Annotated in this window: 55 protein-coding genes and 1 pseudogene (1 of these 56 running past the window's edge); 45 read left to right on the forward strand and 11 right to left on the reverse strand. The window is 71.6% G+C overall.

Annotated features, from left to right (window positions below):
- Positions 1-190: 190 nt before the first annotated feature.
- Positions 191-907 carry an IclR family transcriptional regulator NdgR gene (ndgR, locus tag ACFW5B_RS09980; RefSeq protein WP_026169203.1) on the reverse strand — a complete coding sequence of 239 codons (717 nt, stop codon included), beginning with the start codon at positions 905-907 and terminating at the stop codon, positions 191-193.
- A 174-nt stretch (positions 908-1,081) separates the two neighbouring features.
- On the opposite strand from ndgR, the gene leuC reads away from it, so the two are divergent.
- The 5 genes from leuC (at position 1,082) to ACFW5B_RS10005 (ending at position 4,592) form a co-directional block, all read left to right on the forward strand.
- Positions 1,082-2,512, forward strand: coding sequence for a 3-isopropylmalate dehydratase large subunit (gene leuC / locus ACFW5B_RS09985; protein WP_386436021.1), 1,431 nt, complete (start codon positions 1,082-1,084; stop codon positions 2,510-2,512).
- A 3-nt stretch (positions 2,513-2,515) separates the two neighbouring features.
- Positions 2,516-3,109, forward strand: a complete 594-nt coding sequence (leuD, locus tag ACFW5B_RS09990) for a 3-isopropylmalate dehydratase small subunit (protein WP_386436024.1) — start codon at positions 2,516-2,518, stop codon at positions 3,107-3,109.
- A gap of 136 nt (positions 3,110-3,245) precedes the next feature.
- Positions 3,246-3,491, forward strand: coding sequence for a hypothetical protein (locus ACFW5B_RS09995; protein ID WP_386436027.1), 246 nt, complete (start codon positions 3,246-3,248; stop codon positions 3,489-3,491).
- A 125-nt stretch (positions 3,492-3,616) separates the two neighbouring features.
- A complete protein-coding gene (locus ACFW5B_RS10000; protein ID WP_386436030.1) occupies positions 3,617-4,264 on the forward strand; it encodes an HU family DNA-binding protein in 648 nt (215 codons plus the stop codon).
- Positions 4,265-4,388: 124 nt separating this feature from the next.
- Positions 4,389-4,592 (forward strand): hypothetical protein, encoded by a 204-nt coding sequence (locus tag ACFW5B_RS10005; protein ID WP_386436032.1) that lies wholly within the window; start codon positions 4,389-4,391, stop codon positions 4,590-4,592.
- Here the strand turns inward: ACFW5B_RS10005 and cofC are convergent.
- Complete coding sequence (gene cofC / locus ACFW5B_RS10010; protein WP_386436035.1) at positions 4,573-5,286, reverse strand: 2-phospho-L-lactate guanylyltransferase; 714 nt, start codon at positions 5,284-5,286, stop codon at positions 4,573-4,575. The genes ACFW5B_RS10005 and cofC overlap by 20 nt on opposite strands.
- Before the next feature lie 140 nt (positions 5,287-5,426).
- Here cofC and ACFW5B_RS10015 point away from each other — a divergent pair, with 140 nt between their 5' ends.
- From ACFW5B_RS10015 to ACFW5B_RS10025, 3 genes are all read left to right on the forward strand, one after another.
- On the forward strand, positions 5,427-6,290 hold the full coding sequence (locus ACFW5B_RS10015) for a lysophospholipid acyltransferase family protein (protein WP_386436038.1): 864 nt from the start codon (positions 5,427-5,429) through the stop codon (positions 6,288-6,290).
- The gene (locus tag ACFW5B_RS10020) at positions 6,287-7,288 is read left to right on the forward strand and encodes an NAD(P)H-dependent glycerol-3-phosphate dehydrogenase (RefSeq protein WP_386436041.1); all 1,002 of its coding nucleotides are present in this window, start codon (positions 6,287-6,289) and stop codon (positions 7,286-7,288) included. Before ACFW5B_RS10015 ends, ACFW5B_RS10020 begins: the two co-directional genes overlap by 4 nt.
- 139 nt (positions 7,289-7,427) lie before the next feature.
- Complete coding sequence (locus ACFW5B_RS10025) at positions 7,428-8,564, forward strand: D-alanine--D-alanine ligase family protein (protein WP_386436045.1); 1,137 nt, start codon at positions 7,428-7,430, stop codon at positions 8,562-8,564.
- 66 nt (positions 8,565-8,630) lie between these two features.
- Here ACFW5B_RS10025 and ACFW5B_RS10030 read toward each other — a convergent pair whose 3' ends face one another.
- Together ACFW5B_RS10030 and ACFW5B_RS10035 are read right to left on the reverse strand one after the other, a co-directional pair.
- Entirely contained in the window at positions 8,631-9,110 is a 480-nt protein-coding gene (locus tag ACFW5B_RS10030; protein WP_386436048.1) for a DUF3515 domain-containing protein, read from the reverse strand.
- Between the two features lie 20 nt (positions 9,111-9,130).
- Positions 9,131-9,364: an Lrp/AsnC ligand binding domain-containing protein gene (locus ACFW5B_RS10035; RefSeq protein WP_386436051.1), complete on the reverse strand. Its 234-nt coding sequence runs from the start codon at positions 9,362-9,364 to the stop codon at positions 9,131-9,133.
- Positions 9,365-9,522: 158 nt separating this feature from the next.
- Here ACFW5B_RS10035 and ACFW5B_RS10040 point away from each other — a divergent pair, with 158 nt between their 5' ends.
- Both ACFW5B_RS10040 and thiD read left to right on the forward strand, forming a co-directional pair.
- On the forward strand, positions 9,523-10,491 hold the full coding sequence (locus ACFW5B_RS10040; RefSeq protein WP_386436053.1) for a thiamine-phosphate kinase: 969 nt from the start codon (positions 9,523-9,525) through the stop codon (positions 10,489-10,491).
- A gap of 77 nt (positions 10,492-10,568) precedes the next feature.
- Positions 10,569-11,384, forward strand: coding sequence for a bifunctional hydroxymethylpyrimidine kinase/phosphomethylpyrimidine kinase (thiD, locus tag ACFW5B_RS10045; RefSeq protein ID WP_386436056.1), 816 nt, complete (start codon positions 10,569-10,571; stop codon positions 11,382-11,384).
- A 130-nt stretch (positions 11,385-11,514) separates the two neighbouring features.
- Here the strand turns inward: thiD and rpmB are convergent, their stop codons facing one another.
- Positions 11,515-11,700, reverse strand: a complete 186-nt coding sequence (rpmB, locus tag ACFW5B_RS10050; RefSeq protein WP_006602870.1) for a 50S ribosomal protein L28 — start codon at positions 11,698-11,700, stop codon at positions 11,515-11,517.
- A gap of 233 nt (positions 11,701-11,933) precedes the next feature.
- Here rpmB and ACFW5B_RS10055 point away from each other — a divergent pair, with 233 nt between their 5' ends.
- From ACFW5B_RS10055 to mutM, 9 genes are all read left to right on the forward strand, one after another.
- A complete protein-coding gene (locus tag ACFW5B_RS10055) occupies positions 11,934-13,580 on the forward strand; it encodes a DAK2 domain-containing protein (protein WP_386436060.1) in 1,647 nt (548 codons plus the stop codon).
- Positions 13,581-13,637: 57 nt separating this feature from the next.
- Complete coding sequence (gene recG / locus ACFW5B_RS10060) at positions 13,638-15,866, forward strand: ATP-dependent DNA helicase RecG (protein ID WP_386436063.1); 2,229 nt, start codon at positions 13,638-13,640, stop codon at positions 15,864-15,866.
- A 193-nt stretch (positions 15,867-16,059) separates the two neighbouring features.
- Positions 16,060-16,659, forward strand: a complete 600-nt coding sequence (rsmD, locus tag ACFW5B_RS10065) for a 16S rRNA (guanine(966)-N(2))-methyltransferase RsmD (RefSeq protein WP_386436066.1) — start codon at positions 16,060-16,062, stop codon at positions 16,657-16,659.
- A 26-nt stretch (positions 16,660-16,685) separates the two neighbouring features.
- On the forward strand, positions 16,686-17,168 hold the full coding sequence (coaD, locus tag ACFW5B_RS10070) for a pantetheine-phosphate adenylyltransferase (protein ID WP_386436321.1): 483 nt from the start codon (positions 16,686-16,688) through the stop codon (positions 17,166-17,168).
- Positions 17,169-17,298: 130 nt separating this feature from the next.
- Complete coding sequence (locus ACFW5B_RS10075; RefSeq protein WP_386436324.1) at positions 17,299-18,432, forward strand: cell division initiation protein; 1,134 nt, start codon at positions 17,299-17,301, stop codon at positions 18,430-18,432.
- Between the two features lie 167 nt (positions 18,433-18,599).
- Entirely contained in the window at positions 18,600-19,229 is a 630-nt protein-coding gene (locus ACFW5B_RS10080; protein WP_386436327.1) for a YceD family protein, read from the forward strand.
- A 2-nt stretch (positions 19,230-19,231) separates the two neighbouring features.
- Positions 19,232-19,405: a 50S ribosomal protein L32 gene (gene rpmF, locus ACFW5B_RS10085; protein ID WP_003951102.1), complete on the forward strand. Its 174-nt coding sequence runs from the start codon at positions 19,232-19,234 to the stop codon at positions 19,403-19,405.
- 19 nt (positions 19,406-19,424) lie between these two features.
- The gene (gene rnc / locus ACFW5B_RS10090) at positions 19,425-20,264 is read left to right on the forward strand and encodes a ribonuclease III (protein WP_386436069.1); all 840 of its coding nucleotides are present in this window, start codon (positions 19,425-19,427) and stop codon (positions 20,262-20,264) included.
- 92 nt (positions 20,265-20,356) lie between these two features.
- Positions 20,357-21,283, forward strand: a complete 927-nt coding sequence (gene mutM / locus ACFW5B_RS10095) for a bifunctional DNA-formamidopyrimidine glycosylase/DNA-(apurinic or apyrimidinic site) lyase (RefSeq protein WP_386436072.1) — start codon at positions 20,357-20,359, stop codon at positions 21,281-21,283.
- A gap of 27 nt (positions 21,284-21,310) precedes the next feature.
- Here mutM and ACFW5B_RS10100 read toward each other — a convergent pair whose 3' ends face one another.
- The gene (locus ACFW5B_RS10100; RefSeq protein WP_386436075.1) at positions 21,311-21,736 is read right to left on the reverse strand and encodes a winged helix-turn-helix transcriptional regulator; all 426 of its coding nucleotides are present in this window, start codon (positions 21,734-21,736) and stop codon (positions 21,311-21,313) included.
- Positions 21,737-21,878: 142 nt separating this feature from the next.
- Here ACFW5B_RS10100 and ACFW5B_RS10105 point away from each other — a divergent pair, with 142 nt between their 5' ends.
- Positions 21,879-22,469: a flavodoxin family protein gene (locus tag ACFW5B_RS10105; RefSeq protein ID WP_386436330.1), complete on the forward strand. Its 591-nt coding sequence runs from the start codon at positions 21,879-21,881 to the stop codon at positions 22,467-22,469.
- A 116-nt stretch (positions 22,470-22,585) separates the two neighbouring features.
- Here the strand turns inward: ACFW5B_RS10105 and ACFW5B_RS10110 are convergent, their stop codons facing one another.
- Positions 22,586-23,509: a CAP domain-containing protein gene (locus tag ACFW5B_RS10110; RefSeq protein WP_386436078.1), complete on the reverse strand. Its 924-nt coding sequence runs from the start codon at positions 23,507-23,509 to the stop codon at positions 22,586-22,588.
- Between the two features lie 178 nt (positions 23,510-23,687).
- Between ACFW5B_RS10110 and ACFW5B_RS10115 the strand changes: the two genes are divergently transcribed.
- The 4 genes from ACFW5B_RS10115 to ACFW5B_RS10130 all read left to right on the forward strand — a co-directional run bounded on the left by ACFW5B_RS10115 (position 23,688) and on the right by ACFW5B_RS10130 (position 30,337).
- The gene (locus ACFW5B_RS10115) at positions 23,688-23,969 is read left to right on the forward strand and encodes an acylphosphatase (RefSeq protein ID WP_386436081.1); all 282 of its coding nucleotides are present in this window, start codon (positions 23,688-23,690) and stop codon (positions 23,967-23,969) included.
- Positions 23,970-24,351: 382 nt separating this feature from the next.
- Complete coding sequence (locus ACFW5B_RS10120) at positions 24,352-24,555, forward strand: hypothetical protein (protein WP_006602857.1); 204 nt, start codon at positions 24,352-24,354, stop codon at positions 24,553-24,555.
- A 325-nt stretch (positions 24,556-24,880) separates the two neighbouring features.
- Positions 24,881-28,615 carry a chromosome segregation SMC family protein gene (locus ACFW5B_RS10125; protein WP_386436085.1) on the forward strand — a complete coding sequence of 1,245 codons (3,735 nt, stop codon included), beginning with the start codon at positions 24,881-24,883 and terminating at the stop codon, positions 28,613-28,615.
- A gap of 303 nt (positions 28,616-28,918) precedes the next feature.
- Positions 28,919-30,337 (forward strand): sugar porter family MFS transporter, encoded by a 1,419-nt coding sequence (locus tag ACFW5B_RS10130; RefSeq protein WP_386436088.1) that lies wholly within the window; start codon positions 28,919-28,921, stop codon positions 30,335-30,337.
- Between the two features lie 135 nt (positions 30,338-30,472).
- Here the strand turns inward: ACFW5B_RS10130 and ACFW5B_RS10135 are convergent, their stop codons facing one another.
- Both ACFW5B_RS10135 and ACFW5B_RS10140 read right to left on the reverse strand, forming a co-directional pair.
- On the reverse strand, positions 30,473-31,462 hold the full coding sequence (locus ACFW5B_RS10135; protein WP_386436091.1) for an LLM class flavin-dependent oxidoreductase: 990 nt from the start codon (positions 31,460-31,462) through the stop codon (positions 30,473-30,475).
- Between the two features lie 97 nt (positions 31,463-31,559).
- Complete coding sequence (locus tag ACFW5B_RS10140) at positions 31,560-33,050, reverse strand: purine-cytosine permease family protein (RefSeq protein WP_386436094.1); 1,491 nt, start codon at positions 33,048-33,050, stop codon at positions 31,560-31,562.
- Positions 33,051-33,476: 426 nt separating this feature from the next.
- On the opposite strand from ACFW5B_RS10140, the gene ftsY reads away from it, so the two are divergent.
- Positions 33,477-34,706, forward strand: coding sequence for a signal recognition particle-docking protein FtsY (gene ftsY / locus ACFW5B_RS10145; protein ID WP_386436097.1), 1,230 nt, complete (start codon positions 33,477-33,479; stop codon positions 34,704-34,706).
- A gap of 118 nt (positions 34,707-34,824) precedes the next feature.
- Here ftsY and ACFW5B_RS10150 read toward each other — a convergent pair whose 3' ends face one another.
- On the reverse strand, positions 34,825-35,523 hold the full coding sequence (locus tag ACFW5B_RS10150; protein WP_386436100.1) for a bifunctional DNA primase/polymerase: 699 nt from the start codon (positions 35,521-35,523) through the stop codon (positions 34,825-34,827).
- Between the two features lie 475 nt (positions 35,524-35,998).
- Between ACFW5B_RS10150 and ACFW5B_RS10155 the strand changes: the two genes are divergently transcribed.
- The 5 genes from ACFW5B_RS10155 (at position 35,999) to ffh (ending at position 43,932) form a co-directional block, all read left to right on the forward strand.
- Positions 35,999-37,471: a hypothetical protein gene (locus ACFW5B_RS10155; protein ID WP_386436103.1), complete on the forward strand. Its 1,473-nt coding sequence runs from the start codon at positions 35,999-36,001 to the stop codon at positions 37,469-37,471.
- A 375-nt stretch (positions 37,472-37,846) separates the two neighbouring features.
- Positions 37,847-39,187: an ammonium transporter gene (locus ACFW5B_RS10160; protein ID WP_386436106.1), complete on the forward strand. Its 1,341-nt coding sequence runs from the start codon at positions 37,847-37,849 to the stop codon at positions 39,185-39,187.
- Positions 39,184-39,522 carry a P-II family nitrogen regulator gene (locus tag ACFW5B_RS10165; protein WP_362604236.1) on the forward strand — a complete coding sequence of 113 codons (339 nt, stop codon included), beginning with the start codon at positions 39,184-39,186 and terminating at the stop codon, positions 39,520-39,522. The genes ACFW5B_RS10160 and ACFW5B_RS10165 overlap by 4 nt, the downstream gene beginning before the upstream one ends.
- Positions 39,523-39,689: 167 nt before the next feature.
- Positions 39,690-42,236, forward strand: a complete 2,547-nt coding sequence (locus tag ACFW5B_RS10170; protein ID WP_386436110.1) for a [protein-PII] uridylyltransferase — start codon at positions 39,690-39,692, stop codon at positions 42,234-42,236.
- 139 nt (positions 42,237-42,375) lie between these two features.
- Positions 42,376-43,932, forward strand: a complete 1,557-nt coding sequence (gene ffh, locus ACFW5B_RS10175; RefSeq protein WP_386436113.1) for a signal recognition particle protein — start codon at positions 42,376-42,378, stop codon at positions 43,930-43,932.
- Between the two features lie 281 nt (positions 43,933-44,213).
- Here the strand turns inward: ffh and ACFW5B_RS10180 are convergent, their stop codons facing one another.
- Positions 44,214-45,071, reverse strand: a complete 858-nt coding sequence (locus ACFW5B_RS10180; RefSeq protein ID WP_386436116.1) for a methyltransferase domain-containing protein — start codon at positions 45,069-45,071, stop codon at positions 44,214-44,216.
- Positions 45,072-45,592: 521 nt separating this feature from the next.
- Between ACFW5B_RS10180 and ACFW5B_RS10185 the strand changes: the two genes are divergently transcribed.
- The 15 genes and pseudogenes from ACFW5B_RS10185 to dprA all read left to right on the forward strand — a co-directional run.
- Entirely contained in the window at positions 45,593-46,183 is a 591-nt protein-coding gene (locus ACFW5B_RS10185; RefSeq protein ID WP_386436119.1) for a hypothetical protein, read from the forward strand.
- A 155-nt stretch (positions 46,184-46,338) separates the two neighbouring features.
- Complete coding sequence (gene rpsP / locus ACFW5B_RS10190; RefSeq protein ID WP_362604228.1) at positions 46,339-46,779, forward strand: 30S ribosomal protein S16; 441 nt, start codon at positions 46,339-46,341, stop codon at positions 46,777-46,779.
- Between the two features lie 2 nt (positions 46,780-46,781).
- A complete protein-coding gene (locus tag ACFW5B_RS10195; protein WP_003980229.1) occupies positions 46,782-47,021 on the forward strand; it encodes an RNA-binding protein in 240 nt (79 codons plus the stop codon).
- A gap of 168 nt (positions 47,022-47,189) precedes the next feature.
- Entirely contained in the window at positions 47,190-47,735 is a 546-nt protein-coding gene (rimM, locus tag ACFW5B_RS10200; RefSeq protein ID WP_386436124.1) for a ribosome maturation factor RimM, read from the forward strand.
- Entirely contained in the window at positions 47,735-48,544 is an 810-nt protein-coding gene (gene trmD, locus ACFW5B_RS10205) for a tRNA (guanosine(37)-N1)-methyltransferase TrmD (protein ID WP_386436128.1), read from the forward strand. Before rimM ends, trmD begins: the two co-directional genes overlap by 1 nt.
- A 132-nt stretch (positions 48,545-48,676) precedes the next feature.
- Entirely contained in the window at positions 48,677-49,024 is a 348-nt protein-coding gene (gene rplS / locus ACFW5B_RS10210) for a 50S ribosomal protein L19 (RefSeq protein WP_018087148.1), read from the forward strand.
- A 96-nt stretch (positions 49,025-49,120) separates the two neighbouring features.
- Positions 49,121-49,885: a signal peptidase I gene (lepB, locus tag ACFW5B_RS10215; protein WP_386436132.1), complete on the forward strand. Its 765-nt coding sequence runs from the start codon at positions 49,121-49,123 to the stop codon at positions 49,883-49,885.
- Positions 49,878-51,035, forward strand: coding sequence for a signal peptidase I (gene lepB / locus ACFW5B_RS10220; protein WP_386436135.1), 1,158 nt, complete (start codon positions 49,878-49,880; stop codon positions 51,033-51,035). Before lepB (ACFW5B_RS10215) ends, lepB (ACFW5B_RS10220) begins: the two co-directional genes overlap by 8 nt.
- Positions 50,977-51,957 carry a signal peptidase I gene (lepB, locus tag ACFW5B_RS10225; protein WP_386436333.1) on the forward strand — a complete coding sequence of 327 codons (981 nt, stop codon included), beginning with the start codon at positions 50,977-50,979 and terminating at the stop codon, positions 51,955-51,957. Before lepB (ACFW5B_RS10220) ends, lepB (ACFW5B_RS10225) begins: the two co-directional genes overlap by 59 nt.
- A 54-nt stretch (positions 51,958-52,011) precedes the next feature.
- Entirely contained in the window at positions 52,012-52,740 is a 729-nt protein-coding gene (gene lepB / locus ACFW5B_RS10230) for a signal peptidase I (RefSeq protein WP_386436138.1), read from the forward strand.
- A gap of 199 nt (positions 52,741-52,939) precedes the next feature.
- Positions 52,940-53,416, forward strand: coding sequence for an NUDIX hydrolase (locus tag ACFW5B_RS10235; RefSeq protein WP_386436336.1), 477 nt, complete (start codon positions 52,940-52,942; stop codon positions 53,414-53,416).
- 37 nt (positions 53,417-53,453) lie between these two features.
- On the forward strand, positions 53,454-53,762 hold the full coding sequence (locus ACFW5B_RS10240) for a DUF2469 domain-containing protein (protein ID WP_003980220.1): 309 nt from the start codon (positions 53,454-53,456) through the stop codon (positions 53,760-53,762).
- 602 nt (positions 53,763-54,364) lie between these two features.
- Positions 54,365-54,715, forward strand: a pseudogene (locus ACFW5B_RS10245) (YraN family protein); the annotation flags it as partial.
- Positions 54,715-56,379, forward strand: a complete 1,665-nt coding sequence (locus ACFW5B_RS10250) for a YifB family Mg chelatase-like AAA ATPase (protein WP_386436143.1) — start codon at positions 54,715-54,717, stop codon at positions 56,377-56,379. The pseudogene ACFW5B_RS10245 and the gene ACFW5B_RS10250, both read left to right, overlap by 1 nt.
- Positions 56,376-56,638 carry the start of a DNA-processing protein DprA gene (gene dprA, locus ACFW5B_RS10255; RefSeq protein WP_386436146.1) on the forward strand. It continues 1,048 nt past the right edge of the window, so the window shows 263 of its 1,311 coding nt (coding positions 1-263); its start codon is at positions 56,376-56,378; its stop codon lies off the right edge, out of view. The genes ACFW5B_RS10250 and dprA overlap by 4 nt, the downstream gene beginning before the upstream one ends.

Genomic DNA, 56,638 nt, shown 5'->3' on the forward strand with positions numbered 1-56,638 from the left:
CCGGGGGCCGGCCGGGGGGAGGGGGGGGGGGAGCTCGTGGGTACCGTCGTCCCGGAAGCTGTCCCCCGGGCCGCCCGGGTGCGGATCATCCGCACCGGGCCGCCCCTTTGTCGATTCCCGGCCGCAAGCGACCGCGGCTTCTGCCCCGCCCGGCCCGCCGCGGGGGCCTGCGGGGTGCCCTGTGGGGCGCTCAGCCGGTGCGGCGCAGGCCCTCGGAGAGGCGGGCCGCCGCGTCGATGACCGCCTGGGCGTGCATCCGGCCCGGGTGCCGGGTCAGCCGCTCGATCGGTCCGGAGACCGAGACGGCCGCGACCACGCGGTTCGAGGGGCCGCGTACGGGGGCGGAGACCGAGGCGACGCCCGGCTCCCGCTCGCCGATCGACTGGGCCCAGCCCCGGCGGCGTACGCCGGAGAGCGCGGTGGCCGTGAAGCGGGCACCCTGGAGGCCGCGGTGCAGCCGCTCGGGCTCCTCCCAGGCCATCAGGATCTGGGCGGCCGAGCCCGCCTTCATCGGGAGCGTGGAGCCGACCGGGACGGTGTCCCGCAGTCCGGACAGCCGTTCCGCCGCCGCCACACAGATCCGCATATCGCCCTGCCGTCGGTAGAGCTGCGCGCTCTCGCCGGTCACATCGCGTAGGTGGGTGAGCACCGGTCCGGCCGTGGCCAGCAGACGGTCCTCGCCGGCCGCCGCGGCCAGCTCGGACAGGCGCGGTCCCAGGATGAACCGGCCCTGCATGTCCCTCGCCACCATCCGGTGGTGTTCCAGTGCCACGGCCAGCCGGTGGGCCGTGGGCCGTGCGAGCCCGGTCGCCGCGACCAGCCCGGCGAGGGTGGCCGGACCGGACTCCAGGGCACTCAGAACCAGAGCTGCCTTGTCGAGAACGCCGACGCCGCTAGAGTTGTCCATGCAACGATACTCGCGTCTCACACTGTGAAACGCAAGTTCAATTTTCCAGGGAAGTCGTCAGTCTGTAGATGTGGCCCTCGACCAGGGCCCGGCGTAAGGCCCGGCAAGGGGATTTCTGCGGGCGTCGCGCACGGACGAGAAAGGCCGGCAATGCGGCCGGCCGGAGGGACAGCGATGGGACGGACACTCGCGGAGAAGGTCTGGGACGACCATGTCGTCCGGCGCGCGGAAGGCGAGCCCGACCTCCTCTTCATCGATCTCCACCTGCTGCACGAGGTCACCAGCCCGCAGGCGTTCGACGGCCTCCGCAAGGCCGGCCGTCCGGTGCGCCGTACGGACCTGACCATCGCCACCGAGGATCACAACACCCCCACCCTCGACATCGACAAGCCGATCGCCGACCCGGTCTCGCGCACCCAGCTGGAGACGCTGCGCAAGAACTGTGCCGAGTTCGGGGTCCGGCTGCACCCGCTGGGCGATGTCGAGCAGGGCGTTGTCCACGTCGTGGGACCGCAGTTGGGACTGACCCAGCCCGGCACCACGGTGGTCTGCGGTGACAGTCACACGTCCACCCACGGAGCCTTCGGCGCGCTGGCGTTCGGCATCGGCACCAGCCAGGTCGAGCACGTCCTGGCCACCCAGACGCTGCCCTTGGCGCCCTTCAAAACCATGGCGATCACCGTCGACGGTGAGCTGCCCGACGGCGTCACCGCCAAGGACCTGATCCTGGCGATCATCGCCAGGATCGGTACCGGCGGCGGCCAGGGCTACGTCCTGGAATACCGCGGCTCGGCCATCGAGAAGCTCTCGATGGAAGCCCGGATGACCATCTGCAACATGTCCATCGAGGCGGGTGCGCGGGCCGGCATGATCGCCCCCGACGAGACCACCTTCGCCTACCTCCGGGGCCGCGACCACGCCCCGCAGGGCGAGGACTGGGACGCCGCGGTCGCGTACTGGAAGACGCTGCGCACCGACGACGACGCGGTCTTCGACGCCGAGGTGCGCATCGACGCCTCCGCGCTCGCGCCGTTCGTCACCTGGGGCACCAACCCCGGCCAGGGCGCGCCGCTTTCGGCGAACGTCCCCGACCCGGCTTCGTACGAGGACGCCTCGGAGCGGCACGCCGCCGAAAAGGCCCTGGAATACATGGGGTTGACGGCGGGTCAGCCGCTGCGCGAGATCAGCGTGGACACCGTCTTCGTAGGCTCCTGCACCAACGGCCGGATCGAGGACCTGCGCTCGGCGGCACAGATCCTGGAAGGCCGCAAGGTCGCCGACGGGGTGCGGATGCTGATCGTGCCCGGTTCGGTCCGGGTCTCCCTGGAGGCGGTCGCCGAGGGGCTGGACAAGGTCTTCACCGCGGCGGGCGCCGAATGGCGGCACGCGGGCTGCTCGATGTGCCTGGGTATGAACCCCGACCAGCTGGCGCCCGGTGAGCGCTCCGCGTCCACCTCCAACCGCAACTTCGAGGGCCGGCAGGGCAAGGGCGGCCGTACGCACCTGGTCTCACCGCAGGTCGCCGCCGCAACAGCGGTTCTCGGCCATCTGGCCTCACCGGCCGACCTGTCCGCTGCCGACGTCGCCACGCCCGCGGGAGTCTGAACCATGGAAGCTTTCACCACCCACACCGGCCGGGCCGTCCCGCTGCGCCGCAGCAACGTCGACACCGACCAGATCATCCCGGCCCACTGGCTGAAGAAGGTCACCCGCGACGGCTTCGAGGACGGGCTGTTCGAGGCCTGGCGCAGGGACCCGGAGTTCGTCCTCAATCAGGAGCGTTACCAGGGTTCCACGGTGCTGGTCGCCGGCCCGGACTTCGGTACCGGATCGTCCCGTGAGCACGCCGTATGGGCGCTGCAGAACTACGGGTTCAAGGCCGTCATCTCCTCGCGGTTCGCGGACATCTTCCGCGGCAACTCCCTCAAGAACGGGCTGCTGACGGTGGTCCTGCCGCAGGAGACCGTGGACCGGCTGCAGTCGCTGCTGGAGGCCGACCCGACCGCCGAGGTGACGGTCGACCTGGTCGGCCGGCAGGTGCGCGCCGAGGGTGTCACCGCCGACTTCGAGCTGGACGAGAACGCGCGTTGGCGCCTCCTGGAGGGGCTGGACGACATCAGTCTCACCCTTCGGGAGGAGTCGGCCATCGTGGATTACGAGGCGAACCGGCCCTCGTTCAAGCCGCGTACCATCGAGGTCTGACCTCGGGTTTTATGGCTCAAAGCTGTATTGCGTACGATGCGCCCCCTGTGCAGTTGGCAGGGGGCGCATCGTCGTGTCGAGGCGGCTGTTGAGGCCCCGTGAAGCGACAACTCGCCGCAGATGGCACAATTAGCGCATGGAAAGCGACGACCAACTCGAGCTCTACGGTCTTGTCGCCGACCGACTCAAGGACGCACATACAAGAGTGCGGACACTGCAAGTCCCGGAGGGCGTACGGATGGCGCTGACCCGGAAGCTGCTCGTCATCACGGCCGCGGCTAAACACGATCTTGCGGACGCGGCAAGGCGTCTGGAGTGGTTCATGCATGACCTCGACGAAGGTCGTTATCCCGAAGATGTGCACGCCGACGGAAGTCCGTGAAGGTCGAGTTCGTTGCGGCACAAGGGTGATTAGCCCGTTTCGTGTTTGATTTGCGGTATATATCTGCCTAACGTGCGAAAAAGCTTGGAAACTTTCGTTCCAGCAATGTCTCCGAAGGGGAAGACGTGAACAAGGCGCAGCTCGTAGAAGCCATTGCCGACAAGCTCGGCGGCCGCCAGAACGCCGCGGACGCGGTCGACGCCGTCCTGGACGCAATCGTGCGTGCAGTGGTCTCCGGCGACCGTGTTTCGGTCACCGGATTCGGCTCGTTCGAGAAGGTCGACCGCCCCGCCCGCTACGCCCGCAACCCGCAGACGGGTGAGCGGGTGCGGGTCAAGAAGACCTCGGTACCGCGCTTCCGGGCCGGCCAGGGCTTCAAGGACCTGGTGAGCGGCTCGAAGAAGCTCCCCAAGGGTGGCGAGGTCTCCGTCAAGAAGGCCCCGAAGGGCAGCCTCACCGGCGGCGCCGCCATCAAGAAGGCCGCCGCGAAGAAGGCCACCGCCAAGAAGGCGGCGGCGAAGAAGACGACGGCGAAGAAGGCCGCCGCGAAGAAGACGGTGGCGAAGAAGACCACCGCGGCGAAGAAGGCCACCGCCAAGAAGACGACGGCGAAGAAGGCCCCCGCGAAGGCCGCGGCCAAGAAGACCACCGCGAAGAAGGCGACGGCGAAGAAGACCGCGCCCGCGAAGAAGACGACGGCGAAGAAGGCCCCCGCGAAGAAGGCCACCGCACGCAAGACCACCGCCAAGAAGACCACCGCCCGCAAGCGGTAATCCCTCAGCGGCGACGCCACGCGTGGGGCCGGTCTCCCTTCGGGGAGCCCGGCCCGCGGTGCGTTCGGCGGCCGCGTACGGGCGGCCGGAGGGGCCCGGGACCTCCTCGTCTAGGCTCTCTCCCATGCAGGCCACCGCGTACACGTACGACTCCGAGACCCGCTCCGGCAGCGTGCTGCTGGACGACGGCACCCCGCTGCCCTTCGACACCGCGGCCTTCGACGCCGGCGGTCTGCTGCTGCTCCGCCCCGGTCAGCGCGTGCGGATCGACGTCACCGGCGAAGGGGACGCCCGGAAGATCGTCCTGATCACGCTCCAGACGCTCTGACCTGCGACGCCGCCGGCCGCTCCGGTGCCGCCCGCGCGGCCGTACCCGGGGTGAGACGCGGCGCCTGGAGCGCCGTGTGCGGGCCCACGCCCAGCGCCAGCGCCGCCAGCAGGTCCTCGCCGGTGTCCACGTCCCGGCGGACCGACGGCGCCGCCGGGCCGGTGATCTCCCGTGCCCCGGACGCCAGGTGACGGGCCCGGGACGCGCCTCCGAATGCCGGTTCCAATTCCGCGCCGGAAGTCGCGGTCAGAAGTGTTGTCCCGATATCCGCCGCATCCGCGAGAAATGCGCGGGGAAATTGCGAAGCGGAATGGAGCACCAGTTCCAGTTCGGTGGGGCGGAGTGCGGGCAGATCGGCGTTCAGCGCGGCGACCGCCGCGCCCGGACGACGCGCCCGGACCACGCTCGCGCCATGCGCCAGCGCCGCATTGAGTCCGCGCGCCGGTGTGTCGGGCACGATCCGCGCGCCCAGCGCCGCCAGCTGTTCCGCGGCCTGCCGGTCATCCGTGACAACCGCCACATCCTGCACGTTTTCGCAGGCCAGCGCCGCTGTCACGGTGTCCAGGGCGAACGCGAGGGCCAGCCGGGGCCGGAACTCCTCACCCGCGGCCCGGGAGAGCCTGCTCTTGGCCCGCACCAGCGGCTTCAGCGGCACCACCAGGCTCCAGCCCACATCCGCTCCGTCTCGTCGCATCGGCGCCATTCTCACCTGCCGCCGCCGCTCTCCGGGAGCGTCGGGGTTACGGTGTCCTCGACATAGCGGGTACCTGGGGCGACACTTGTGCGGCTGCCGGCCCGCAGCAGCTTCGCAGGTCCCACAAGGAGGGTGTCCCAGTGTCCCGCCGCAGAATCGGCTTCTGGTACCGCTTGGCCGCGGTCATCTGCAAACCGCCGCTCCTGGTTCTGTTCAAGCGGGACTGGCAAGGAATGGAGCACATTCCGGCCGACGGCGGATTTATCACCGCGGTCAACCACAACTCGTATCTCGACCCGCTCTCCTATGCGCACTATCAGTACAACACCGGGCGGGTCCCCCGATTCCTCGCCAAGGCCGGACTCTTCCGGAGCGGCTTTGTCGGTCTGATGATGCGCGGCACCGGACAGATCCCCGTCTACCGGGAAACCACCGACGCCGCCAACGCGTTCCGCGCCGCCGTCACCGCCATCGACAAGGGCGAATGCGTCGCGTTCTACCCCGAGGGCACCCTGACCCGTGACCCGGAGCTGTGGCCCATGCAGGGCAAGACGGGTGCCGCGCGGGTGGCGTTGCTGACGAAGGCGCCGGTCATTCCCGTCGCGCAGTGGGGCGCCAACGACGCGATGCCGCCGTATGCCAAGGAGAAGAAGCTCCGTCTCCTGCCGCGCAAGACGCTGCGGGTGCAGGCGGGACCGCCGGTCGACCTGAGCGCGTTCTACGACAAGGAACCGACCGCCGAGGTGCTGCGGGCCGCCACCGAGGTCATCATGTCCGCGATCACCGAGCAGCTGGCCGCCGTCCGCGGTGAGCCCGCGCCGGCCGAACCGTACGACTGGCGCAAGGCGATCGCCCGGGAACGCCGCGCCGCCCGGGAAGCCGCCAGGACCGGCCAGGGTGCCGGAGCGGCAGAGATCCCCGCCGAACCGGCCGCCGCCGAACCGGCCGTCGCCCCGCAGCAGGCCCGAAGCACCCAGCAGGCACAGGAGGATGAAAGCAAGTGACGCGCTGCGCCGTCTACGGCACGGGGTCCTGGGGCACCGCCTTCGCGATGGTGCTCGCCGACGCGGGATGCGAGGTGACCCTGTGGGGGCGCCGCGCGGACCTCGTCGACGCCATCAACAACGGCCGTACGAACCCCGACTACCTGCCGGGGGTCGAGCTCCCCGCGTCCGTACGGGCCACCACGGACCCGGCGGAAGCGGCGCGCGGCGCGGAGTTCGCGGTGCTGGCCGTCCCCGCCCAGACGCTGCGCGCCAATCTCGCCGAATGGGCCCCGCTGCTGCCCGCCGACACGGTTCTGGTCTCCCTGATGAAGGGCGTCGAACTGGGCACGGCCAAGCGCATGAGCGAGGTCATCGAGGAGGTCGCCAAGGTGCCCGCGGAGCGTGTCGCGGTGCTGACCGGCCCCAACCTCGCCAAGGAGGTCGCCGCCCGGCAGCCCGCCACCGCGGTCGTGGCCTGCGCCGACGAGGCGGTCGCCCGGCGCTTCCAGGCCGCCTGCCACACCCCGTACTTCCGCCCGTACACCAACACCGATGTGGTGGGCTGTGAACTGGGCGGCGCGGTCAAGAACGTCATCGCGCTCGCCGTCGGCATCGCCACCGGCATGGGCCTGGGTGACAACGCCAAGGCGTCGCTGATCACCCGCGGGCTCGCCGAGACCACCCGGCTCGGCCTCGCCATGGGCGCCGACGCGCACACCTTCGCGGGCCTGGCCGGCATGGGCGACCTCGTCGCCACCTGCTCCTCGCCGTTGTCGCGCAACAACACCTTCGGCACCAACCTCGGCCGGGGGATGACGCTCCAGGAGACCATCGCGGTCACCAAGCAGACCGCCGAGGGCGTCAAGTCCTGCGAATCCGTGCTGGATCTGGCCCGGCGGCACGGCGTCGACATGCCGCTCACCGAGACGGTCGTGGAGATCGTCCACGAGGGCAAGCCGCCGATGGTCGCCCTCAAGGACCTGATGTCGCGCAGCGCCAAGTCCGAGCGGCACTGAACGGCACTCACAACGGAGCCGAATCATCCGCTCCGGCGCCGTTCGCCGGGTCCCGTCGGCCCCGGCCCACGGGTGCGACGCCACCAACGGCCGCCGCAGCACTGACTCCGTGCCGGTCAGCAGGTACCCTCAACCCGATATGAGCAGCGAGACCTCCTCCCACAAGCCCCGCGTCGCCGTCGTGTTCGGCGGCCGCAGCTCCGAGCACGCGATCTCCGTGCTCACGGCCGGCGCCGTGCTGCGCGCCATCGACCGTGAGAAGTACGACGTGCTGCCCATCGGCATCACCACGGACGGCCGCTGGGCGCTGACCGCCGATGACCCCGAGCGGATGGCCATCACGGACCGGCAGCTGCCCAGCGTGGCCGCGCTCGCCGAGTCCACCGAGGGCGGCGTGGTGCTCCCTGTCGACCCGACCAACCGCGAGGTCGTCTACAGCGAGCCGGGCTCGGTGCCCAAGGCGCTCGGCGAGGTCGACATCGTCTTCCCCGTACTGCACGGCCCCTACGGGGAGGACGGCACGCTCCAGGGGCTGCTGGAGCTCTCCGGGGTGCCCTACGTCGGCTCGGGCGTGCTCGCCTCCGCCGTCGGCCAGGACAAGGACTACATGAAGCGGGTGTTCACCTCCTTCGGGCTGCCGGTCGGCCCGTACGAGGTCATCCGCCCGCGGGAGTGGGACCGGGACCCGGCGGCCGCCCGCAAGAAGATCGTGGACTTCGCCGCCGAGCACGGCTGGCCGCTCTTCGTGAAGCCCGCGCGGGCCGGCTCGTCCATGGGCATCACCAAGGTCGACGACCTCGGCGGCCTGGACGAGGCGATCGAGGAGGCCCGCCGGCACGACCCCAAGATCCTCGTGGAGTCGCTGCTGCGCGGCCGCGAGATCGAGTGCGGCGTGCTGGAATTCGAGGACGGGCCGCGGGCCAGCGTCCCGGCCGAGATCCCGCCGGTCACCGCGCACGACTTCTACGACTTCGAGGCCAAGTACATCGACTCGGCCACCGGGATCGTGCCGGCGCCGCTGACCGGCGAGCAGACCGCGAAGGTCCAGGAGCTGGCCGTCGCGGCCTTCGAGGCGGCGTCCTGCGAGGGCCTGGTGCGCGCGGACTTCTTCCTGCAGGACAACGGCGAGTTCGTGATCAACGAGATCAACACGCTGCCGGGCTTCACGCCCATCTCGATGTACCCGCGGATGTGGCAGGAGAGCGGCGTGAGCTACCCGGAGCTGATCGACCGGCTGCTCCAGGCCGCGCTGCACCGCTCCACGGGGCTGCGCTGAACCACCCCGGCTCACCGGGCCGGTCCCGCCGTGATCCGGCGGACCGGCCCCGGGCCCCGTCGGGGCCTAGACCCCTACGGGAACGGTTTTCTTCACCGCCCTCGCGAGGTCGGTGAGCGCATTGACCTCGGGGGCGTACTTCCCGGGCACCGTCACCTCGACATAGGCCTTGCGCAGCACGGTCGTGAAGCGGTACCCGTCGTCCTGCTTCTCGAAGAGCCATCGGACCCCGTTGACTTCCGCCGCGTCGGCGTAGGGGTTGTAATGTTCACTCCCGTGCGTCAGGACGTCGGGCTTCGGTACCCCGCAGCGCAGTTTCACGGCAGGATCGCCCCACATGGCAGTGAAGTCGGAGACCGGCTCGGCGGTGGCCCGCTTCAGCCCGTCCACGGTCTGCGGCAACTCCTCGTGGAGCGCCTTGCAGTACCGCGCCGCCGCCCCCTCGGGGGAGGGGACGGCCACGTCCTCGGAAGGGGAACAGCTCACCGCGGCGAACAGCACGGTGAGTGCGGGCAGGGCCAGGTGCCGGCGGCGCGCAGTGATCACCCGGCCGAGGATACGGGGAGCTAGAGATGCACGACCGGGCAGGTAAGGGTGCGGGTGATGCCTTCCACTTGCTGGACCCTCGCGACCACCATGCGGCCCAGCTCGTCGACGGTGTCGGCCTGTGCGCGCACGATGACGTCATAGGGCCCGGTCACGTCCTCGGCCTGCAGCACGCCTTGGATCTTGGAGATCACCTCAGCTACCGCCGAGGCCTTGCCGACCTCGGTCTGGATCAGGATGTAGGCCTGTACCACGGAACCTCCAGGGCGGCTACGAGGATCATGTGGGAAGAAGGGACGCCACGGTACCGCGTCACCGTGCGGAGCGGGGAGACCCGCGCGGCGAACTCGGCAAGTACGGCACAGTCGTCAGCCACGTACGGACCGTCCGTACACATGGGAAGGGCAACAGCATGAAGGGCACCGTGGGCGAGCTGGGGGAGTTCGGGCTGATCAGGGAGCTCACCTCCCGGCTCACCACCACTCCGGCCGTACGGATCGGGCCGGGTGACGACGCCGCGGTGGTCACCGCGCCGGACCGGAGGGTGGTCGCCAGCACCGACATCCTCCTGGAAGGCCGGCACTTCAGGCGCGACTGGTCCACCGCCTACGACGTCGGCCGCAAGGCCGCCGCGCAGAACCTCGCCGACATCGCGGCGATGGGCGCGGTGCCCACCGCGATCCTGCTCGGCCTGGTCGTCCCCGCGGAACTCCCCGCGACCTGGCCGACCGAGCTGATGGACGGGCTGCGCGACGAGTGCCAGGTGGCGGGCGCCGCGGTGGTCGGCGGGGACGTCGTACGCGGCGACACCATCACCGTCGCGATCACCGCGCTCGGCGATCTGCGCAACCAGGAGCCGGTGACCCGGGCCGGTGCGCAGCCCGGCGACGTGGTCGCGGTGACCGGCTGGCTCGGCTGGTCCGCCGCCGGGCACGCCGTCCTCTCCCGCGGTTTCCGCTCGCCGCGCGCCTTCGTGGAGGCCCACCGCCGCCCCGAGCCGCCGTACCACGCGGGCCCGGCGGCGGCCGGACTCGGAGCCACGGCCATGACGGACGTCAGCGACGGACTGGTCGCCGACCTGGGGCACATCGCGGACGCCAGCAAGGTCCGGATCGATCTGCGGTCCGCGGGCATCGACATCCCCACGCAGATGTCCGACATCGGCACCGCCGTGGGCGTGGACCCGATGCAGTGGGTGCTCAACGGCGGTGAGGACCACGCGATCGTGGCCACCTTCCCGCCCGATGTGAAGCTGCCCGCCCGGTGGAAGGTCATCGGCGAGGTGCTCCACCCCTCCGCGCTGCCCCAGGTGACGGTGGACGGCGCCCCGTGGGTGAAGGCCGGCTGGGACCACTTCGGCGACAACGGGGACGCCGAGTAGTTACGGGCGTTTCCCTGCGGGCTTTCCCCTACGGGCACCCGCGGGACCGAGATGCGCCGCCGAGTAGATTCGGCGGTATGCACACACCTCCACGCGTCCTGACCGTCGCCGGTTCCGACTCCGGCGGCGGCGCGGGCATCCAGGCCGACCTGAAGACGATGCTGGCGCTCGGCACCCACGGCATGAGCGTGCTCACCGCCGTCACCGCCCAGAACTCGCTGGGCGTACAGGGCGCGTGGGAGCTGCCGGCCGAGGCGGTACGGGCCCAGTTCCGCAGCGTCGTCGACGACATCGGCGTGCAGGCGGTGAAGACCGGGATGCTCTCCTCGGCCGAACTCGTCGAAACCGTCGCGGAGCTGCTCACCGGGCTGCCGGTCCCGGTCGTCGTCGATCCCGTAGGGGTCTCCAAGCACGGCGACCCCCTGCTCGCCGCCGACGCGCTGGACGCGGTCCGCGGCGCACTGCTGCCGGCCGCCACTGTCGCCACCCCCAACCTGGACGAGGTCGCCCAGCTGACCGGCGTACGGGTCGAGGTGGGGGCCGACATGCGGCGGGCGGCCGCCGCGATCCTGGACTTCGGGCCGCGCTGGGCGCTGATCAAGGGCGGCCATCTCACGGCCGGCACCTCGTCCGGCGACAGCGCCGTCGATCTGCTCACCGACGGCACCGAGGAGCACTGGCTGCGCGCGCCCCGCCACGACAACCGGCACACCCACGGCACCGGCTGCACCCTCGCCAGCGCACTGGCCGCGCAGCTCGCCAAGGGGGACACCGTCCCGCAGGCCGCCACGGCGGCGAAGGACTACGTCACCGGCGCACTCGCGGCCGGCTTCCGGCTGGGTGCGGGGATCGGCCCCGTGGACCACGGCTGGCGGACCCGCGGCGCGCAGTGACCGCGCGCGCGGCGGCGTCACGTCCGGGCGCCGCCGTGCCGCACCCGGTCCCGGGAACGGCAGAAGCCGGTCCACCTCGGGGGTGGACCGGCTTCACAAGCAACCGGCGGGCTGCGCTACGGCTAACGCGTCAGCGCGAGACCTTGCCGGCCTTGATGCACGAGGTGCAGGCGTTCAGCTTCTTCGGCGTGCGCCCGATCACTGCACGCACCGTCTGGATGTTGGGGTTCCAACGACGGTTGGTGCGGCGATGCGAGTGCGAGACACTCTTGCCGAAGCCCGGCCCCTTGCCGCAGACGTCGCAGTTGGCAGCCACGGGTCACTCCAAAGACTTCAGATGCACTTACGGTGAAATCCCGACGAGCCGAGTGCATTGCCCGAACGGCACCGTCAGGAGAGGAATGGCCCGATTCTCATCGGGCAACCGGAGCAGCATACAACGACCGCTCCCGTAGAACGAAACTACCACGCACCCCCCGGCCCCCCGCCCCGGCCACCAGGCCGGACCGCGGCTACTGTGCGGTGCATCCCGCGACCCAGGAGGACGACGTGCCGTACCCGCTCGACGCCGCCGCGGTCCGCTCCTGGTGCGGGCTGGCCCTGGAGGCGCTCGGACGGGAACGCGAGCGGATCGACGCCATCAACGTCTACCCGGTGGCCGACGGCGACACCGGCACCAACCTCTATCTGACGCTGGAATCGGCCGCCCGCGCGGTCGAGGCCGCCTTCGACGGGCACACCTCGTCCGGCACCACGCCCTGCCTCGCCGACGCCATCGGCGCCATGGCCCATGGGGCGCTCATCGGGGCGCGCGGCAACTCCGGCACGATCCTGGCCCAACTGCTGCGCGGGATGACCGAGGTGCTGGCGGCCGGTGACGGCTCGGCCGACGCACTGCGGCGGGCGCTGCGCCGGGCCGCCGCCTCGACGTACGAGGCCGTCGCCCACCCCGTCGAGGGCACCGTCCTGACGGTCGCGACCGCCGCCGCCGACGCCGCGGAGCGGGCGGCCGACGGCGAAACCGGTGCCGCCGAGGTCGCCCGCGCCGCCCACGAGGGGGCCCGCACCGCGCTCCAGGAGACCCCGCGCCAGCTCGCGGTCCTCGGCCGGGCCGGGGTGGTGGACGCCGGCGGCTGCGGACTGGTCGCGCTGCTGGGGGCGCTGGCCGACGCGCTGTCCGGGGAGGTCTCGGCGACACCGGTCGCCGTACGGGCCGACGCCCCGCTCCCCGAGGCGGCCGGCTGCGCGGCCGCGGCCCTGGTGGCGGCGGACGGCTGCGGGAACCCGGGCGGGCCCGCCTTCGAGGTGATCTATCTGCTGGAGGCCGGGGACGCGGCGGTGGCGCGGCTGCGGACCCGGCTCGACGCGCTCGGCGACTCCCTGGTGGTGGTCGGCGGGGACGGCCTGTGGAACGTCCATGTGCACGTCGACGACGCGGGCGCCGCGGTGGAGGCCGGCATCGAGGCGGGCCGCCCGCACCGGGTCCGCATCACGCACTTCGGCGCCCCCGGCCGCCCCGAGGAACCCGCCATGACGGCGCGGGCCGTGGTGGCGGTGGTGCCGGGCGCCGGGCTCGCCGGACTGTGCGCGGAGGCCGGCGCGACACCGGTCGCGGTACGCCCCGGGGAGCCGCCCGCCAGCGGGGAACTCGTGCAGGCGATCCGGCAGGCGCACGCCCGCGAGGTGATGCTGCTGCCGAACGACCCCGACCTGCGGCACACCGCCGCGGCCGCCGCCGAACAGGCCCGTACCGAAGGCGTCCGGGTCGCGCTCATCCCCACCCGCTCCGCCGTGCAGGGCCTGGCGGCGCTGGCCGTGCACGAACCGGACCGCAGCTTCGACGAGGACGTGGTCGCGATGACCGCGGCCGCCGGCGCCACCCGCTACGCCGAGCTGGCGGTCGCCGAGCGGCAGTCGTGGACCATGGCCGGGGTCTGCCAGGCCGGGGACGTCCTCGGCCTGATCGACGGCGATGTCGCGGTGATCGGCGCCGACCTGACCCGTATCGCGACGACCGTGCTCGACCGGATGCTGTCCGCGGGCGGCGAGATGGTCACGCTGGTCCTCGGCGCGGACGCCCCCGGCACCCTCGCCGAGCGCCTGGAGCGCCATGTCCGCGAGCACCATCTCGCCGTGGACACGGTCGTCTACGAGGGCGGCCAGCACGCGGCGCCGCTGCTCATCGGCGTGGAGTGAGCGCACCGGACCGCCGAGTGCGCCGCGATTGTCACAGGCGTGGTGTGCAATGGACTCGTGGCAGCGCTCGACGAACCCCTGAAGAAAATCCTCGGTGGCACCACCGCGAAGGTGCTGGCCGAGCATCTCGACCTGCATACGGTCGGCGACCTGTTGCACCACTACCCGCGCCGCTATGCCGAGCGCGGCGAACTGACCCGTCTTGCAGAGCTCCCGCTGGACGAGCACGTCACGGTCGTCGCACAGGTCGCGGACGCCCGGGTGCTGAAGTTCAACGGCGGCCGGGGACAGCGCCTCGAAGTGACGCTCACCGACGGCAGCGGCCGGCTCCGGCTGGTCTTCTTCGGCAAGGGCATCCACAAGCCCCACAAGGACCTGCTCCCCGGGCGGCGCGCGATGTTCGCCGGCAAGGTGTCGGTCTTCAACCACAAACTCCAGCTCGCGCACCCCGAATACGAGCTCCTCGACCGTACCGCCGCCGACGACGGCGCCGACGCGGTCAGCGCGTTCGCCAACCAGCTCATGCCGATCTACCCGGCGTGCCAGCAGATGGCGTCCTGGAAGATCGCCAAGGCGGTGGACGCGGTGCTGCCCAGCGCCCAGGACGCCGTCGACCCGCTGCCGGGATCGCTGCGCGAGGGCCGGGCGCTGGTCCCGCTCACCGAGGCGCTGCTGAAGATCCACCGCCCGGCGAGCAAGGCCGACATCGCCGCTGCGCGCGACCGGCTGAAGTGGGACGAGGCCTTCGTCCTCCAGGTCGCGCTGGCCCGGCGCCGCCGCGCCGAGACCCAACTCCCCGCCGTGGCGCGGACCCTGGTCCGGGACGGCGTCCTCGACGCGTTCGACGCCAAGCTGCCCTTCACGCTCACCGAAGGCCAGCAGAAGGTCAGCCAGGAGATCTTCGACGACCTGGCGACCGAACACCCCATGCACCGCCTCCTCCAGGGCGAGGTCGGCTCCGGCAAGACCATGGTCGCGCTGCGCGCCATGCTCGGCGTGGTCGACAGCGGCGGCCAGGCCGCGATGCTGGCGCCGACCGAGGTCCTGGCCCAGCAGCATCACCGTTCGATCACCGAGATGATGGGGGAGCTGGCCGAGGGCGGGATGCTCGGCGGCGCGGAGCACGGCACCAAAGTCGTGCTGCTGACCGGCTCCATGGGCGCCGCGGCCCGCCGCCAGGCGCTGCTCGACCTGGTCACCGGCGAGGCCGGCATCGTCGTCGGCACCCATGCCCTGATCGAGGACAAGGTGCAGTTCCATGACCTGGGGCTGGTCGTCGTCGACGAACAGCACCGCTTCGGCGTCGAGCAGCGCGACGCGCTCCGCGGCAAGGGCAAACAGCCGCCGCATCTGCTGGTCATGACGGCGACGCCGATTCCGCGCACGGTCGCCATGACCGTCTTCGGTGATCTGGAGACCTCCGTCCTGGACCAGCTCCCCGCCGGACGCTCGCCGATCGCCAGCCATGTGGTGCCCGCCAAGGACAAACCGCACTTCCTCGCGCGCGCCTGGGAGCGGGTCCGCGAGGAGGTCGCGGCCGGGCACCAGGGCTATGTGGTCTGCCCGCGGATCGGCGACGAGGAGGACGCGCCCAAAGGGACGAAGAAGGGCGCGGCCGGCGCCAAGGCTGCGGCGGCCAAGGAGAGTTCACCGGAGGACGTGGCGGAGAAGCGGCCGCCGCTCGCGGTGCTCGACATCGCCGAGCAGCTCACCACGGGCCCGCTCGACGGCCTGCGGGTGGCGGTGCTGCACGGCCGGATGGCGCCGGACGACAAGGACGACGTGATGCGCCGGTTCGCCGCCGGCGAGCTGGACGTGCTGGTCGCCACGACGGTCATCGAGGTCGGGGTGAACGTCCCCAACGCCACCGCCATGGTGATCATGGACGCCGACCGCTTCGGCGTCTCCCAGCTGCACCAGCTGCGCGGCCGGGTCGGCCGTGGCGCGGCGCCCGGCCTGTGCCTGCTGGTCAGCGAGATGCCCGAGGCCAGCCCGGCCCGCGCCCGGCTCGCCGCCGTGGCCGGCACCCTCGACGGCTTCGAACTCTCCCGTATCGACCTGGAACAGCGGCGCGAGGGAGATGTCCTCGGCCAGGCGCAGTCCGGGGTCCGCTCCTCGCTGCGGATGCTCGCGGTCATCGACGACGAGGAAGTGATCGCCGCCGCCCGCGACGAGGCCACCGCACTCGTCACCGCCGACCCCGAGCTGTCCGGATACCCGGAGCTGCGGATCGCGCTGTCCGCCCTGCTGGACGACGAACGGGAGCAGTATCTGGACAAGGGATGAGCCCCGGCCCGGCGGTGACGGGACGCGGCGGACGGGCCCGGCGGCCCGCCCGCGGGGTGAGATCGATCACCGCCCGCCGGGCCCTCCGGACGCTCCGGCCGGGCACCGGGCGTCGGCTGACGGAATATCGTGGAGGTGCGGAGCCTGCCCGGCTCCACAGCACACCGACCACGCGCAACGTAAGGACGGGCCCATGACCCGCGTGATCGCCGGTACGGCCGGCGGCCGCCGCCTGGCCGTACCACCGGGAAACGGCACCCGCCCCACCTCCGACCGGGCGCGCGAGGGCATGTTCTCCACCTGGGAGGCGCTCGACGGCCCGCTGACCGGTGCCCGGGTGCTCGATCTGTACGGCGGCTCCGGAGCGGTCGGCCTGGAGGCGCTCTCCCGCGGCGCCGCGCACGCCCTGCTGGTCGAGTCCGATGCCCGCGCCGTGCGCACGATCCGGGACAACGTCCGCACGGTCGGCCTCCCCGGCGCCGAGGTCCGGGCCGGCAAGGCCGAGCAGACCGCCGCCGCACCGGCCCCCGGCGCGCCGTATGACGTCGTCTTCCTGGACCCGCCCTACGTGGTCACCGACGCCGAACTCTGCGAGATCCTGCTCACACTCCGTGGTCAGGGGTGGCTTGCGGAGCAGGCACTCGTCACCGTGGAGCGCAGCACCCGGGGCGGTACGTTCCCGTGGCCGGACGGATTTGAAGCGATCAAGGCCCGTCGTTACGGCGAGGGGACGCTTTGGTACGGTCGCGCCGCTTCGACGTCCGCCGACTCGACGTCAACAAGCGTGTCATGACCCGATCGGAGAGCGAGGAACCGAAGTTGCGCCGCGCCGTCTGTCCGGGGTCGTTCGACCCCGTCACCAACGGGCACCTGGACATCATCGCCCGTGCCTCCAAGCTGTACGACGTCGTCCATGTCGCCGTGATGATCAACCAGTCCAAGAAGGGGCTGTTCACGGTCGACGAGCGGATCGACCTGATCCGCCGGGCCACCGCCGAGTACGGCAACGTGGAGGTCGAGGCCTTCCACGGTCTGCTCGTCGACTTCTGCAAGCAGCGCGACATCCCCGCCATCGTCAAGGGGCTGCGGGCCGTCAGCGACTTCGACTACGAGCTGCAGATGGCCCAGATGAACAACGGCCTCTCGGGCGTGGAGACGCTCTTCGTCCCCACCAACCCGACCTACAGCTTCCTCTCCTCCAGCCTGGTCAAGGAGGTCGCCGCCTGGGGCGGCGACGTCTCCCACCTGGTCCCGCCGTTCGTCCTCGACGCCCTCACCGAGCGCCTGCGGAAGAAGGACTGAGCGCCGCACCCGGCGCACCGCGCGCGATGCCGGACTGACGGGGCGTCAGGTGGTGTCGGGGGGTGGGCCGGTGGACGTACAGTCGTCCCGTTCCCGTCGTTCCAACCCTTCAGAGAGTGGCGAGTCCAAGGTGGACGTGCAGAAGAAGCTCGACGACATCGTCGCGACCGTCGGCGGCGCCCGGTCCATGCCCATGTCGGCCTCGTGCGTGGTCAACCGCGCCGAGCTGCTCGCCATGCTGGAGGAGGTGCGCGCGGCGCTGCCGGGCTCCCTCGCGCAGGCGCAGGAGCTGCTCGGCGGGCGGGAGCAGGTGGTCGAGGAGGCGCGGGCCGAGGCGGAGCGGATCATCGAGACCGCGCACGCCCAGCGCGGTTCGCTGATCTCCGACACCGAGGTCGCCCGGCAGTCCCAGGAGGAGGCGGACCGGATCCTGGCGGAGGCCCGCCGGGAGGCGGAGGAGATCCGCGCCGAGGCCGACGACTACGTGGACAGCAAGCTGGCCAACTTCGAGGTCGTGCTCACCAAGACCATCGGCTCCGTCGACCGCGGCCGCGAGAAGCTCCTCGGCCGCGGGCCGGGGCTCGACGAGCAGGGCTACGAGGACGCCGAGGCCCCGGAGCGCAGCGGCGACCCGGAGACCCTCAGGCAGCGCGCCGACGCCTATGTGGATGCCAAGTTCGGGGCGTTCCAGGCCGTGCTGACCAAGACGCTGGAGGCGGTCGGCCGGGGCCGCGACAAGCTTCAGGGCGCCCGTGCGATCGATGAGCTGGCCGTCCATCTGGCGACGCAGGGCGATCCGCAGTCCGGGCATCCGCAGGCGGACGCCGAGTACCTCGCCGGTCTGGCGGGCATCGGTGCCGACCAGGCCCCGCAGCCGCCCCAGGCACCCCCGATGCCCCCGGCGCAACCCCAGCAGCAGCCCCAGGAGCCGCAGCAGCCCCTCCAGCCCCAGCTCCAGCAGCAGGGCTACTACGCCGACCCCGCGGCCTACCCGCAGCAGGACGTCTACGGCTATCAGCAGCCGCAGGACGCGGCATACGCCCAGGACCCCCAGCAGCAGAACCCCTACGGCTATGACTGGCAGCAGGCCCAGCAGCAGGGCTACGACCCGCACGGGTACCTCCCGCAGCAGGTGCCCCCGCAGCCCCAGCACGCCCCGCACGGTCACGCCGCCCAGCCCGGCGCACTGGACGAGACCAGCCTCTTCGACACCAGCATGATCGACCTGGATCAGCTCCGGCAGTACGAGGAGCGGCGCCAGTAGACGCCCCGCCCGCGGGACCGGGGGGAAGAGCGGCAGCGGATTGGGCCTATCGGGGCCCGTCCAGTATCCTGGCTCTTCGGTCGCGCGTATGCCCGCGATCCTTGCTGCCCGAATCCTGCATCACCGGAATACGGGCGGCACGTAATCCCCGTAGAAAGCAGGAAGCCATCAACGCCCGCCTCGACCACCGTTCCCCTCTCGTGTTCGACACACGCGAGCTGGGCCGGCGTCCCGGTGCGCTGAAGAGGGCCTCCCGCTCCGTCGAGGCCCCCCGGGACCTCGGCAACGAGGTCATCGGCGTGCCCGAGGGCGCACCGATCGAGCTCGACCTCCGCCTGGAGTCGGTCATGGACGGGGTGCTTGTCACAGGCACCGGCCGTGCAACCGTCAAGGGGGAGTGCGTAAGGTGTCTGGAGCCGCTGGAGCGAGAGCTCGACGCGGACTTCCAGGAGATGTTCGCCTACCCCGACGCCGACGCCAGGGTCCATGAGGACGCCGGCGACGACGCCGAGGACGAGGAGGACACCCTCTTCCTCGAGGACGACCTGTTCGACCTCGAACCCGTGCTGCGTGACGCGGTGGTGCTTGCACTGCCGATGCAGCCGGTGTGCCAGGACGACTGCCCCGGTCTGTGCTCCGATTGCGGAGCGCGGCTGGCGGACGACCCGGACCACCACCACGACGCCGTCGACATCCGTTGGGCGGCACTGCAGGGACTCGCCGGGACCGTCAAGGACGGCGAGAAGGACAACATGGGCGGCGCCGAAGCGGGCGTCGACGAGAAGCAGGAGAAGTAGCCGTGGCTGTTCCGAAGCGGAAGATGTCGCGCAGCAACACGCGCCACCGCCGGTCGCAGTGGAAGGCTGCGGTCCCCACCCTGGTGGCGTGCGAGCGCTGCCACGAGCCGAAGCAGCAGCACATCGCGTGCCCGAGCTGCGGCACCTACAACAAGCGCCAGGTCCTCGAGGTCTGAGCGGCTGGTGACAGGCTTCATGTCAGACGCCAATGCGACTTCCCGCAAGCGCGGGGATGAACCGACACCGGCGGACACGGCCTCGTCCCACACGCTTCTGGAAGGGCGGCTCGGGTACCACCTCGAGTCCGCCCTTCTGGTGCGTGCGCTGACCCACCGCTCGTACGCATACGAGAACGGCGGTCTGCCCACCAACGAGCGGCTCGAATTCCTCGGGGACTCGGTGCTCGGCCTGGTGGTCACGGACACGCTGTACCGCATCCACCCCGATCTCCCGGAAGGCCAGCTGGCCAAGCTCCGGGCCGCGGTGGTCAACTCGCGTGCGCTCGCCGAGGTGGGCCGCGGCCTCGACCTCGGTGCCTTCATCCGCCTCGGACGGGGCGAAGAGGGCACGGGCGGCCGGGACAAGGCATCCATCCTCGCCGACACCCTCGAAGCGGTGATCGGCGCGGTCTATCTCGACCAGGGTCTCGACGCGGCGGGCGAGCTGGTGCACCGGCTCTTCGACCCGCTCATCGAGAAGTCCTCCAGCCTGGGAGCGGGCCTGGACTGGAAGACCAGTCTCCAGGAACTCACCGCGACCGAAGGCCTCGGCGTGCCCGAGTACCTGGTCACCGAGACCGGCCCCGACCACGAGAAGACCTTTACTGCTGCCGCCCGCGTCGGTGGTGTCTCGTACGGCACCGGCACCGGCCGCAGCAAGAAGGAAGCCGAGCAGCAGGCGGCCGAGTCCGCGTGGCGCGCGATCCGCGCCGCGGCGGACGAGGCGGCCAAGGCGGCGGCCTCCGGCGACGAGGCGTCGCCCGGGGCCCAAGGCTCGGCTCCGGCCGCCGGCGACGGTTCGCCGGCGGCACACTGAAGCACCCCCTCTGACCCCGTCCGGGGCGGCCGCGCGTCGCCCCGGACGGGGTCAGAGGCTTTCGCCGCACCGTCGTTCCCAAGGAGCCCTCCGTGCCCGAGCTGCCCGAGGTCGAGGTCGTACGCCGCGGACTGGAGCGCTGGGTCAGCGGCCGCACGATCGACGCCGTCGAGGTGCGGCATCCGCGGGCGATCCGCCGGCACACGGCCGGGGCGGCCGATTTCGCGGCCCGGCTCAAGGGGCTGCGGCTCGGTACGGCGCGCCGGCGCGGCAAGTACCTCTGGATCCCGGTGACCGGCGGCGGTCCGGCCGCCCAGACCGCCGCGGAGGGCATCGGCCCGGTGGTCACGCCGTCCGTCACCCACGGGCTGGCGGTCCTCGCCCACCTCGGGATGAGCGGTCAGCTGCTGGTGCAGCCACAGGGCGCCCCTGATGAGAAGCACCTGCGCATCCGCATCCGCTTCGCCGACGCCGTGGACACCGAGCTCCGCTTCGTCGACCAGCGCACCTTCGGCGGTCTCTCGCTGCACGACACCGTGCCCGGCGACCCCGACCAGCTGCCCGACACCATCGCCCACATCGCCCGGGACCCGCTCGATCCGGCCTTCGACGACGCCGCTTTCCACGCCGCGCTGCGCCGCCGCCGCACCACCGTCAAGCGGGCGCTGCTCGACCAGACGCTGATCAGCGGCGTCGGCAACATCTATGCGGACGAGGCGCTGTGGCGCAGCAAGCTCCACTACGAGCGGCCGACCGCCACCTTCACCCGGCCGCGCACCGCCGAACTCCTCGGCCACGTACGGGACGTGATGAACGCCGCGCTGGCCGTCGGCGGCACCAGCTTCGACAGCCTCTATGTCAACGTCAACGGTGAGTCCGGCTACTTCGAGCGCTCCCTGGACGCCTACGGCCGCGAGGACGAGCCCTGCCGCCGCTGCGGCACCCCGATCCGCCGCCGGCCCTGGATGAACCGCTCCAGCTACTACTGCCCCCGCTGCCAGCGGCCGCCGCGCGCCTGAGCGCCGGGCCGCGGCCGGGCCGCCGGGTCAGCCCGTGGTGTGCTGGGCGTCGTAGTCCTCGCGGGCCTGCATGACCTGCGGCATCCGGTCCTCCACCAGGTCGATCAGCAGCCGCAGTTGACGGGCGACCTGGTCGCCCAGCGGCGTCAGTGCGTAATCCACCCGGGGCGGGTTGGTCTGCTGCGCCTCGCGGTGCACGAGCCCGTCCCGCTCCAGTGCGTGCAGGGTCTGGGCCAGCATCTTCTCGCTCACCCCGGCCACCCGGCGGCGCAGTTCGTTGAACCGGAAGGTCCCGTCGAGCAGCGCGCCGAGCGTCAGACTGCCCCATTTATCGGTGATGTGCCGGAGCGCGTCACGGGACGGGCAGTCGCGCGCGAACACGTCATAGGCCAGGTCGTCCGTACAGCCGGGGGTGGGCTCCTCGGCCGTCTCGCCGGTGGTTTCGGTCGCCATGGACACACCCTACCCCGATGCAGCGCTAACCAACGGGTTGCGCTTTCTAAAAGTTAGTGCTTTTCTTCTTCTCACCACCTCCCGGGCACCGACCGTCCGGGATGCCTTGAACCCGAGGAGAACCGCCGTGACCACGCCTGCCCTGCCCGCCCCCGTCGTCTCGCTCGCGTACCACTCCGGCTTCGGCCACACCGCCGTCCTGGCCGAGGCCGTCCGCGCCGCCGCCGTCGAGGCCGGTGCCACCGTGCACCTGATCAAGGTCGACGAGATCACCGAAGACCAGTGGGAGCTGCTCGATGGCTCCGACGCGATCGTCTTCGGCTCGCCGACCTACATGGGTACGGCCTCCGGCGCCTTCCACACCTTCGCCGAGGCGAGCGCCAAGCGCTGGGCGGCCCGCGCCTGGCAGGACAAGCTCGCCGCGGGCTTCACCAACTCCGCCTCCAAGAGCGGGGACAAGCTGCACACCCTGCAGTTCTTCACGGTGCTCGCCGCCCAGCACGGCATGAACTGGGTCAGCCTCAACCTGCTCCCCGGCTGGAACTCCTCCACCGCGTCCGAGAACGACCTCAACCGGCTGGGCTTCTTCCTCGGCGCCGCCGCCCAGTCGCCCAATGACCAGGGCGCCGAGGGTGTCCACAAGGCCGATATCGCCACCGCCGAGCACCTCGGCCGCCGGATCACCGAGCAGGCCCGGATCGTCGTCGCGGGCCGCGCCGCCCTCGCCGCCTGACCGGTGCACCGCGGGCCGGCAAGGCCGGTACGCAGAAGGCCCGCGCCGCCCCGTGCCGATCACGGGGCGGCGCGGGCCTTCGTCCGTCGCGGTGGTGCCGCCGGGGGCGGGCTGCCTCAGAAGCCGAAATCCTGCGTCCACCACGGGCCGCCGGAGCCGAAGTGGGCGCCGACGCCGAGGGTCTTGTACTCGCAGTTGAGGATGTTGGCGCGGTGGCCGGGGCTGTTCATCCAGGAGTCCATGACGGACTGTGCATCGGCCTGGCCGCGGGCTATGTTCTCGCCGCCGAGGTCGTCTATGCCCGCGTCGCGGGCGCGGTCCCAGGGTGTGTCGCCGTCCGGGTCGGTGTGGTCGAAGAAGCCGCGCCGGGCCATGTCGTCACTGAAATCCTGCGCGAGACCGGCCAGTTCCCGGTCCGCCGTCACGGGGGAGCAGCCGGCCTGGGCGCGCTCCTGATTGACCAGCGACAGGACCTGGGCCTCGGCGGACGGCTGGGCGTCCGGGGTCTTCGACGCCGCCACGCTGCGCTCGGGCGCCGCGGAGGCGGGCCGTTCGGCGCGCTCGGCGGGCTTGTGCGAACCCGTCCTCCCGGTGGGGGACTTGGACGGCTGGTGAGGCGCCGGGGACACCGGGCGGGTGGCGGCGGGGGAGGGGCGCCGGCCGTCGGGGGCCTTGGTGCGGTCCCCGCCGCGGGTCGCCTCCTGGGTGACGCGGTCGGTCGGCGACGCCGAGACACCGCCCTGCGGCGCGGTGGCCTCCGGCAGCGAACCGGCCCGTACCCGGTCGCCCTGCTCGCCGTCCGCACCCCCGTCGAACTGGCCGTGGCCGGGGATCAGTCCGGAGGCGACCGCCACGGCCCCCATCGCCACCACCGCGGAGACGCCGAGCAGTCCGGTCCGGACGGGCGCCGTACCGCGGCCGCCCGCCGCGCGATGTCCGCGGTGCCGGGTCGCGGCCGGCATCTCGGCCGTCGGTGCGTCAACCGCCCCCGCACCGGGGGCTTCGGGAGTATGGGGAGCAGAGCGTCGATGGCGGCCCATCCGCTGTCTTCCTTCCACCGGTGCAAGCACCCGCTCCAGTGGAGCGGCTGCCGCCGCACAGCCTTCCTGGCGTCAAGATGACTCACCCATAAGGGTGAGCCCCGCTGTCGGGGGACTGTACGCCATGGCGCGAGGGGCCGAAGTGACCACTGAGCAAATGGCCGGTTAGCGTGCACACATGAATGAAGCTGTCCGAGTGACCGCGTGGGTGCGCGGTCGCGTCCAGGGCGTCGGGTTCCGCTGGTTCACCCGCGCCAACGCCCTTCGCATCGGCGAACTCGCCGGATTTGCCGTCAACCTCGGAGACGGCCGCGTCCAGGTGGTCGCCGAGGGCCCGAAGGAGCACTGCGATCAGTTGCTCGACTGGCTCCGCACCGGAGACACGCCCGGGCGGGTCGACGGAGTAACTGAGATCTGGGACACGCCGCGCGGGGGTTATGACGGCTTCGAGATCCGCTGATCCGGCCCGCCGGAACCGTCCGTACGGCCCATGAGGACGATCTTGCGGGTGCGTCTTTGTCAGCTGCTTACGGGAGATAAGGCCTGGTGGTTGCCAACTCGGCCGACCCGTGCAAGGCTGCCGCTGTACGGATGATCTCCACGCCCCCGCGGGACCTTTCTGGGGAGTAGCCGCAGTGCCGTTCAGGCCGCGCACTCTCAGGCGCCCGAGGATACGGGGCGTGATCGTGTTGACCGTCAAACCGTTTGGTGAGACTCTGGAATCCCCGCGCACCTTAGCTGTTTGGCATTGAGTACACCAGAGAATGACAAGCACCGCGGGTGCGAATCCCTCACGACCCACACCGCTTCGGTCGGTCACTCATTGTGGAGGACCATCCATCATGGCAAAGGCGCTTCTCGGTTACGTCGGCGGCTCCGACCCCCGAGTCCTCTCCGAGATGCGGCGGCTTCAGCAGCGCGTCCAAGACCTTGAATCCGAGCTTATCCGGATGCAGGCCGAAAACGACATGCTGTCCGCTGCCGCACGTCGCGACGACTCGATGCTCGACATCGACGTACCCCAGGCGGAGCCCGCGCTCACCTGACCCCGCCCCCAGGGCCGGTAGGGCTGCTCGCCAGCCGCTTGAGGCACCGCTCTCTTCAAGATCTGCAAGGGACGCTTCGGCGTCCCTTCGTCGTTTCCCGCCCCTTCGTGCTGCCGCTTCGTAAAGCGGCTTCGAACTGCGGCTTTCTGCGACCACGCGGTCATTTCAGCCCCGACGGCCCTCCCTTACCGCATGATGTGCCCTGCACTTTCGGCAGTGAAACCGAAAATGAACGGCGCGGAATACCCGGGGGCCGTACGGGCCCGGGGAGCGGCCCGGAATGTTGGGGTATCGCACCCGGGGGTGGCCGGTAGAGTCCCACGGCGTGCACCTCAAGAGTCTGACCCTGCGAGGCTTCAAGTCCTTCGCCTCCGCCACGACGCTCCGGTTCGAACCGGGCATCACCTGCGTCGTGGGTCCCAACGGCTCCGGCAAGTCCAATGTCGTGGACGCGCTGTCCTGGGTCATGGGCGAGCAGGGCGCCAAGTCGCTGCGCGGCGGGAAGATGGAGGACGTCATCTTCGCCGGGACGACCGGGCGGCCGCCGCTCGGCCGCGCCGAGGTCTCGCTCACCATCGACAACTCCGACGGTGCCCTGCCGATCGAGTACGCCGAAGTCACCCTGACCCGGATCATGTTCCGCAACGGCGGCAGCGAGTACCAGATCAACGGTGACACCTGCCGGCTGCTGGACATCCAGGAGCTGCTCTCCGATTCCGGTATCGGCCGGGAGATGCATGTCATCGTCGGCCAGGGCCAGCTCGACGGGGTGCTGCACGCCGACCCGATGGGGCGCCGGGCCTTCATCGAGGAGGCGGCCGGCGTCCTCAAGCACCGCAAGCGCAAGGAGAAGGCGCTGCGGAAGCTGGAGGCGATGAAGGCCAATCTGGCCCGCGTCCAGGACCTGACCGATGAGCTGCGGCGCCAGCTCAAACCGCTGGGGCGGCAGGCCGCGGTCGCCCGGCGGGCCGCGGTCATCCAGGCGGATCTGCGCGACGCCCGGCTGCGGCTGCTCGCCGACGACCTCGTCACCCTGCGCCGGGCGCTGGAGGCCGAGATCGCGGACGAGGCGGCGCTCAAGGAACGCAAGGAGGCCGCCGAGGAGCGGCTGCGCAGCGCCCAGCAGCGGGAGGCGGCGCTGGAGGAGCAGGTCCGTACGCTGACGCCGCGGGTGCAGCGGGCGCAGCAGACCTGGTACGAGCTGTCGCAGCTCGCGGAGCGGGTGCGCGGCACGATCTCGCTGGCCGAGGCGCGGGTCAAGAGCGCCACGGTGGCCCCGCCGGAGGAGCGGCAGGGCCGCGACCCGGATGACATGGAGCGGGAAGCGGCCCGGATCCGCGAGCAGGAGGCGGAGTTGACGGCCGCGCTGGAAGCGGCGAGCCGGGCGCTGGAGGACACCGTCGAACACCGTGCCGGGCTGGAGCGGCAGTTGGCGGACGAGGAGCGGCGGCTGCGGGACGTGGCCCGTGCCATCGCCGACCGCCGCGAGGGGCTGGCCCGGCTGAGCGGACAGGCGACCGCCGCACGCGGCCGGGCCACCTCGGCGCAGGCGGAGATCGGCCGGCTCGCCGAGGCCAGGGACGCCGCCCGGCAGCGCGCGGACACCGCCCAGGAGGCGTACGAGCAGCTCAAGGCCGAGGTCGACGGGCTGGACGCGGACGACGAGGAGATCGCGGAGCGGCATGAGGCGGCCCGCCGGGAACTGACGGAGACCGAGAACGCGCTGACCGCCGCGCGCGAGGCGCTGACCGCGGCCGAGCGCGAACGGGCCGCGACCGCCGCCCGGCACGACGCGCTGGCGCTCGGACTGCGCCGCAAGGACGGCACCGGTGCCCTGCTGGCCGCCGCGGACCGCCTCACCGGGCTGCTCGGGCCCGCCGCGGAACTGCTGACCGTCACCCCCGGCTTCGAGATCCCGGTGGCGGCGGCGCTCGGCGCGGCCGCGGACGCCGTCGCCGTCACCGGCCCGGCCACCGCCGCCGAGGCCATCCGGCTGCTGCGCAAGGAGGACGCGGGGCGCGCGGCGATGGTCCTGGGGGCCGCCGCCGGGGGCCCGAGCGCGGCGGGAAGGGTTCCCGCGCCCGCGCGGGCCGTGGAGGCCACGGAGGTCACAGAGGGCGGGGGAGCGGTGGGGGCCGTTGGGGCCAGTAGGGCCGACGGTCTCACCGAGGCTGCCGCGGGAGCCGTGCCGGATGTCCGTACGGCGACGGCCGGGGCGACAGAGGCGTCCGCGCCGGCCGGGCCCCGTGCGGAGGCCGTGCCGGCGGCGGAGCTGGTCCGGGGACCCGGGGAACTGACCGCCGCCGTGGCCCGGTTGCTGCGGGACGTCGTGGTGGTCGGGACGCTGGAGGACGCCGAGGAGCTGGTGGCGGCGCGGCCGGAGCTGATGGCCGTGACCGGTGCGGGCGATCTGCTCGGGGCGCATTTCGCGCAGGGGGGTTCCGCCGGGGCGCCGAGCCTGCTGGAGGTGCAGGCCTCCGTCGACGAGGCGGCGGCCGAGCTGGAGGAACTGGCGGCGCGCTGCGCGGAGCTGGCGGAGGCGCAGCGGGCCGCGGCGGAACGCCGTACGGCGGGTGCCGCGCTGGTCGAGGAGCTGGCCGAGCGGCGGCGGGCGGCGGACCGGGAGAAGTCGAAGGTCGCCGGGGACCTGGGCCGGCTCGGCGGGCAGGCGCGGGCCGCCGCGGGCGAGGCCGAGCGCTGTGACGCGGCGGCGGCCAGGGCCGAGGAGGCGCTGCTGCGGGCCACCGAGGAGGCCGAGGAGCTGGCCGAGCGCCTCGCGGTGGCCGAGGAGGAGCCGGGCGTCGGCGAGGAGGAGCCGGACACGTCCGTACGGGACCGGCTGGCCGCCGACGGTGCCAACGCGCGGCAGACCGAGATGGAGGCCCGGCTCCAGGCGCGTACGCACGAGGAACGGGTGAAGGCGCTCGCCGGGCGGGCGGACGCGCTGGACCGCGGGGCGCGCGCCGAGCGCGAGGCACGGGCGCGGGCCGAACGGCGGCGCGCCCGGCTGCGGCACGAGGCGACGGTGGCCGGTGCGGTCGCCGCCGGTGCCCGGCAGCTGCTGGCGCATGTCGAGGTGTCGGTCGTACGGGCCGAGGAGGAGCGGGGCGCCGCGGAGCGGGCCAAGGCCGGGCGGGAACAGGCGCTGGTGGCCGAGCGCAACCAGGGCCGGGAGCTGAAGTCCGAGCTGGACAAGCTGACCGACTCGATGCACCGCGGCGAGGTGCTGGGCGCGGAGAAGCGGCTGCGGATCGAGCAGCTGGAGACCAAGGCGCTGGAGGAGCTGGGGGTCGAGCCGGCCGGGCTGATGTCCGAGTACGGCCCCGGGCAGCCGGTGCCGCCGTCACCGCCCGCCGAGGGCGAGGCGCTCCCGGACGATCCGGAGCATCCCCGCAATCAGCCGGTGCCCTATGTACGGGCCGAGCAGGAGAAGCGTCTCAGGGCCGCCGAGCGGGCGTACCAGCAGCTCGGGAAGGTGAACCCGCTGGCGCTGGAGGAGTTCGCGGCGCTGGAGGAGCGCCACAAGTTCCTCAGCGAACAGCTTGAAGACTTGAAGAAGACCCGGGCCGACCTGATGCAGGTGGTCAAGGAGGTCGACGAGCGGGTGGAGCAGGTCTTCACCGAGGCGTACCACGACACCGCGCGGGAATTCGAGGGTGTCTTCGCGCGGCTGTTCCCGGGCGGCGAGGGACGGCTGGTGCTCACCGATCCGGGCGACATGCTCGCGACAGGGGTGGATGTGGAGGCGCGTCCGCCCGGCAAGAAGGTCAAGCGGCTGTCGCTGCTGTCCGGCGGTGAGCGGTCGCTGACCGCGGTGGCGCTGCTGGTGTCGATCTTCAAGGCGCGGCCCAGCCCGTTCTATGTGATGGACGAGGTGGAGGCCGCGCTGGACGACACCAATCTCCAGCGGCTGATCCGGATCATGGAAGAACTCCAGGAGAGTTCCCAGCTGATTGTGATCACGCATCAGAAGCGCACCATGGAGGTCGCGGACGCGCTCTACGGGGTATCGATGCAAGGGGACGGAGTATCGAAGGTCATCAGCCAGCGGCTGCACTGACCGGGGTCGCGCGGGCGGCTCGTGCGGCGGCCGCGGACCGGTGCCGGCGGGCGGGACGGCCGCCTTCAGGCTCCGCTGATGATCGCCCGGAGTATCCGACACCCCATCAGTTCAGAACTTGAACGAATGACCACTGGGACGCCCGAGAAACAAATTCATCACGCCCTATTGACTTCGAAACTTGAAGGCATAGTCTCTGCAACGTTGCTTTTACCTTCAAGTGGTGGGTACCCCCAACCTATGCACCACTAGAAGGGCCAGCCCCCTACGCCCGGCAGCGCAGCCGGGCCACTGGAGTTCACGTTGACCAGCACCGCGCAGCCGACGGTCCCGGAAGGCCGCAAGGCCCATCCCGACCACCTCGGCCATGTCATCTTCATCACCGCGGCTGCCGCGATGGGCGGCTTTCTCTTCGGCTATGACAGTTCCGTCATCAATGGTGCCGTCGAGGCGATCCGCAGCCGTTACGACGTCGGGTCCGCCGTCCTCGCCCAGGTGATCGCCGTCGCGCTGATCGGCTGCGCCATCGGCGCCGCCACCGCGGGCCGGATCGCGGACCGCATAGGCCGTATCCGGGTGATGCAGATCGCCTCGGTGCTGTTCACCATCAGCGCCGTCGGCTCGGCCCTGCCGTTCTCTCTCTGGGACCTCGCCTTCTGGCGGATCATCGGCGGTTTCGCCATCGGTATGGCCTCGGTCATCGGCCCGGCCTACATCGCCGAGGTCTCGCCGTCCGCCTACCGCGGCCGGCTCGGCTCGTTCCAGCAGGCCGCGATCGTCGTCGGTATCGCGGTCTCCCAGCTCGTCAACTGGGGCATCCTCAACCTCGCCGACGGCAACCAGCGCGGCACCCTCGCCGGCCTGGAGGCCTGGCAGTGGATGCTCGGCGTGATGGTCGTCCCGGCCGTCCTCTACGGTCTGCTCTCCTTCGCGATCCCCGAGTCGCCGCGCTACCTGATCTCCGTCGGCAAGGTCTCCCGCGCCAAGGAGGTGCTCGCCGAGGTCGAGGGCAAGTCCGTGAACCTCGAAACCCGGGTCGCCGAGATCGAGGACGCGATGCGCCGTGAGCACAAGTCCTCGTTCAAGGACCTGCTCGGCGGCAAGATGGGCTTCCTGCCGATCGTCTGGGTCGGTATCGGCCTGTCGGTCTTCCAGCAGCTGGTCGGCATCAACGTGGCCTTCTACTACTCCTCGGCCCTGTGGCAGTCCGTCGGCATCGACCCGAGCGCCTCGTTCTTCTACAGCTTCACGACGTCGATCATCAACATCATCGGCACCGTGATCGCCATGATCTTCGTGGACCGGATCGGCCGCCGCCCGCTGGCGCTGATCGGCTCGGCCGGTATGGCCGTCTCGCTCGCCCTGGAGGCCTGGGCCTTCTCCGCCAAGACCGCGGCCGGCACCCTGCCGCACGCCGAAGGCACCGTGGCACTGATCGCCGCCCATGTCTTCGTGCTCTTCTTCGCCCTCTCCTGGGGCGTCGTGGTCTGGGTCTTCCTCGGCGAGATGTTCCCGAACAAGATCCGTGCCGCCGCGCTGGGCGTCGCCGCCTCCGCGCAGTGGATCGCCAACTGGGCCATCACGGCCAGCTTCCCGAGCCTGTCCGACTGGAACCTCTCGGGTACGTACGTCATCTACGCAGTCTTCGCCCTGCTCTCGATCCCCTTCGTGCTCAAGTTCGTGAAGGAGACGAAGGGCAAGGCGTTGGAGGAGATGGGCTAACCCCCCGCCAGCCCTCTCCTCAGCACTGGGTACTGCCCCGGGTCATCAGGGACCCCGGGCAGTACCCCTTTTTTGTGGCCGGGCCGGTGGCCGGGCCGGCCCGGGCGGGGCTTCACGGGCGGCCGGTGAGGCCCGTCAGCCGTCGAGGCGGGGCAGCACCCGCTCGGCGAACAGATGCAGCGAGCGCCAGCCCTCGTCGACGGGCATCCCGCCGCACAGCGGATGCAGGATCAGCGCCCCCTGGCCGCCCGCCTGCCGGGCGAGCCGGAGGCATTCGCCGGGGGTGACGACGCGGTAGACGCCCTCCTCGCGCAGCGCCGCGACGTCCCGGGCCGCCGAGCGCACCGCGGAGCGGCTGCCGGCGGACTGCCAGGAGGCGTACATCCGGGCCTCGTGCAGCAGATGGCCGCCGTACTCGGCCCAGGTTCGGTCCGGGTCCTCGGAGAGGTGGAGGAGCGCGGTCCGCTCCGGCGGCTGCATCACCCATCCGTCGGTGCCGAAGACGGCGCGCTGCTCGTGGTAGTAGGCCTCCAGCGCGGGGAGACGGGCACTGGGGAAGAAGGGAAGTCCCAGCCGGGCCGCGCGCCGGGCCGCGGCGCGGGAGCTGCCGCCGATCAGCAGCGGCGGATGCGGCTGGGTGTACGGGCGCGGGGTGACCTGGACCGTACGCCCCTGATACGTGAACGGTTCACCGGTCCAGGCGGACAGCAGGGTCTCCAGCACCTCGTCCTGGAGCGCGCCGCGGCCCGGCCAGTCCTTGCCATGCGCCGCGTATTCCTCCTCCCGGTAGCCGAGGCCGGCCACGGTCATCAGCCGCCCGCCGCTGAGCAGATCGAGCGAGGCGAGGTCCTCGGCCAGCCGCAGCGGATCGTGCAGCGGGGTGATCAGCGCGGAGACGGTGACGCCGATCCGGCGGGTGGCACCGAAAACGGCGCCCGCGAAGGTGAGGGGGGCGGGCATCCAGCCGTTGGTGGTGGCGTGGTGCTCCTCGGTCTGGACCATGCCGAAGCCGCGGTCGTCGGCGAACGCCGCCATCTCGACGGCGGCCCGGTAGCGCGCGGACAGCGTGGCGGGCGTGGGTGCGGGGTCGACGAGGTTGATCCGCAGGACCGGCAGGGCAGACATCGCAAACGTCCCCTTCGCCAAGGCGGTTGGCGAAGGGGACGTTAGCTGACGAAGCGTCAGATCACTAGAGGGGAAGTCCGGCGGGACGGGGGACCGGTCAGCCCACCTCGACCGACTGCCGCGCCTCGGCCGCCTCGGCCGACTCGTCCGTTCCGGTCGCCGGGACGGTCTCCTTCGGCGACGGCAGTACGGCGAAGACCAGCGCGGCGATCGCGATCGTGGCCGCCCAGCCCAGCCCGTTCTCGCCGATCCAGGTGGTGGCCAACGGGCCGGTGAACCACTGGACCTTGGTGAAGCACAGGCCCGCGGCGAGCGCCACGCCCCAGGCGGTCATGGCCTGCCAGCAGAAGCCGCCGACGTACCAGTAGCGGCTGGTGCGGCCGGTGTCCATCAGGCTGTCGGCGTCATAGCGCACCGCCAGCTTGCGCCGCCGGGCCATGTCGATGCCGTAGACGCCGATCCAGGCGGAGAAGGAGACCGCGAGCAGCGTCAGGAAGGCGATGAACTGGCCGATGAAGTCCTTGGCGACCAGCATCATGAACAGGCCGCCGACCAGGCTGATGACGGCGTTGATGCTGACCGCGAGGGCACGCGGCAGCTTGACGCCCATGGTCTGGGCGGTGAACCCCGCGGAGTACATCGACAGGCTGTTGATCAGCACCATGCCGACCAGTGCGGTGATCAGGTATGGCACGGCGAGCCAGGGCGGCAGGATGGTGCCCAGGAACGACATCGGGTCGGTGTTCTGACCGGCCAGCTTCGGGCTGGAGACCGCCATCACGCCGCCCATCAGCACCATCGGCAGCAGCACCAGGGCCGCGCCGGAGACGGTGGCGCCGACGATCTTCCTGCCGGACGCGGAGTGCGGGAGGTAGCGCGCGAAGTCGGGGCCGGTGGGCACCCAGCTGATACCGCCGGCCGCGATGGTGCCGATACCGGCGATCACCATGGCGGTGGTGCCGGCCTTCTTGGCGAAGATGGCGTCCCAGTTCATCGTGGCGACCAGGTAGACCAGCACCATGATGCTGAACAGGCCGAACAGATACGTCGAGTACTTGTTGCAGACGTTCAGCGCCTTGCGGCCCAGTCCGCTCACCAGATACGTGACGGCGACGAAGGCGAGCAGGGTGACGACGACGAGGACGTTGTTGCTCTCGACGCCGAGCAGCAGATGCAGCACGGTCAGCACGGCGTAGGCGCCGGTGACCGCGTTGATCGTCTCCCAGCCGAAACGGGCGACCCACAGGATCGCGCCGGGGAAGTAGTTGCCGCGGACGCCGAAGGCGGCCCGGGAGAGCATCGCGCCGGGCGCGCCGCCCCACTTGCCCGAGACCGACAGCACCCCCACCATCCCGAAGGCGACGGCCGCGGCGATCGCGGCCACCAGCAGGACCTGCCAGAAGTTCAGTCCGTTGTTGACCACGAGCGAGGCGCCCATGGTGAGCAACAACACGCTGATGTTGGCGGCGACCCAGGTCGGGAAGAGTTCGCGGACGCGGCCCTGACGTTCGTCGTCGGGAACGGGCTCGATGCCGCGGACCTCGACGGCGCCTTCGGATGCGGGAGCGGATGCGGACGTGGTGCCCATTGGTGCAGGTATCTCCGTGCGGGGAACGGGGGGCACCCCCGGGGGCGGAGGTGCAGGCAGCAGCTTTGGTGCCTGGCCGAAATTGGTTGCCAGGACTCTACGCGCGTTGCGCGGCCGTCCACCATCGTACTTTGATCCAACTTCTGCTGATATGCGCTGTTGGACTCCACGACGAGGACGAGTGTCGCCCAACCTCGTCCAACGGTCCAATCCGGCCCCGCCGGTCAGCACCCCGAAGCCGCTCCGATCAGGGGAAAGGTGCCGCGCCCGGCCACGTTCCGGCCCGGTGCCGCAGGCCGCGCGCGGGGCCGGACGCGCGCCCCGGCCGGCCGCCGTGGTGCCGGGGCGATGCTTTCCGGACACCGCCCCTCCAGGTTCGGCGCGTGCAGTCCCCACGGCTGGAGCGTGGCTGATACTGGAGGGGTTATGGACATCGTCATCCTTGCTGTAGTCATCGCCGTGGTCGTGCTCGGCGCGATCAGCGGGCTCGTCGTCAGCGGCCGCAAGAAGAAGCGGCTGCCGCCGTCCCCGCCGGCCGCCCCGAAGCCCTCCGTCAGCGCGCCCCCCGCCGAACCGCATGTCGGTGAGGAGGCCGAGACCCCCCGCGACGAAGAGCGTCGCACCATCGAAGAAGTCACGCTGCCCACCGCCGAGGCCCCCGCGGCCGAGGCACCGGCCGCCGAGCCCGAGGCGCCCGTCGCCCCCGCGATCGAGGTCCCCGAGCCCACCGCGGGCCGGCTGGTCCGGCTGCGCGCCCGGCTCTCCCGCTCCCAGAACACCCTGGGCAAGGGCCTGCTGACCCTGCTCTCCCGGGAACACCTCGACGAGGAGACCTGGGAGGAGATCGAGGACACCCTGCTGACCGCCGACGTCGGCGTCACCCCCACCCAGGAGCTGGTCGAGCGGCTGCGTGAGCGGGTCAAGATCCTCGGCACCCGTACCCCCGAGGACCTGCGCGCGCTGCTGCGCGAGGAGTTGCTCACCCTCATCGGCACGGACGCCGACCGCACCGTGCACACCGCCAACGGCATCGGCAACGGCGGCGACGAGATCCCCGGCGTCGTGATGGTCGTCGGCGTCAACGGCACCGGCAAGACCACCACCACCGGCAAGCTCGCCCGGGTCCTGGTCGCCGACGGCAAGTCCGTGGTCCTCGGCGCCGCCGACACCTTCCGCGCCGCCGCCGCCGACCAGCTCCAGACCTGGGGCGAGCGGGTCGGCGCCCGTACGGTCCGCGGACCCGAGGGCGGTGACCCCGCCTCCATCGCCTTCGACGCGGTGAAGGAAGGCATCGCCGAGGCCGCCGACGTCGTCCTGATCGACACCGCGGGCCGGCTGCACACCAAGACCGGCCTGATGGACGAGCTCGGCAAGGTCAAGCGGGTCGTCGAGAAGCACGGCCCGGTCGGCGAGGTGCTGCTCGTCCTGGACGCCACCACCGGCCAGAACGGCCTGGTGCAGGCGCGGGTGTTCGCCGAGGTCGTGGACATCACCGGTGTGGTGCTCACCAAGCTCGACGGCACCGCCAAGGGCGGCATCATCGTCGCCGTCCAGCGCGAACTCGGCGTCCCGGTCAAGCTCGTCGGCCTGGGCGAGGGAGCGGACGACCTGGCTCCGTTCGAGCCGGAGGCCTTCGTCGACGCCCTGATCGACTGATCGCGGCCAGGGCCTCGCGCCTGCACCGTCACCGGCCCCCGGACCCGTACTCGACGGGTACCGGGGGCCGTGCCATGTCCGGCCGGAGTCTTCGGGCCGGGCGGTTGCCGGTGTCTTGCTACGGCCGGGGCGCAGCGCTTCGGCCGGTCCGTACCGCCGAGCGGTTGCAGGCGTACGCGAGGGTTCCCAGCATCAGCCGCGCCTGGGGCAGCCGGGCGGCGGTGTCCAGGGCCGGCGGGCGCAGCCAGCGCATCGGGCCGTGGCCGCCGAGGTCGGAGGGGGGCGCGGTGAGATGGTCGCCGGGGCCCAGGGAGTGCAGGTCGAGCGAGGCGTCGTCCCAGCCCATCCGGTAGAGCAGATCGGGCAGTCGCACGGCCGCCCCAGGGGCGACCAAGAACAGCGCACGGCCAGTGGGAGTCACCGCGACGGGGCCCAGCGGCAGACCCATCCGCTCCAGCCGCGCCAGCGCGTTGCGGCCCGCGGCCTCCGGCACGTCGAGGACGTCGAACGACCGGCCCACCGGGAGGAGGATCGCGGCGCCGGGCGTCTCCGCCCATGCCGCGGCGGCCTTCTCCCAGCCGGCACCGGCCGTCAGCTCCGCGCCGAAGGCCAGCGGATGAGCACCGGGGGAGGGGCAGTCGGCGGCGCCGCACGAGCAGTCCGTACGGCCGCTGCCCGCGCGGACCGCCCGGGCGCCGGGGACGACGTCCCAGCCCCACAGTCCGGTGTACTCCGCCACCGCCGAGATCTCGGTCGAGCGGGCGCGGCGCCGGGAGCTGGAACGCATCTCTCGGATGCCGCCGATCGTGAAGCCCATGCCCCCTCCAACGGGTGGTGCGTGCCAGTGGTTACGAGTCGGCGGGTTGACGGTCCGGCGCCGCGCACCCTCCGTCGACGGCCCGTGGTGCGGTGGTGAGCCGGGTGGTGCGGTGCGGCCCGTGAGCCCTTGTGCGCTTCGCTCCGCCCGGCGTTCTTCGGCCTCTGTCAAGTCAATCGCGAGAGCTGGAGGGGGAGTTCATTCGAAGGGGTGGCGAATGGTGGCGTTTCCGCGATCGCCCTCGCGTCGGGCGTGATCGTAGGATTACTTTCGGTGCGCGAACCCCGGAGAGGCACCCTTCGCACGGGTATGCCGGTGGCAACGCACAGGTCGAGCACAGGCCAAAAGGTGTGGCCGGAAACCGTGATCGGGTAGATGTACCCCGGACAGGCGTCGTAACGGACGGCGGCCTGTGGGTGGTTCGCACCAGGCATCAGGCAAGGCGTCAAGCCAGCGATCGGGATGGGGGCTTCCAGTGGGCGGCAACGGCGGCACGGGCGGCACCGACGCCGTCAAGCAACCCAACGCACAGCTGGGTTCGTGGTTCATGCGCAGCGGCTGGTCCAAGGGGGAGCTGGCCCGGCAGGTCAACCGCCGGGCCCGCCAGATGGGCGCCCACCACATCAGCACCGACACCTCCCGGGTGCGCCGCTGGCTCGACGGCGAGCAGCCGCGCGAGCCCATCCCGCGGATCCTGTCCGAGCTGTTCTCCGAACGCTTCGGCTGTGTGGTCGGCATCGAGGAGCTGGGCCTGCGCTCCGCGCACCAGTCCCCGTCGGTCTCCGGTGTGGACCTGCCCTGGGCCGGCGCCCAAACGGTCAGCCTCATCAGCGAGTTCTCCCGCAGCGACCTGATGCTGGCCCGCCGCGGCTTCCTCGGCACCTCCCTTGCGCTCGCCGCGGGACCCAGCCTCATCGAGCCGATGCAGCGCTGGCTGGTCCCGGTGCCCGCGGGCCAGGGCGGCGCGGAGGAGCCCGACCGCGCCCGCCGGCCCGCGCGGCTGTCCAAGCCGGAGCTGGACCTGCTGGAGTCGACGACCGCGATGTTCCGCCAGTGGGACGCGCAGTGCGGCGGCGGGCTGCGGCGCAAGGCGGTGGTCGGCCAGCTTCACGAGGTCACCGACCTGCTGCAGGAGCCGCAGCCGGCGCCGGTCGCCAAGCGGCTCTTCAAGGTCGCCGCCGAACTCGCCGAACTCGCCGGCTGGATGAGCTACGACATCGGCCTGCAGCCCACCGCGCAGAAGTACTTCGTGCTCGCGCTGCACGCCTCCAAGGAAGCCGGCGACCGCCCCCTGGGCTCGTACATCCTCTCCAGCATGAGCCGGCAGATGATCCACCTCGGCCGGCCCGACGACGCACTGGAGCTGATCCACCTCGCCCAGTACGGCAGCCGGGAGACCGCCACCCCGCGCACCCAGGCCATGTTGTATGCGATGGAGGCCCGCGCCTACGCCGGTATGGGCCAGCCCAGCAAGGTCAAGCGGGCGGTCCGGATGGCCGAGGACACCTTCTCCGACGCACTGCCCGGCGAGCCCGAGCCGGACTGGATCCGCTTCTTCTCCGAGGCCGAACTCAACGCCGAGAACGCCCACTCCTACCGCGACCTCGCCTATGTCGCCGGCCGCAGCCCCACCTACGCCTCGCTCGCCGAGCCCGTCATGCGGCGCGCCGTGGAGCTCTTCGGCAAGGACCCCGAGCACCAGCGTTCGTACGCGCTCAACCTCATCGGGATGGCCACCGTGCATCTGCTCCAGAAGGAGCCGGAGGCCTGCGCGGCGATGGCGCAGCAGGCGATCCCGTTCGCCCGCCAGGTCCGCTCCGAGCGGGTCAACACCCGGCTGCGGAAGACCGTGGACAACGCGGCGCGGGAATTCGGCGGGGTCGCCGAGGTGATCCGGCTCAGCGACGAGCTCACCCGCCAGCTGCCCGAAACCGCGGAGGCCGTCTGACGGCACCCCGCCCCCAGAACACCGGCCGCGGCCACCGCCCCGTACAGCCCGACTCGGCTCCCCCATGCCAGGTCACGCGGGCGGCAGCCGCGGCCGGGTTGTGTTGTGCGGGCTCCCCCTTGCGCGTGAACCGTCGCCGCTTTCGCGGACGTGGCTGGGCGCCGTGGGGGGTGCTCAATTCGTGGTTTCTGTGGGTTGAACGGGTGATGTGGTTCCGGCCCGGCAGTTCATCGGGGCGTAACACGGAGGGCGTCTTCGTCACTGCGGCGAAACACCCGCAAGGTTTGGCCGAAACCACGCTGCGACAACCTCATCGCGAAGTCGGCCCACCAGAAACACGCCCGCACGGGCCGCATCGACGACGAGGAGACGCCGATGCCCCCAGGCATCCTGACGCTCGCAGCAGACAAGGCGACGCTGAGCCCGGCCAATACCGGGTTCATACTGATCTGCTCCGCATTGGTGATGGTCATGACACCCGGCCTCGCCTTCTTCTACGGCGGCATGGTCCGGGTCAAGAGCGTGCTCAACATGCTGATGATGAGCTTCATCAGCCTGGGCATCGTGACGATCCTCTGGGTCCTGTACGGCTTCGGACTCGCCTTCGGCACCGACAAAGGCGGCTTCATCGGCTGGAACGGGAACTTCGCCGGGCTCAGCGGCATCGGCCTGACGGAGCTGTGGGGCGCCACCACCATCCCGGTCTATGTCTTCGCGGTCTTCCAGCTGATGTTCGCGATCATCACGCCGGCGCTGATCAGCGGGGCGCTCGCGGACCGGGTGAAGTTCACCGCCTGGGCGCTGTTCATCGCGCTGTGGGTCACCGTCGTCTACTTCCCCGTCGCCCACTGGGTGTGGGGCGAGGGCGGCTGGCTGTTCGAGCTGAAGGTCATCGACTTCGCGGGCGGGACGGCCGTGCACATCAACGCCGGTGCCGCGGCGCTCGGCGTCCTCCTCGTCGTCGGCAAGCGGATCGGCTTCAAGAAGGACCCGATGCGGCCGCACAGCCTCCCGCTGGTGATGCTCGGCGCCGGTCTGCTGTGGTTCGGCTGGTTCGGCTTCAACGCCGGCTCCTGGCTCGGCAACGACGACGGCATCGGCGCGGTCGCCTTCGTCAACACCCAGGTCGCCACCGCCGCCGCGATGCTCGGCTGGCTGGCGTACGAGAAGCTCCGGCACGGCTCGTTCACCACGCTCGGCGCGGCCTCCGGCGCGGTCGCCGGACTCGTCGCGATCACCCCGGCCTGCGGCGCGGTCAGCCCGCTGGGTGCCATCGCGGTCGGCGCGATCGCCGGTGTGCTGTGCGCCATGGCCGTCAACCTCAAGTACAAGCTCGGCTACGACGACTCCCTCGACGTCATCGGCGTCCACCTCGTCGGCGGTATCGCCGGATCGCTGCTGATCGGCCTGTTCGCCACCGGAGGGGTGCAGAGCAAGGCCAAGGGCCTGTTCTACGGCGGCGGCTTCGAGCAGCTCGGCCGGCAGACCGTCGGCGTGGTCTGTGTGCTGCTGTACTCCCTGGTCGTCTCGTACGTCCTTGCCAAGGCGATCGACCTGGTGATGGGCTTCCGGGTCGGCGAGGACGAGGAAGTCGCCGGCATCGACCAGGCCGCGCATGCGGAGACGGCGTACGACTTCACCGGCGCGGGCGGCGGCTCCATCGGCCGCAAGGGACCGGCACTCGGCGAGGCCCTGACAAAGAAGGTGGACGCGTGAAGCTCATCACGGCAGTAATCAAGCCGCACCGGCTGGACGAGGTGAAGGACGCCCTGCAGGCCTTCGGGGTGCACGGTCTGACGATCACCGAGGCCAGCGGCTACGGCAGGCAGCGCGGGCACACGGAGGTGTACCGCGGCGCCGAGTACACCGTCGATCTCGTCCCGAAGATCCGGATCGAGGTGCTGGCCGAGGACGCCGATGCGGAGGAGCTGACCGACGTCATCGTCAAGGCCGCCCGCACCGGCAAGATCGGCGACGGCAAGGTGTGGAGCATCCCGGTCGACGACGCGGTACGGGTGCGCACCGGCGAGCGGGGACCGGACGCACTCTGAGGCACCACCGGCCCGGCTCCGTCCCCGGCGGGCGACCGCCACCGGGGACGGAGCCGCGCCCGGCCGCCGAGCGGCGAATGGCCGCCCGTCCCGCGGCGGCACAGACTGAGCGTGCGGGGCGGCGCACGGGGACGACGGGGCACGACCACGACCAAGGAGCGCGCGAGGTGACGGACAGCGTCGAGGACACCGCAGGAGCCGCCGGAGCGGAGCGCCCGGGGAGCGCGCCCGCCGGGGAGGAGAGTTACCCCGCGGCCCGGCTCCGGCTCCTCCAGGACGGGGACGCCACCGGACCCGACCGCCGCGCCGCCCTCGCCCGGCTCACCGACGACTGGCTGGCCGGCCTGCTGGCCCGGCACGGCACCGCCGCCGGCCTCTCCGGCACCGCCCTGGTCGCCGTCGGCGGCTACGGCCGTGGCGAACTCTCCCCGCGCAGCGACCTCGACCTGCTCCTGCTGCACGACGGCCGCGCCGACGCCGGCGCCCTCGCCGCGCTCGCCGACCGCCTCTGGTACCCCGTATGGGACCTCGGCCTCGCCCTGGACCACTCCGTACGCACCCCCGCCCAGGCCCGCAAGGCGTCCCGTGAGGACCTCAAGGTGCAGCTGGGGCTGCTCGACGCCCGCCACCTCGCCGGCGACCCCGGCCTGACCGCCGCCGTGCGCACCGCCGCCTATGCCGACTGGCGCGAGAGCGCTCCCAAGCGGCTGCCGGAACTCCACGACCTGTGCCAGGAGCGCGCCGAGCGGCAGGGCGAGCTCCAGTACCTCCTCGAACCCGACCTCAAGGAGGCCAGGGGCGGGCTGCGGGACGCCACCGCGCTCCGCGCCGTCGCCGCCTCCTGGCTCGCCGACGCCCCGCGCGGCGGACTGGAAGCCGCCCGCACCCGTCTGCTCGACGCCCGCGACGCGCTCCACCTGACGACCGGCCGCGCCACCGACCGGCTCTCCCTCCAGGAGCAGGACCAGGTCGCCGAAGCCCTCGGCATGCTGGACGCGGACGCCCTGCTGCGGCAGATCTACGAATCCGCCCGCACCATCTCCTACGCGGCCGATGTCACCTGGCGCGAGGTCGGCCGGGTACTGCGCGCCCGCTCCCTCAAGCCCACCCTGCGCGGGCTGCTGCACGGCCGCACCGCGGGCAAGGGCGAACGCTCCCCGCTCGCCGAGGGCGTCGTGGAACTCGACGGCGAGGCCGTCCTGGCCCGCACCGCGCGCCCCGAGCGGGACCCGGTGCTGGTGCTGCGCGCCGCGGCCGCCGCCGCGCAGGCCGGACTGCCGCTGGCCACCCACGCCATCCGCCGCTGCGCCACCGCCGCCCGGCCGCTTCCCGAGCCCTGGCCCGCCGAGGCCCGCGAACAGCTGGTGACGCTCCTGGGCGCGGGCACGCACACCGTGCCCGTATGGGAGGCCCTGGAAGCCGAGGGCATCATCACCCGGCTGCTGCCCGACTGGGAGCGCGTCCGCTGCCGCCCCCAGCGCAACCCCGTCCACACCTGGACCGTCGACCGCCACCTCGTCGAGACCGCCGTGCGGGCCTCCGCGCTGACCCGCCGGGTGCACCGCCCCGACCTGCTGCTGATCGCCGCCCTGCTGCACGACATCGGCAAGGGCTGGCCCGGCGACCACTCGGTGGCCGGCGAGACCATCGCCCGTGACATGGCGGCCCGGCTCGGCTTCGGCGCCCGGGACGCCGCGGTGATCGCCACCCTTGTACGCCACCATCTGCTGCTCATCGAGACCGCCACCCGGCGCGATCTGGACGACCCGGCGACCGTCGGCGCGGTCGCCGACGCGGTCGGCAGCACCCGCACCCTGGAGCTGCTGCACGCCCTGACCGAGGCCGACGCGCTGGCCACCGGGCCCGCCGCCTGGAGCGCCTGGCGCGGCGGACTCGTCGCCGACCTGGTCAAACGGGTCGCCGCGCGGCTCGCGGGGGAGCCCGAAACGGAGCCACGCGGGACCGGCGAGCCGACCGCGGAACAGGAGCGGCTGGCGATCGAGGCCCGCCGCACCGGCGGCCCGGTCCTGGCCCTGCACGCCCGCGCCGAGGCCCCCACCGACGCCGACAGCGGACCGGAGAACCCGGCGCCCGCCCAGGAGCCGGTCGGTGTGGAGCTGCTCATCGCCGTCCCGGCCCACCCGTCGCCCGGCCGCCGCCCCTCAACGAGCCCCGCGGGCGCCCCTCCGATGGGCGTCCTGCCCGCCGCGGCCGGGGTGCTGGCCCTGCACCGGCTCACCGTCCGCGCCGCCGACCTGCTGCTCCTCGACCCCGTCGACGAGGGCCCGGTCCTGGTGCTGAGCTGGCGGGTGGCCGCCGAATACGGGTCGCTGCCGCAGGCCGACCGGCTGCGCGCCGACCTGCTCCGCACCCTGGACGGCACCCTCGACGTGGCCGCCCGCCTCGCCGAGCGCGAGCGCGCCTACGCCCGCCGCTCCCGGGCCGTGCTCGCCCCGCCGCCCCGGGTGTCCGTCGCCACCGGCAGCTCCGACACCGCCACCGTCATCGAGGTCCGTGCCCAGGACGCCCACGGCCTGCTGCACCGCATCGGCCGTGCCCTGGAGGCAGCCGGCGTCGCCGTCCGCAGTGCCCACATCAGCACCCTGGGCGCCAACGCGGTGGACGCCTTCTATGTGACGGGCGGGGACGGCGCACCCCTCACGGACGCCGCGGCCCACGAGGTGGCGGCGGCCGTGGAGCGCGCCCTCCAGTAGGGCTCGCACCCTTCCGCCAGTAAGGGAGCGAGCCCTTCAGCAGCCGCCGGAATACCGGGCCGGAACGGTTTGCTTGCGAAGGCCGATACCCTAGAAGCCGACTGGACCCCGCCCCCGACCCCGAGGATCGACGACCGCCGTGTTCGATACGCTTTCCGACCGCTTGGCGAGTACTTTCAAAAACCTCCGGGGCAAGGGCCGCCTGAGCGAGGCGGACATCGACGCCACGGCGCGCGAGATCCGGATCGCGCTCCTCGAAGCCGATGTCGCCCTCCCCGTCGTCCGGGCCTTCATCAAGCAGGTCAAGGAGCGGGCCACCGGCTCCGAGGTCTCCCAGGCGCTGAACCCTGCCCAGCAGGTCATCAAGATCGTCAACGAGGAGCTCATCGGCATCCTCGGCGGCGAGACCCGCCGGCTGCGGTTCGCCAAGACCCCGCCGACCGTGATCATGCTGGCCGGTCTCCAGGGTGCCGGTAAGACCACCCTCGCCGGAAAGCTCGGCCGCTGGCTCAAGAGCCAGGGCCATGCCCCGATGCTGGTCGCCTGTGACCTCCAGCGCCCCAACGCCGTCAACCAGCTCTCCGTCGTCGCCGAGCGCGCCGGCGTGGCGATCTTCGCCCCGGAGCCGGGCAACGGCGTCGGCGACCCGGTCCAGGTCGCGAAGGACTCGATCGAGTACGCCCGCGGCAAGCAGCACGACGTCGTCATCGTCGACACCGCCGGCCGGCTGGGTATCGACCAGGAGCTGATGCAGCAGGCCGCGGACATCCGCGACGCGGTCAGCCCCGACGAGGTCCTCTTCGTCGTCGACGCGATGATCGGTCAGGACGCGGTCAACACCGCCGAGGCGTTCCGCGACGGAGTCGGCTTCGACGGCGTGGTGCTCTCCAAGCTCGACGGTGACGCCCGTGGTGGTGCCGCGCTGTCCATCGCGCACGTCACCGGCAAGCAGATCATGTTCGCCTCCAACGGCGAGAAGCTGGACGACTTCGACGCGTTCCACCCGGACCGCATGGCGTCCCGCATCCTCGGCATGGGCGACATGCTCTCGCTCATCGAGAAGGCCGAGCAGACCTTCAGCCAGGCCGAGGCCGAGAAGATGGCGGCCAAGCTGGCGAAGGGCCCCAAGGAGTTCACGCTCGACGACTTCCTGGCCCAGATGGAGCAGGTCCGCAAGATGGGCTCCATCTCCAAGCTGCTCGGCATGCTGCCCGGCATGGGGCAGATGAAGGACCAGATCAACAACCTCGACGAGCGCGAGGTCGACCGCACCGCCGCCATCATCAAGTCCATGACGCCGGCCGAGCGCCAGGAGCCGACGATCATCAACGGCTCGCGCCGGGCCCGTATCGCCAAGGGTTCCGGTGTCGACGTCAGTGCGGTCAAGGGTCTCGTCGAGCGGTTCTTCGAGGCCCGCAAGATGATGTCGAAGATGGCCCAGGGTGGCGGTATGCCCGGGATGCCCCCCATGCCGGGGATGCCGGGCATGGGCGGCGGCTCGCGCAAGAAGAAGCAGGTCAAGCAGGCCAAGGGCAAGCGCAAGAGCGGCAACCCGATGAAGCGCAAGGCCGACGAGCAGGCCGCGGCGGCGCGCCGCGAGGCCGCCCAGTCCGGCAACCCGCTGGGTCTGCCGCAGGGCGGCCAGGACCCGCAGAACTTCGAACTCCCCGAGGAATTCAAGAAGTTCATGGGCTGACGTTTCCCGCCCCTTTGCACAGCTTCGTTTCCGAGCCCCCGGCCACATCACGAACGTGACGTGGCCGGGGGCTCGTTGCTGGACCCGCTGTCCACACCCGCCCACCCCCCGAAGGGGGGTGGGCGGCGGGGAAAAAACGGCAGCGGCGAAAACGGCAGCGGCGAACGCCGTGGAATCCGCGGCGGGTAACCCCCAGCAGGAACAGCCCCAGCAGGAAAAGCCCAGCAGAAACGCCCGGCGGAACGGCCAGGCGCACCGCGGCCCGCGCGACCAGCCGCCCGCTACCCGGTCCGCGCGATCAAATACCGGAACACGTTCGGCATCCAGACTGTCCCGTCCGCCCGCTGGTACGGATGCAGCGCCTCCGCGAGTTCCTTCTCCACCTGCCGCTGCTCGGTCACCGCCAGCGCCGCGTCGAACAGCCCCGTCGACAGCAGCCCCCGCACCGCACTCGCCACATCCGCGTACCCGAACGGGCAGGCCACCCGCCCCGAACCGTCCGGCCGCAGCCCGGCCCGCTCCGCCAGGTCCTCCAGATCGTCCCGCCCGCTCGGCTGCCATCCGCCCGCGCCGTGCTCGTCCGGAACCTCGGCCAGCCGCTGCGCCACCCGCAACACCCCGGCCGTGGCGCACCGCTCCACCGGGCCCCAGCCGCCCAGCACCACCGCGCTGCCGCGCTCCGCCAGGCCGGCCGCCGCGGTGAGCGACGCCGTCAGCCCCTCGACCGTGCTCACACATCCCACCGGGTGGAACGCCGTGACGACATTGAACGCGGCGTCCCCGGGCGCCGCGGCCTCCAGACCGCCGCTGACCACCCGGGTGTGCTCCGGCATGCCGTCCGGCGTGAGCCGCTCCCGCGCCAGCTCCAGCCGGGACTCGTCCGCGTCCACCCCGCTGACCTGCGCGCCCCGCGCCGCCGCGAGCAGCAGCGCCAGCCCGGACCCGCAGCCCAGCCCCAGCAGACGGGTGCCCGGGCCGATCCCCAAACGGTCGTACGCGGCTTCGTAGAGCGGCACCAGCATCCGCTCCTGGATCTCGGCCCAGTCGCGGGTGCGCGCCCGCGACCGGGCCGGAGCGGGCGGGCCGTCGCAGCGCGTGGATCCGGAGTGCAGCTGGTGCCGCACGAGCGTCGGTGACATCGATAGCGCCCCTATTCGCCGAGAACCCGAAGCTGTTCCGTACCGATCGCCCCCGTGTTCGCGCGTGGTGCGCCCCCGCGAACCAGACAACTGCGCATTCGTCCGGGCGTCCAGGGGGTGCGCCGGGGTTGTCTCCCGCGCGCCCCCGTGTGCGCCGGGCCCGCTCCCTGGAGCGCCGTTCCAGCCTGCCCCGGCCGGCGCCGTTCCGCCACGGCACCCCCCGCCCCCCGGATGTCCGGCCGGCCTGCCCGTCGGGCCTACGGTGGGGTGCGAGTCGCTGCGGGCGGGCACAGGAACGGGCCGTACCATCGCGGCCATGATCGTTTGCCCCGTATACGACCGGCTACGCCATGCGGCGTACGCGGGGATACGTACCGGCTTGTGGGCCGCTGGGCGCCTTCTGCGCAGATCTGCGCACCCGCCCTCGGCACGACTCATGACCGGAAACTGACTGGTACGTGCAAATTATTTGGGATGCCCCGGAATCGGAACACTCGGCGACCCCGGCTCGTTGTCACGACGTGAGCACGACACCGCCTGTCCTCGCCGCCGAACTGGCACTCGCCTGGGCCGATATTCAACGGCACCACCCCGAGCTACCGGATCTGGCCGCGCCCGAGTCCCTGATCGGGGAGTCCTCGTCCGCCTGTGGCGCGGAGCTCTCCTTCGAACGGCTGCTCCATGAGGCCGTCCACGGCATCGCCGCCGCCCGCGGCGTCCGCGACACCTCCCGCGCCGGCCGCTACCACAACCGCCGATTCCTGGCGATCGCCGAGGAGTTGGGCCTGGACCATATCGACGAGCCGCACCCCAGCAGCGGCTTCTCGCTGGTCACCCTCAACCCCGAAGCAAGGAGGCGCTACCGCTCCACCATCGAGCGCCTCACCAGAGCCCTCAAGGCACACACCGCCGCCACCGCCACCGACACCACCCGCAGTTTCCGGGGCCCGGCCGCCCGGCACGGCTCCTCCGGAGGTGGTGTCCGCGTCAAGGCGGTCTGCGACTGCGGACGCAATGTCCGTGTGGTGCCGTCCGTGCTCGCCCAGGCGCCGATCGTCTGCGGAGGCTGCGGAAAGCCCTTCCGTATCCCCGAGGTGGCCGCGGTCGGCTGACCCGAGGGTGTGTGGCACAATGGCTAGCTGTACTCGACAGTCGCACAGGACCCCTCTCTCCTCCGGCTGGCGCGTCCATCGGGCATCCGAGTACCGCAACCCCACGTGGCATCTCGTTGTGCCCCACCACGTCAAGACCAGGAGACACCACTCCCGTGGCAGTCAAGATCAAGCTGAAGCGTCTGGGCAAGATCCGTTCGCCTCACTACCGCATCGTCATCGCCGACTCCCGCACCCGCCGTGACGGCCGGGCCATCGAGGAGATCGGTCTGTACCACCCGGTGCAGAACCCCTCGCGCATCGAGGTCGACTCCGAGCGTGTCCAGTACTGGCTGGGTGTCGGCGCGCAGCCGACCGAGCCCGTCATGGCCATCCTCAAGGTCACCGGCGACTGGCAGAAGTTCAAGGGCCTGCCCGCCCCGGCGCCGATGAAGGTCGCCGAGCCGAAGGCCGACAAGCGCGCCCTCTTCGAGGCCGCCGCCAAGGCTTCCGGTGACGAGCCCAAGGGTGAGGCCATCACCCAGAAGGCGAAGAAGGCTGACAAGAAGGCGGACGAGGCTGCGGCCGAGTCCACCTCCGAGTCGACCGAGGCCTGAGCATGCTCGAGGAAGCCCTCGAGCACCTCGTCAAGGGCATCGTCGACAACCCCGACGACGTGCAGGTTGCCTCGCGCACCCTGCGCCGCGGGCGCGTACTCGAGGTCCGGGTTCACCCCGATGACCTCGGCAAGGTGATCGGCCGTAACGGCCGGACCGCCCGCGCCCTGCGGACCGTCGTGGGCGCCATCGGCGGCCGTGGCATCCGTGTCGACCTCGTCGACGTGGACCAGGTCCGCTGACAAGTTGAACACCGGCTCGGGCCGGGGAGGGCTCTCGGGCCGTCCCCGGCCTGAGTTCGTTGGTGGCCGGGGAGCCCTCCTCGTCACCCCGGTCCGAGAAACCACGACGGCCCCGGCCACCTCCGCGGAAGCGGCGGCGGACCGGCCGCGACAACGGGAGAGAACAGCGTGCAGTTGGTAGTGGCGCGGATCGGCCGCGCCCACGGCATCAAGGGCGAGGTCACGGTGGAGGTGCGCACCGACGAGCCCGAACTGCGGCTCGCCCCGGGCGCCGTCCTCGCCACCGAGCCGTCCTCCGTCGGACCGCTGACCATCGCGACCGGCCGGGTGCACAGCGGCCGGCTGCTGCTGCGCTTCGAGGGCGTCGCGGACCGCACGGCCGCCGAGGCGCTGCGCAACACCCTGCTGATCGCGGAGGTCGACCCCGAGGAAGTCCCCGAGGACCCCGAGGAGTTCTACGACCACCAGCTGATCGACCTCGATGTCGTCACCCGTGACGGCACCGCGGTCGGCCGGATCTCCGAGGTGTCCCATCTGCCCTATCAGGACCTGCTGATCGTCCAGCGGCCGGACGGCGGCGAGGTCATGATCCCGTTCGTCGCCGAGATCGTCCCGGAGATCGACCTGGAGGAGCAGCGCGCGGTCATCGACCCGCCGCCCGGCCTCCTCGACGACAGCCAGGCGGAGATCGCCTCCAGCCGTGAGGACCGCTGATGCGGCTCGACGTCGTCACGATCTTCCCCGAGTACCTCGAGCCGCTGAACGTCTCCCTCGTCGGCAAGGCCCGTGCCCGCGGACAGCTCGATGTACGCATCCACGACCTGCGCTCCTGGGCCCACGACAAGCACAACACCGTCGACGACACCCCGTACGGCGGCGGCCCCGGCATGGTCATGAAGCCCGAGCCGTGGGGCGAGGCGCTCGACGAGATCCTCGCGTCCGGCGACGGGGAACCGGTGATCGTCGTCCCGACGCCCAGCGGCGCCCCGTTCACCCAGCAGCTCGCCGTCGAACTCTCCGCCAAGCCCTGGCTGGTGTTCACTCCGGCCCGCTACGAAGGCATCGACCGCCGGGTCATCGAGGAGTACGGCGACCGCGTCGACGTCCGCGAGTTCTCCATCGGCGACTACGTCCTCGCCGGAGGTGAGGCCCCGGTGCTGGTCATGGTCGAGGCGGTGGCCCGGCTGCTGCCCGGTGTCCTCGGCAATGCCGCGTCCCACCAGGACGACTCCTTCGCCCCCGGTGCGATGGCCGACCTTCTGGAAGGCCCCGTTTACACCAAGCCCCCGGAGTGGCGCGGCCGCGGTATCCCCGACGTCCTGGTCAGCGGCCACCACGGCAAGATCGCCCGCTGGCGCCGGGACGAGGCCTTTCGCCGCACGGACCGCAACCGCCCCGATCTGATCGAGCGCGCCGACCCCGCCGCGTTCGACAAACACGACCGCGCGATACTCGCCGCCCTCGGCTGGTCGCAGGGTGACGACGGCCGATTTGGGCGGACGAGCGAGGCCGTGGAAGAATAGGCCGCTGCTGTGTGCGTCCGGCGCGCGCCCCTGCCACAGGGGGAACGACGCCCGCCCGACGGAACGGCATCCGAAACATCCTTCCGACATCCCGTTGATGACCTGTGGCATCAGCGAAGAAAGCAGTAGGTCATGCACCTTCTCGACTCCGTCGACGCCGCGTCGAAGCGCAGCGACATCCCGGCCTTCCGCCCGGGTGACACCGTCAACGTCCACGTCCGCGTCATCGAGGGCAACCGCTCCCGTGTGCAGCAGTTCAAGGGCGTTGTCATCCGCCGTCAGGGCGCCGGCGTCCGCGAGACCTTCACGGTCCGCAAGGTCAGCTTCTCCGTCGGCGTCGAGCGCACCTTCCCGGTGCACACCCCGATCGTCGAGAAGATCGAGGTCGTGACCCGCGGTGACGTCCGTCGCGCCAAGCTGTACTTCCTCCGTGAGCTCCGCGGCAAGGCCGCGAAGATCAAGGAGAAGCGCGACAACTGAGCCGGGCCGCCCCGGAGCACGAATTTTTGCGCCGGGGCAACGCAAACCCCCGCTCGCGTACGGCGTCCGGATCCGGCCGGATAGGCTCAGGGCCCGATGGACACCGACGCACAGCTCACGGAGCGCGACCCCTCTCCCACCCCCGACCAGGGGCCGGAGCAGGGGTCGCGCTCTGCGCGTTTCCTCGCCCGCGCCTCCGGGCTGCGCCACCGGCCGGTCACCCTGCTCGCGCTCTGCCTGGCCTTTGTCCTGCTGCTCAGCGCGCTGGTCGCGCAGCCCTTTCTGATCCCCAGCTCCTCCATGGAGAACACCCTCCAGATCGGGGACAGAGTGCTGGTCAACAAGCTGGCGTACCGTTTCGGCAGCGAACCGGCGCGGGGCGATGTGGTGGTGTTCGACGGCACGGGGTCCTTCGTTCACAGGGAAGACGGGGAGAATCCCGTCACGGGACTGCTGCGCGGAGCCGGCGCGGCGCTGGGCCTGGCCCGGCCCGCCGAGACCGATTACGTCAAGCGCGTGATCGGCATCGGCGGTGACCATGTGACCTGCTGCGACAAACGGGGGCGGATCAAGGTGAACGGTGAGCCCGTGACCGAGGCGTATCTCCACCCGGGGGACGCGCCGTCCTCGGTGGACTTCGACATCGTGGTGCCCCAAGGCAAGCTCTGGGTCATGGGGGACCACCGCGCCAGATCCAGTGATTCCCGCGACCACCTCGGTCAGCCGGGCGGCGGCACGGTCCCGGTCGACAAGGTCATCGGCCGGGCGGACCTGATCACCTGGCCGGTGAGCCGCTGGCGCACCTTTGACGCCCCGGGAGCCTTCGACCGGATACCCGCCGCGGCAGGCCCCCATGGGTAGCCGCGGACGCCCCCGCCACGGGCGCCCGGGCACCGGCCGGCCGCAACGCGGCCGCGCGCGGGGCACCGACCGGCCGGAGCCGGGCGGCACGGAGGCGTACGGCGATGCCGGTGCGCGCGGCGATGCCGGTGCGTACGGCGATGCCGGTGCGTACGGCGATGCCGGTGCGCGCGGCGGCCACGGCGGACGGCGGTCGGGCCGGGTCGCGGCCGGCGGGCGTGCCGAGCGGCGGCGCCAGGCGAAGCGCATCAAGCGCCGCAGACAACGCTCCTACCTCAAGGAAATCCCGATCCTCGTGGGCGTGGCACTGGCCATCGCCCTCATTCTGAAGACCTTCCTCGTTCAGGCCTTCGTCATCCCGTCCGGTTCAATGGAGCAGACGATCAAGATCGGCGACCGGGTCCTGGTGGACAAGCTGACACCGTGGTTCGGCTCCAAACCGGAGCGCGGTGACGTCGTCGTCTTCAAGGACCCCGGAGGCTGGCTCAAGGGCGAGCAGACCAAACCGCCCTCCGACGGGGGCGCCTTCCAGCCGGTCAAGGACGCCATGACCTTCATCGGGCTGCTGCCGTCGGCCGATGAACAGGACCTGATCAAGCGGGTGGTGGCGGTCGGCGGTGACACCGTCAAGTGCTGCGACAAGCAGGGCCGGGTCACCGTCAACGGCACACCGCTGACCGAGCCGTATGTCCACCCGGGCAATCCGCCCTCCACCCTGAAGTTCTCGGTGGCCGTCCCCACCGGACGGATCTTCGTGATGGGCGATCACCGCTCCGACTCCGCGGATTCGCGCTTCCACCTGGACGAGCCGTACCGTGGCACGGTCTCGGAGGACAACGTCGTGGGCCGGGCCGTGGTGATCGCCTGGCCGTTCAGCCACTGGCGGCGTCTGGAGGAGCCGGACACCTTCGCAACGGTGCGCGACGCGCCGGGTGCCAAGGCGTCCTCGGCAGGTGCGCCGCATAAGGTGTCACCCGAGAGTTTGACCGTACTCCCGACCCCTGCGGAACTCCCGCTCGTTATGGGAGTGGTGGGCCTGCACCGGTTGACGGGCGGGCGAGTGCGTGGAGTGAGGAGCAGATGTGGGGGACTTGGCGGTCGGCGCGCGGTCCGGAACCGAAGAGCCCGAAGAGCCGGCCGGGCGAGGTGAGACCGCGGGACCGGCGACGAGTTCCGTGCAGCAGTCACCAGCACAGTCAGGGGCGCAGGCCCGGCGCTCGGCCCCGGCCGGCGCATCGGACTCGTCCGATACGTCCGATGCGTTGGACAGGCCGGCAGGCGAGGAGGTGAGCGGTGGCATGAAGAAGGCCAAGAAGCCGCGTGCCTTCTGGAAGGAGCTGCCGATCCTCATCGGCATCGCCCTGCTGCTGGCGCTGCTGATCAAGACGTTCCTGGTGCAGGCGTTCTCGATCCCGTCCGACTCGATGCAGGACACCCTCCAGCGCGGGGACAGGGTCCTGGTGGACAAGCTGACGCCGTGGTTCGGCTCCAAGCCGCAGCGCGGCGAGGTCGTCGTCTTCCACGACCCGGGCGGCTGGCTGAACGAGACGCCGACGCCCGAGCCCAACCCCGTCCAGAAGGTCCTCAGCTTCATCGGGCTGATGCCGTCGGCGGAGGAGAAGGACCTGATCAAGCGGGTCATCGCGGTCGGCGGCGACACGGTCGAGTGCCACGGCACCGGCCCGGTCAAGGTCAACGGCAAGGCCCTCAAGGAAGACTCGTACATCTTCCCCGGCGTCACCCCCTGCGGTGACCGCGCGTTCGGCCCGATCCACGTCCCCAAGGGCCGGATCTGGGTGATGGGTGACCACCGAGACGACTCCCTCGACTCCCGTTACCACCAAAACCTCAAGGGCAACGGCACGGTCTCGGAGGACGAGGTCGTCGGCCGGGCGTTCACCATCGCCTGGCCGATCAACCGCTGGTCGACCCTGCCGGTACCGGACACCTTCGACCAGCCCGGGATCAACAAGGCAATGGGGGCGGCTCCGGCCGCCCTGGGCCTGGCCGGTGCGGTGCCGATCGTGCTGTGGCGTCGCCGGAGGCTGACCGGAGAGCGTAACCCCGGGTAAGGTGCCCTCCCGGATCTTCGACGCGGGCCGGGTCCGCGGGGTGGGAGCGCTGGGATGAGCAGCAGTACCGAACACAGGACCGACGGCCGCGGGCGGACGACGGGCAGCGTGCTGTCCGGTCTGGCCGTGGCCGTCGGCTGTGTGCTGTTCCTGGGGGGCTTCGTTTGGGGGGCGCTGGTCTACCGCCCCTATACCGTGCCGACCGATTCGATGTCGCCGACGATCGCGGTCGGTGCCCGGGTCCTGGCGGAGCGGGTGAACGGCTCCGAAATACGCCGCGGTGACATCGTCGTCTTCAAGGACGACGTCTGGGGCAACCAGCCGATGGTCAAGCGCGTCGTCGGCGTCGGCGGCGACAAGGTCACCTGCTGCACCAAGCAGGGCCGGCTGACGGTCAACGGCACCCCCGTCGAGGAGCCGTATCTGCAGGGTGACGGACCGGCCTCCCCCGTCGGATTCAAGGCCAAGGTCCCCGCCGGACAGCTCTTCCTGCTCGGCGATCACCGCAACGACTCCCTCGACTCCCGCGTCCACCTCACCGACAGCGACCACGGCTCGGTGCCGCGCAGCGCCGTCAATGCCCGGGTCGACGCGCGCGCCTGGCCGCTCGGCAGCGTCGGTGTGATGCAGCGCCCGGAGGCCTTCTCCGCCCTGCCCGGCGGTATCTCGCAGCCCGGTCCGGTGCGGCCCATCACCCTCGCGGTGGTCGCCGGTGCGGTCCTCATCCTCGGCGGCGCGGCCCACGGCCCGCTCGCCCGGCGTGCGGAACGCAAACGTGGCTGACCGGCGGAGGCGGGGCGCCGAGGGTCCCACGGGGCGCGGGGCGGCGGACGACACCGGCCCCGACGAGGCGCATGCGGCGGCCGGGGAGTCGGCCGGTACCCCTAGGGCGGCCGACGGGCGGGACGAGAGGCGTACGGCCGACGGCGAACCAGCCGAGAGCCGGCAGTCAGCAGCCGACGACGTACCGGAGGCGACCACGGTGCGCCAGGTCTCCCGGATCGTGCTGCTCGATCCCGACGACCGGATTCTGCTGCTTCACGGCTTCGAACCGGGCCGTCCCACCGAGACCTGGTGGTTCACCCCCGGCGGCGGTCTCGAAGGCGCGGAGAGCCGTGAGGAGGCGGCCCGCCGCGAGCTCGCCGAGGAGACCGGCATCACCGATGTCGTCCTCGGTCCCGTCCTGTGGAAGCGCCGTTGCGCCTTCCCGTTCGACGGGCGGCGCTGGGAGCAGGACGAGTGGTACTACCTGGGAAGAACCGAACGGACCGCCACCCACACCGGCGGGCAGACGGACCTTGAGCGACGCAGCGTCTCGGGCCTGAGGTGGTGGACTTCGGAGGAACTGTCCGCATCCCATGAGACGGTGTACCCGACCAGACTCGCCGAGCTGCTGCGCACGCTGCTCGACGACGGGCCCCCTGATGCGCCGGTGCTCCTGGAGACCGAGCGGGTCTGACGCACAATGGGGGGACGCACGGCTGAAGGGGACTGCCATGAGCGCCGAGGACCTCGAGAAGTACGAGACCGAGATGGAGCTGAAGCTCTACCGGGAGTACCGCGACGTCGTCGGGCTGTTCAAATACGTGATCGAGACCGAGCGGCGCTTCTACCTCACCAACGACTACGAGATGCAGGTGCACTCGGTGCAGGGTGAGGTCTTTTTCGAAGTGTCGATGGCTGATGCCTGGGTCTGGGACATGTACCGCCCGGCCCGCTTCGTCAAGCAGGTGAGGGTACTCACGTTCAAGGACGTGAACATCGAGGAGCTCAACAAGAGCGATCTGGATCTTCCCGGGAGCTGAGCGGCCGGGGCCGCTGAGCGGCCGGGCCCCGGGCAGTCCGTCCGGCCCGCCACCGTGACCCGGACGGGTGGCCAAGTTATCCACAACCGGCGGATTGTCCACCAAGATCCAACAGGTGGAGCCGGGGGCGTCACAGTCGGTGCCGGAGGTGGTACCGCATGAACGCCATGCAGGCCGGCCGACAGGCCGGAGAGAACGCACCGGTCACGCAGACGCCGCAAGGAACGCGCGCCGCACGGGACCGGAACGCGGCACGGGCGATGAACTCCGCGACGGGGCCGGACGAGGCGCTCGGACCGGGCCCGGTGGGCGAACGGGAAGCGCCGCTCGGGTCGGGCTCGGCGGAGGAGTGGGACGCGCTGCTCGGGTCGCGTGCGGCAAGCGGTCCGGATGAGACGGGCATCGGCTCGGGGCGGGGTGGCGAAGGGAGGCGCGGCCCGGGTACAGGGAAGACCGCGAAGGCCTCGTCGGCCATGTGCCGCAAGGGCGGAGCGCCGCCTCCGGGACGCAAGCCCCCCGCGGCCGGGCGGACCCCCGCCGAGCCACCGGACGCCGCCCCGCGAGACACCGGTCCCGCAGCGGCCCCACCGTCCGACAAGCGGCGCCGCGCCCTCGGCCGCTACGGCGAGGACCTGGCCGCCCGGCGGCTCATCGACGCCGGGATGCGCATCCTGGACCGGAACTGGCGCTGCCGCGACGGAGAGATCGACATCGTCGCCGCCGACGGTGACGCCCTGGTGGTCTGCGAGGTCAAAACCCGCCGCGCCGGCTGGTACGAACACCCCATGGCGGCGGTGCGCCCCGAGAAGACCGCCCGACTGCGGCTACTGGCCGAACGCTGGCTGGAACGGCACGGCGGCCCGCCACCCGGCGGCGTACGGATCGATGTCATCGGCGTCCTGCTGCCGGCCCGCGGTGCCCCGGTCGTCCAGCACGCACGAGGGGTGGCCTGATGGCGTTCGCCCGCACCTGCTCGGTCGCGCTGGTGGGCGTCGAAGGAGTCGTCGTCGAGGTCCAGGCCGACCTGGAACCCGGCGTCGCCGCCTTCACCCTCGTCGGACTCCCCGACAAGAGCCTCATCGAATCCAGAGAACGGGTGCGCGCCGCCGTCGTGAATTCCGGCGCCGAATGGCCGCAGAAGAAGCTCACCGTCGGGCTCAGCCCGGCCTCCGTCCCCAAAGGCGGCAGCGGCTTCGACCTGGCCGTGGCCTGCGCGGTCCTCGGAGCCGCCGAGCGCCTGGACCCCCGCGAACTCACCGACCTGATGATGATCGGCGAACTGGGCCTCGACGGCCGCGTCCGCCCCGTACGCGGAGTGCTGCCCGCCGTCCTCGCCGCGGCCGACGCCGGATACCGCCAGGTCGTCGTACCGGAACAGACCGCTGCCGAGGCCTCGCTCGTCCCCGGCGTCTCGGTTCTCGGTGTACGCAGTCTGCGCCAGCTCGTCGCCGTCCTCGCCGACGAACCGGTACCCGACGAAGAGGACCCCAGGCAAGATGGCCGCCCCGACTCCTCGCTCGCCGGACTGATCGTGCCCGGAACCGGCGCCGGTGCGGGCCTGCCACCCGGTGACCACACCCCCGACCTCGCGGACGTCGCGGGCCAGCACGGTGCCCGCCGCGCCCTGGAAGTGGCCGCCGCCGGACGCCACCACATCTTCTTCAAGGGCCCGCCCGGCGCCGGCAAAACCATGCTCGCCGAACGCCTCCCCGGGCTGCTGCCGCCCCTGTCACCCAAAGAATCCCTGGAGGTCACCGCCGTCCACTCGGTCGCCGGCACCCTCCCGCCGGGGCAGCCACTCGTCCACCGCCCGCCCTACTGCGCCCCGCACCACTCCGCGACGACGGCTTCCCTCATCGGCGGCGGCACCGGACTGCCCCGCCCCGGCGCAGTATCCCTCGCCCATCACGGGGTGCTGTTCGTGGACGAGGCCGCGGAGTGCAGCCCACGCGTCCTGGACGCACTGCGCCAGCCACTGGAATCCGGCCAGGTCGTCGTCGCCCGTGCCGCGGGCATGATGCGCATGCCGGCCCGTATCCTCCTCGCCCTTGCGGCCAACCCCTGCCCCTGCGGACGGCACGGCACCGCCGGCGGCGGCTGCGAATGCCGGCCGTCCTCCATCCGCCGCTACCGGGCCCGGCTCTCCGGCCCCCTGATGGACCGGGTGGACCTGCGGATCGCCGTGGAGCCGGTCGCCCGCGCCGAACTGCTCGCACCGGGCCGCGGCGCGGAAACCACCGCCGCCGTTGCCGAACGCGTACGGACCGCCCGTGAACGCGCCGCCGCCCGCTTCGCCGACACGCCCTGGCACACCAACAGCGAGGTACCCGGGCACGAACTGCGCACCCGCTGGCAGGTCCACCCCGGCGCACTGGCCCAGGCGGAACGCGACCTCGAATGCGGCCTCCTCACCGCCCGCGGCCTCGACCGCGTCCTCCGCGTCGCCTGGACCGCCGCCGACCTGGCCGGCCGCGAACGCCCCACCAGGGAGGACGTCAACTGGGCCCTGGAACTCCGCACCGGCGTACGCCGCGGCGCCCTCACCGGGGCCACCAGCGGCGCGAAGCCGCAGGAGACCGCGACCGCCCGTCCGCCGCACGAGCAGATGTCGCCATGAACGGGACCGACGCATGGGGCTTCGCCACGGACGAGCCGCAGCCGGCCGGGCAGCACCGGGATCGGGCACCCGACCCGACGGCCGGACCGGACCCTGCCACGCCCATGACGACCGAGCCCGGCTCCACGACCGCCCGCCCAGGGCTGGGCGCCGGCGAAGCACCCGAACCACACCGCCTCGCCCGCGCGGCCCTCACCCGCATCCTCGAACCAGGGGATGAAACCGCCGGTCGCTGGCTGCGCGCCATGGGCCCGGAGGC

Source organism: Streptomyces sp. NPDC058773, assembly GCF_042746015.1.
Taxonomy (GTDB): domain Bacteria; phylum Actinomycetota; class Actinomycetes; order Streptomycetales; family Streptomycetaceae; genus Streptomyces.

Excerpts from the sequence above, each read along its gene's own strand:
- ndgR (WP_026169203.1), bottom strand. The coding sequence starts at position 907 with ATGGACAACTCTAGCGGCGTCGGCGTTCTCGACAAGGCAGCTCTGGTT.
- leuC (WP_386436021.1), top strand. The coding sequence starts at position 1,082 with ATGGGACGGACACTCGCGGAGAAGGTCTGGGACGACCATGTCGTCCGG.
- leuD (WP_386436024.1), top strand. The coding sequence starts at position 2,516 with ATGGAAGCTTTCACCACCCACACCGGCCGGGCCGTCCCGCTGCGCCGC.
- ACFW5B_RS09995 (WP_386436027.1), top strand. The coding sequence starts at position 3,246 with ATGGAAAGCGACGACCAACTCGAGCTCTACGGTCTTGTCGCCGACCGA.
- ACFW5B_RS10005 (WP_386436032.1), top strand. The coding sequence starts at position 4,389 with ATGCAGGCCACCGCGTACACGTACGACTCCGAGACCCGCTCCGGCAGC.
- cofC (WP_386436035.1), bottom strand. The coding sequence starts at position 5,286 with ATGCGACGAGACGGAGCGGATGTGGGCTGGAGCCTGGTGGTGCCGCTG.
- ACFW5B_RS10025 (WP_386436045.1), top strand. The coding sequence starts at position 7,428 with ATGAGCAGCGAGACCTCCTCCCACAAGCCCCGCGTCGCCGTCGTGTTC.
- ACFW5B_RS10040 (WP_386436053.1), top strand. The coding sequence starts at position 9,523 with ATGAAGGGCACCGTGGGCGAGCTGGGGGAGTTCGGGCTGATCAGGGAG.
- thiD (WP_386436056.1), top strand. The coding sequence starts at position 10,569 with ATGCACACACCTCCACGCGTCCTGACCGTCGCCGGTTCCGACTCCGGC.
- rsmD (WP_386436066.1), top strand. The coding sequence starts at position 16,060 with ATGACCCGCGTGATCGCCGGTACGGCCGGCGGCCGCCGCCTGGCCGTA.
- rnc (WP_386436069.1), top strand. The coding sequence starts at position 19,425 with ATGTCAGACGCCAATGCGACTTCCCGCAAGCGCGGGGATGAACCGACA.
- ACFW5B_RS10100 (WP_386436075.1), bottom strand. The coding sequence starts at position 21,736 with ATGGCGACCGAAACCACCGGCGAGACGGCCGAGGAGCCCACCCCCGGC.
- ACFW5B_RS10110 (WP_386436078.1), bottom strand. The coding sequence starts at position 23,509 with ATGGGCCGCCATCGACGCTCTGCTCCCCATACTCCCGAAGCCCCCGGT.
- ACFW5B_RS10115 (WP_386436081.1), top strand. The coding sequence starts at position 23,688 with ATGAATGAAGCTGTCCGAGTGACCGCGTGGGTGCGCGGTCGCGTCCAG.
- ACFW5B_RS10120 (WP_006602857.1), top strand. The coding sequence starts at position 24,352 with ATGGCAAAGGCGCTTCTCGGTTACGTCGGCGGCTCCGACCCCCGAGTC.
- ACFW5B_RS10135 (WP_386436091.1), bottom strand. The coding sequence starts at position 31,462 with ATGTCTGCCCTGCCGGTCCTGCGGATCAACCTCGTCGACCCCGCACCC.
- ACFW5B_RS10140 (WP_386436094.1), bottom strand. The coding sequence starts at position 33,050 with ATGGGCACCACGTCCGCATCCGCTCCCGCATCCGAAGGCGCCGTCGAG.
- ftsY (WP_386436097.1), top strand. The coding sequence starts at position 33,477 with ATGGACATCGTCATCCTTGCTGTAGTCATCGCCGTGGTCGTGCTCGGC.
- ACFW5B_RS10150 (WP_386436100.1), bottom strand. The coding sequence starts at position 35,523 with ATGGGCTTCACGATCGGCGGCATCCGAGAGATGCGTTCCAGCTCCCGG.
- ACFW5B_RS10160 (WP_386436106.1), top strand. The coding sequence starts at position 37,847 with ATGCCCCCAGGCATCCTGACGCTCGCAGCAGACAAGGCGACGCTGAGC.
- ACFW5B_RS10180 (WP_386436116.1), bottom strand. The coding sequence starts at position 45,071 with ATGTCACCGACGCTCGTGCGGCACCAGCTGCACTCCGGATCCACGCGC.
- ACFW5B_RS10195 (WP_003980229.1), top strand. The coding sequence starts at position 46,782 with ATGCTCGAGGAAGCCCTCGAGCACCTCGTCAAGGGCATCGTCGACAAC.
- trmD (WP_386436128.1), top strand. The coding sequence starts at position 47,735 with ATGCGGCTCGACGTCGTCACGATCTTCCCCGAGTACCTCGAGCCGCTG.
- rplS (WP_018087148.1), top strand. The coding sequence starts at position 48,677 with ATGCACCTTCTCGACTCCGTCGACGCCGCGTCGAAGCGCAGCGACATC.
- lepB (WP_386436132.1), top strand. The coding sequence starts at position 49,121 with ATGGACACCGACGCACAGCTCACGGAGCGCGACCCCTCTCCCACCCCC.
- lepB (WP_386436135.1), top strand. The coding sequence starts at position 49,878 with ATGGGTAGCCGCGGACGCCCCCGCCACGGGCGCCCGGGCACCGGCCGG.
- lepB (WP_386436138.1), top strand. The coding sequence starts at position 52,012 with ATGAGCAGCAGTACCGAACACAGGACCGACGGCCGCGGGCGGACGACG.
- ACFW5B_RS10240 (WP_003980220.1), top strand. The coding sequence starts at position 53,454 with ATGAGCGCCGAGGACCTCGAGAAGTACGAGACCGAGATGGAGCTGAAG.
- ACFW5B_RS10250 (WP_386436143.1), top strand. The coding sequence starts at position 54,715 with ATGGCGTTCGCCCGCACCTGCTCGGTCGCGCTGGTGGGCGTCGAAGGA.